This window comes from Bradyrhizobium embrapense, assembly GCF_001189235.2.
Classification (GTDB): Bacteria; Pseudomonadota; Alphaproteobacteria; order Rhizobiales; family Xanthobacteraceae; genus Bradyrhizobium; species Bradyrhizobium embrapense.
This window is the reverse complement of record NZ_LFIP02000011.1, coordinates 1-55,773: the sequence shown is the minus strand read 5'-3', so window position 1 is coordinate 55,773 and position 55,773 is coordinate 1. Positions and strand designations below refer to the sequence as shown.

54 protein-coding genes, 1 tRNA gene and 1 pseudogene are annotated in these 55,773 nt (G+C 65.1%); 30 read left to right on the top strand and 26 right to left on the bottom strand.

Going from position 1 to position 55,773, the window contains the following annotated elements:
• The first annotated feature begins 5 nt into the window (after positions 1-5).
• Together AKN83_RS32855 and AKN83_RS32850 are read left to right on the top strand one after the other, a co-directional pair.
• A complete protein-coding gene (locus AKN83_RS32855) occupies positions 6-1,586 on the top strand; it encodes an alkaline phosphatase D family protein (RefSeq protein WP_050401612.1) in 1,581 nt (526 codons plus the stop codon).
• 164 nt (positions 1,587-1,750) lie between these two features.
• Positions 1,751-2,569: an aldo/keto reductase gene (locus AKN83_RS32850; protein ID WP_050401473.1), complete on the top strand. Its 819-nt coding sequence runs from the start codon at positions 1,751-1,753 to the stop codon at positions 2,567-2,569.
• 92 nt (positions 2,570-2,661) lie between these two features.
• Here the strand turns inward: AKN83_RS32850 and AKN83_RS32845 are convergent, their stop codons facing one another.
• A complete protein-coding gene (locus tag AKN83_RS32845) occupies positions 2,662-2,877 on the bottom strand; it encodes a hypothetical protein (protein WP_063695640.1) in 216 nt (71 codons plus the stop codon).
• A 228-nt stretch (positions 2,878-3,105) separates the two neighbouring features.
• Between AKN83_RS32845 and AKN83_RS32840 the strand changes: the two genes are divergently transcribed.
• Genes AKN83_RS32840 through hpaD form a run of 3 tightly spaced genes read left to right on the top strand, consistent with a single transcriptional unit; the run spans position 3,106 to position 5,627 of the window.
• A complete protein-coding gene (locus tag AKN83_RS32840; protein WP_050401471.1) occupies positions 3,106-4,386 on the top strand; it encodes an amidohydrolase family protein in 1,281 nt (426 codons plus the stop codon).
• Positions 4,387-4,749, top strand: a complete 363-nt coding sequence (locus AKN83_RS32835; protein WP_244522184.1) for a helix-turn-helix domain-containing protein — start codon at positions 4,387-4,389, stop codon at positions 4,747-4,749.
• Between the two features lie 23 nt (positions 4,750-4,772).
• Entirely contained in the window at positions 4,773-5,627 is an 855-nt protein-coding gene (hpaD, locus tag AKN83_RS32830; protein WP_050401611.1) for a 3,4-dihydroxyphenylacetate 2,3-dioxygenase, read from the top strand.
• A gap of 111 nt (positions 5,628-5,738) precedes the next feature.
• Here the strand turns inward: hpaD and AKN83_RS32825 are convergent, their stop codons facing one another.
• Positions 5,739-6,977 (bottom strand): aminotransferase-like domain-containing protein, encoded by a 1,239-nt coding sequence (locus AKN83_RS32825; RefSeq protein ID WP_050401470.1) that lies wholly within the window; start codon positions 6,975-6,977, stop codon positions 5,739-5,741.
• 61 nt (positions 6,978-7,038) lie between these two features.
• A complete protein-coding gene (locus tag AKN83_RS32820; RefSeq protein ID WP_430641591.1) occupies positions 7,039-7,581 on the bottom strand; it encodes a DUF3124 domain-containing protein in 543 nt (180 codons plus the stop codon).
• Positions 7,582-7,640: 59 nt separating this feature from the next.
• On the opposite strand from AKN83_RS32820, the gene AKN83_RS32815 reads away from it, so the two are divergent.
• From AKN83_RS32815 to AKN83_RS32800, 4 genes are all read left to right on the top strand, one after another.
• The gene (locus AKN83_RS32815; RefSeq protein ID WP_050402377.1) at positions 7,641-9,374 is read left to right on the top strand and encodes a cation:proton antiporter; all 1,734 of its coding nucleotides are present in this window, start codon (positions 7,641-7,643) and stop codon (positions 9,372-9,374) included.
• Between the two features lie 121 nt (positions 9,375-9,495).
• On the top strand, positions 9,496-10,572 hold the full coding sequence (ribB, locus tag AKN83_RS32810) for a 3,4-dihydroxy-2-butanone-4-phosphate synthase (RefSeq protein WP_050402376.1): 1,077 nt from the start codon (positions 9,496-9,498) through the stop codon (positions 10,570-10,572).
• 190 nt (positions 10,573-10,762) lie between these two features.
• Positions 10,763-11,977: an acyl-CoA dehydrogenase gene (locus AKN83_RS32805; RefSeq protein WP_050402375.1), complete on the top strand. Its 1,215-nt coding sequence runs from the start codon at positions 10,763-10,765 to the stop codon at positions 11,975-11,977.
• A gap of 131 nt (positions 11,978-12,108) precedes the next feature.
• Positions 12,109-13,026: an MBL fold metallo-hydrolase gene (locus AKN83_RS32800; RefSeq protein WP_050402388.1), complete on the top strand. Its 918-nt coding sequence runs from the start codon at positions 12,109-12,111 to the stop codon at positions 13,024-13,026.
• Between the two features lie 113 nt (positions 13,027-13,139).
• Here the strand turns inward: AKN83_RS32800 and AKN83_RS32795 are convergent, their stop codons facing one another.
• The gene (locus tag AKN83_RS32795) at positions 13,140-13,997 is read right to left on the bottom strand and encodes a DUF1499 domain-containing protein (protein ID WP_050402374.1); all 858 of its coding nucleotides are present in this window, start codon (positions 13,995-13,997) and stop codon (positions 13,140-13,142) included.
• 310 nt (positions 13,998-14,307) lie between these two features.
• On the bottom strand, positions 14,308-15,936 hold the full coding sequence (locus AKN83_RS32790) for a fatty-acid--CoA ligase (protein WP_050402373.1): 1,629 nt from the start codon (positions 15,934-15,936) through the stop codon (positions 14,308-14,310).
• 76 nt (positions 15,937-16,012) lie between these two features.
• Between AKN83_RS32790 and AKN83_RS32785 the strand changes: the two genes are divergently transcribed.
• Positions 16,013-17,203, top strand: a complete 1,191-nt coding sequence (locus AKN83_RS32785) for an extensin family protein (RefSeq protein WP_050402372.1) — start codon at positions 16,013-16,015, stop codon at positions 17,201-17,203.
• A gap of 23 nt (positions 17,204-17,226) precedes the next feature.
• Here AKN83_RS32785 and AKN83_RS32780 read toward each other — a convergent pair whose 3' ends face one another.
• Positions 17,227-17,904 (bottom strand): L,D-transpeptidase, encoded by a 678-nt coding sequence (locus AKN83_RS32780; protein ID WP_050402387.1) that lies wholly within the window; start codon positions 17,902-17,904, stop codon positions 17,227-17,229.
• A 362-nt stretch (positions 17,905-18,266) separates the two neighbouring features.
• On the opposite strand from AKN83_RS32780, the gene AKN83_RS32775 reads away from it, so the two are divergent.
• Together AKN83_RS32775 and AKN83_RS32770 are read left to right on the top strand one after the other, a co-directional pair.
• The gene (locus tag AKN83_RS32775; RefSeq protein WP_050402371.1) at positions 18,267-19,244 is read left to right on the top strand and encodes a magnesium transporter CorA family protein; all 978 of its coding nucleotides are present in this window, start codon (positions 18,267-18,269) and stop codon (positions 19,242-19,244) included.
• Positions 19,245-19,373: 129 nt separating this feature from the next.
• Complete coding sequence (locus AKN83_RS32770) at positions 19,374-19,595, top strand: hypothetical protein (RefSeq protein ID WP_050402370.1); 222 nt, start codon at positions 19,374-19,376, stop codon at positions 19,593-19,595.
• A 137-nt stretch (positions 19,596-19,732) separates the two neighbouring features.
• On the opposite strand, the gene AKN83_RS32765 is transcribed toward AKN83_RS32770, so the two are convergent.
• A complete protein-coding gene (locus tag AKN83_RS32765; protein ID WP_050402369.1) occupies positions 19,733-20,485 on the bottom strand; it encodes an SDR family NAD(P)-dependent oxidoreductase in 753 nt (250 codons plus the stop codon).
• 147 nt (positions 20,486-20,632) lie between these two features.
• On the bottom strand, positions 20,633-21,274 hold the full coding sequence (gene pdxH / locus AKN83_RS32760) for a pyridoxamine 5'-phosphate oxidase (RefSeq protein WP_063695639.1): 642 nt from the start codon (positions 21,272-21,274) through the stop codon (positions 20,633-20,635).
• 108 nt (positions 21,275-21,382) lie between these two features.
• Here pdxH and AKN83_RS32755 point away from each other — a divergent pair, with 108 nt between their 5' ends.
• Complete coding sequence (locus AKN83_RS32755) at positions 21,383-21,790, top strand: RT0821/Lpp0805 family surface protein (RefSeq protein ID WP_050402386.1); 408 nt, start codon at positions 21,383-21,385, stop codon at positions 21,788-21,790.
• A gap of 212 nt (positions 21,791-22,002) precedes the next feature.
• A complete protein-coding gene (locus AKN83_RS32750) occupies positions 22,003-22,962 on the top strand; it encodes a DnaJ C-terminal domain-containing protein (RefSeq protein WP_050402368.1) in 960 nt (319 codons plus the stop codon).
• Between the two features lie 389 nt (positions 22,963-23,351).
• On the opposite strand, the gene AKN83_RS32745 is transcribed toward AKN83_RS32750, so the two are convergent.
• Both AKN83_RS32745 and AKN83_RS32740 read right to left on the bottom strand, forming a co-directional pair.
• Positions 23,352-24,116 (bottom strand): anti-sigma factor family protein, encoded by a 765-nt coding sequence (locus AKN83_RS32745; RefSeq protein WP_050402367.1) that lies wholly within the window; start codon positions 24,114-24,116, stop codon positions 23,352-23,354.
• 67 nt (positions 24,117-24,183) lie between these two features.
• Positions 24,184-24,672, bottom strand: coding sequence for a sigma-70 family RNA polymerase sigma factor (locus tag AKN83_RS32740; protein ID WP_050402366.1), 489 nt, complete (start codon positions 24,670-24,672; stop codon positions 24,184-24,186).
• Positions 24,673-24,846: 174 nt separating this feature from the next.
• On the opposite strand from AKN83_RS32740, the gene AKN83_RS32735 reads away from it, so the two are divergent.
• The 5 genes and pseudogenes from AKN83_RS32735 (at position 24,847) to AKN83_RS41480 (ending at position 28,752) form a co-directional block, all read left to right on the top strand.
• Positions 24,847-25,446: a histidine phosphatase family protein gene (locus tag AKN83_RS32735; RefSeq protein WP_063695638.1), complete on the top strand. Its 600-nt coding sequence runs from the start codon at positions 24,847-24,849 to the stop codon at positions 25,444-25,446.
• Positions 25,447-25,521: 75 nt separating this feature from the next.
• Positions 25,522-26,610, top strand: coding sequence for a chorismate synthase (gene aroC / locus AKN83_RS32730; protein ID WP_050402365.1), 1,089 nt, complete (start codon positions 25,522-25,524; stop codon positions 26,608-26,610).
• Positions 26,611-26,660: 50 nt separating this feature from the next.
• On the top strand, positions 26,661-27,854 hold the full coding sequence (locus tag AKN83_RS32725; RefSeq protein ID WP_050402364.1) for an adenylate/guanylate cyclase domain-containing protein: 1,194 nt from the start codon (positions 26,661-26,663) through the stop codon (positions 27,852-27,854).
• Between the two features lie 12 nt (positions 27,855-27,866).
• Positions 27,867-28,232 (top strand): annotated as a pseudogene (locus tag AKN83_RS41485) (EamA family transporter); the annotation flags it as partial.
• Between the two features lie 133 nt (positions 28,233-28,365).
• Positions 28,366-28,752, top strand: a complete 387-nt coding sequence (locus tag AKN83_RS41480; protein ID WP_244522196.1) for an EamA family transporter — start codon at positions 28,366-28,368, stop codon at positions 28,750-28,752.
• Between the two features lie 6 nt (positions 28,753-28,758).
• Here the strand turns inward: AKN83_RS41480 and clpS are convergent, their stop codons facing one another.
• Entirely contained in the window at positions 28,759-29,064 is a 306-nt protein-coding gene (clpS, locus tag AKN83_RS32715; protein ID WP_050402363.1) for an ATP-dependent Clp protease adapter ClpS, read from the bottom strand.
• Between the two features lie 258 nt (positions 29,065-29,322).
• Here clpS and AKN83_RS32710 point away from each other — a divergent pair, with 258 nt between their 5' ends.
• Positions 29,323-30,171: a DUF1194 domain-containing protein gene (locus tag AKN83_RS32710; protein ID WP_050402362.1), complete on the top strand. Its 849-nt coding sequence runs from the start codon at positions 29,323-29,325 to the stop codon at positions 30,169-30,171.
• A gap of 96 nt (positions 30,172-30,267) precedes the next feature.
• Here AKN83_RS32710 and AKN83_RS32705 read toward each other — a convergent pair whose 3' ends face one another.
• The 9 genes from AKN83_RS32705 to AKN83_RS32665 all read right to left on the bottom strand — a co-directional run bounded on the left by AKN83_RS32705 (position 30,268) and on the right by AKN83_RS32665 (position 40,247).
• Complete coding sequence (locus tag AKN83_RS32705; protein ID WP_050402361.1) at positions 30,268-31,092, bottom strand: nucleotidyltransferase domain-containing protein; 825 nt, start codon at positions 31,090-31,092, stop codon at positions 30,268-30,270.
• A gap of 53 nt (positions 31,093-31,145) precedes the next feature.
• Entirely contained in the window at positions 31,146-32,387 is a 1,242-nt protein-coding gene (locus AKN83_RS32700; protein WP_050402385.1) for a class I SAM-dependent RNA methyltransferase, read from the bottom strand.
• Positions 32,380-33,153, bottom strand: coding sequence for a TlyA family RNA methyltransferase (locus AKN83_RS32695; RefSeq protein ID WP_050402360.1), 774 nt, complete (start codon positions 33,151-33,153; stop codon positions 32,380-32,382). Before AKN83_RS32695 ends, AKN83_RS32700 begins: the two co-directional genes overlap by 8 nt.
• Complete coding sequence (locus AKN83_RS32690; protein ID WP_050402359.1) at positions 33,150-33,713, bottom strand: nucleoside 2-deoxyribosyltransferase; 564 nt, start codon at positions 33,711-33,713, stop codon at positions 33,150-33,152. Before AKN83_RS32690 ends, AKN83_RS32695 begins: the two co-directional genes overlap by 4 nt.
• Positions 33,714-33,749: 36 nt before the next feature.
• Positions 33,750-35,678 carry a 1-deoxy-D-xylulose-5-phosphate synthase gene (gene dxs / locus AKN83_RS32685; protein ID WP_050402358.1) on the bottom strand — a complete coding sequence of 643 codons (1,929 nt, stop codon included), beginning with the start codon at positions 35,676-35,678 and terminating at the stop codon, positions 33,750-33,752.
• Positions 35,679-36,220: 542 nt separating this feature from the next.
• Positions 36,221-36,472 (bottom strand): exodeoxyribonuclease VII small subunit, encoded by a 252-nt coding sequence (locus AKN83_RS32680; RefSeq protein WP_050402357.1) that lies wholly within the window; start codon positions 36,470-36,472, stop codon positions 36,221-36,223.
• Between the two features lie 125 nt (positions 36,473-36,597).
• A complete protein-coding gene (locus tag AKN83_RS32675) occupies positions 36,598-37,524 on the bottom strand; it encodes a histone deacetylase family protein (RefSeq protein ID WP_050402356.1) in 927 nt (308 codons plus the stop codon).
• A 214-nt stretch (positions 37,525-37,738) separates the two neighbouring features.
• Positions 37,739-39,409 carry a bifunctional metallophosphatase/5'-nucleotidase gene (locus AKN83_RS32670; RefSeq protein WP_050402384.1) on the bottom strand — a complete coding sequence of 557 codons (1,671 nt, stop codon included), beginning with the start codon at positions 39,407-39,409 and terminating at the stop codon, positions 37,739-37,741.
• Positions 39,410-39,485: 76 nt separating this feature from the next.
• Positions 39,486-40,247, bottom strand: coding sequence for an enoyl-CoA hydratase-related protein (locus AKN83_RS32665; protein WP_050402383.1), 762 nt, complete (start codon positions 40,245-40,247; stop codon positions 39,486-39,488).
• Positions 40,248-40,649: 402 nt separating this feature from the next.
• On the opposite strand from AKN83_RS32665, the gene paoA reads away from it, so the two are divergent.
• The 3 genes from paoA to paoC are packed head-to-tail and all read left to right on the top strand — an operon-like array spanning position 40,650 to position 44,461.
• Entirely contained in the window at positions 40,650-41,291 is a 642-nt protein-coding gene (gene paoA / locus AKN83_RS32660; protein WP_050402355.1) for an aldehyde dehydrogenase iron-sulfur subunit PaoA, read from the top strand.
• Positions 41,288-42,238: an FAD binding domain-containing protein gene (locus AKN83_RS32655; RefSeq protein WP_050402354.1), complete on the top strand. Its 951-nt coding sequence runs from the start codon at positions 41,288-41,290 to the stop codon at positions 42,236-42,238. The genes paoA and AKN83_RS32655 overlap by 4 nt, the downstream gene beginning before the upstream one ends.
• A 15-nt stretch (positions 42,239-42,253) precedes the next feature.
• The gene (gene paoC / locus AKN83_RS32650) at positions 42,254-44,461 is read left to right on the top strand and encodes an aldehyde oxidoreductase molybdenum-binding subunit PaoC (protein WP_050402353.1); all 2,208 of its coding nucleotides are present in this window, start codon (positions 42,254-42,256) and stop codon (positions 44,459-44,461) included.
• A gap of 196 nt (positions 44,462-44,657) precedes the next feature.
• On the opposite strand, the gene AKN83_RS32645 is transcribed toward paoC, so the two are convergent.
• From AKN83_RS32645 to AKN83_RS32635, 3 genes are all read right to left on the bottom strand, one after another.
• Positions 44,658-45,386, bottom strand: coding sequence for an alpha/beta fold hydrolase (locus tag AKN83_RS32645; RefSeq protein ID WP_050402352.1), 729 nt, complete (start codon positions 45,384-45,386; stop codon positions 44,658-44,660).
• Positions 45,387-45,533: 147 nt separating this feature from the next.
• A complete protein-coding gene (locus AKN83_RS32640) occupies positions 45,534-46,097 on the bottom strand; it encodes a DinB family protein (RefSeq protein ID WP_050402351.1) in 564 nt (187 codons plus the stop codon).
• 8 nt (positions 46,098-46,105) lie between these two features.
• The gene (locus AKN83_RS32635) at positions 46,106-47,008 is read right to left on the bottom strand and encodes a LysR substrate-binding domain-containing protein (protein ID WP_050402350.1); all 903 of its coding nucleotides are present in this window, start codon (positions 47,006-47,008) and stop codon (positions 46,106-46,108) included.
• A gap of 184 nt (positions 47,009-47,192) precedes the next feature.
• On the opposite strand from AKN83_RS32635, the gene AKN83_RS32630 reads away from it, so the two are divergent.
• On the top strand, positions 47,193-47,867 hold the full coding sequence (locus tag AKN83_RS32630) for a hypothetical protein (RefSeq protein WP_206600823.1): 675 nt from the start codon (positions 47,193-47,195) through the stop codon (positions 47,865-47,867).
• Between the two features lie 443 nt (positions 47,868-48,310).
• Positions 48,311-49,003 (top strand): VOC family protein, encoded by a 693-nt coding sequence (locus tag AKN83_RS32620; RefSeq protein ID WP_050402349.1) that lies wholly within the window; start codon positions 48,311-48,313, stop codon positions 49,001-49,003.
• Positions 49,004-49,089: 86 nt separating this feature from the next.
• Here AKN83_RS32620 and AKN83_RS32615 read toward each other — a convergent pair whose 3' ends face one another.
• Positions 49,090-50,868, bottom strand: a complete 1,779-nt coding sequence (locus tag AKN83_RS32615; protein ID WP_050402348.1) for an acyl-CoA dehydrogenase family protein — start codon at positions 50,866-50,868, stop codon at positions 49,090-49,092.
• Positions 50,869-51,089: 221 nt separating this feature from the next.
• On the opposite strand from AKN83_RS32615, the gene AKN83_RS32610 reads away from it, so the two are divergent.
• A tRNA-Gln gene (locus AKN83_RS32610) sits at positions 51,090-51,164 on the top strand.
• A gap of 445 nt (positions 51,165-51,609) precedes the next feature.
• Here AKN83_RS32610 and AKN83_RS32605 read toward each other — a convergent pair.
• Both AKN83_RS32605 and AKN83_RS40120 read right to left on the bottom strand, forming a co-directional pair.
• Positions 51,610-51,855, bottom strand: a complete 246-nt coding sequence (locus tag AKN83_RS32605) for a hypothetical protein (protein WP_157113674.1) — start codon at positions 51,853-51,855, stop codon at positions 51,610-51,612.
• Positions 51,856-51,891: 36 nt separating this feature from the next.
• Complete coding sequence (locus AKN83_RS40120) at positions 51,892-52,041, bottom strand: hypothetical protein (RefSeq protein WP_157113673.1); 150 nt, start codon at positions 52,039-52,041, stop codon at positions 51,892-51,894.
• Positions 52,042-52,344: 303 nt separating this feature from the next.
• Between AKN83_RS40120 and AKN83_RS32600 the strand changes: the two genes are divergently transcribed.
• The 4 genes from AKN83_RS32600 to AKN83_RS32585 form a co-directional block, all read left to right on the top strand.
• Positions 52,345-53,031 (top strand): TonB C-terminal domain-containing protein, encoded by a 687-nt coding sequence (locus AKN83_RS32600; RefSeq protein WP_050402346.1) that lies wholly within the window; start codon positions 52,345-52,347, stop codon positions 53,029-53,031.
• The gene (locus tag AKN83_RS32595) at positions 53,028-53,570 is read left to right on the top strand and encodes an RNA polymerase sigma factor (RefSeq protein ID WP_050402345.1); all 543 of its coding nucleotides are present in this window, start codon (positions 53,028-53,030) and stop codon (positions 53,568-53,570) included. Before AKN83_RS32600 ends, AKN83_RS32595 begins: the two co-directional genes overlap by 4 nt.
• A gap of 62 nt (positions 53,571-53,632) precedes the next feature.
• Positions 53,633-54,613, top strand: coding sequence for a FecR family protein (locus AKN83_RS32590; protein ID WP_050402344.1), 981 nt, complete (start codon positions 53,633-53,635; stop codon positions 54,611-54,613).
• Positions 54,614-54,809: 196 nt separating this feature from the next.
• Positions 54,810-55,773: filamentous hemagglutinin N-terminal domain-containing protein (locus tag AKN83_RS32585; RefSeq protein ID WP_157113672.1), on the top strand; the 964-nt coding region annotated here is incomplete at its 3' end.

Sequence of the window (55,773 nt, the reverse complement as noted above, 5' to 3'; positions counted from 1 at the left end):
ATTCGATGCCGACAGCGATCTCCGCGAAGGGGCGAGGCCTCACAAGGCGTCAGCTTCTGGTGCGCTCGGCGTCGACGGCCGCGCTGGCAGGACTGGGCGCGCTGGCAAGGCCCTATTTGAGCCGCGCCGCGGACCGGCCCGCGATCGCGGGCATCCAGTCCGGCGACGTTGCCAGCGATTCCGCCGTCATCTGGGCCCGGGCCGATCGCGCCGCGCGGATGCAGATCGAATGCGCAGCGGTCGAGAGCTTTGCTACTATCCTGCGCAGCGTGACCGCCGACGCGCTGGCCGAGCGCGACTTCACCGCAAAGCTGCTGCTCGACGACCTGCCGCCGGGCCAGGACCTGTTCTATCGCGTCCGCTTCGAGGATCGCGACGGCATCGCCGGCAAAAGCCGGGTCGGGCATTTCCGCACCGCGCCGGCCGACCGCCGCTCGGTCTCGTTCGTCTGGTCGGGCGACGTGGTGGGGCAGGGCTGGGGCATCGACCCCGCGCGCGGCGGCCTGCGCAGCTACCGCACCATGCTGAACGAGCGCCCCGATTTCTTCATCCATTCCGGCGATCACGTCTATGCGGATTGCACGGTGCCGGCGGAACAGGCGCTGCCGAACGGCGAGGTCTGGCGCAACATCGTCACGGAGGAGAAATCCGTCGTCGCGCACAGCCTCAAAGAGTTTCGCGGCAACTACAAATACAACTGGCTCGACGAGAATTTCCGCGCCTTCCACGCCGAGGTCCCGATGTTCGCGCAGTGGGACGATCACGAGGTGGCCGACGACTGGTCGCCGATCGGCACTGCTGACGCGACCGGCTATGATACGGACGGCACCTCGCGCCTGGTGGCGCGGGCGCGCCGTGCCTTCCATGAATTCATGCCGATGCGGTTGATGCCGGAGCGCGACGGCCGGGTCTATCGCAAGATCGCCTACGGGCCGCTGCTCGACATCTTCCTCATCGATATGCGCTCGTACCGCGATTCCAGCTGGAACAAGCAGGGCAATCCCGACCAGGCGTTCATCCTCGGTGAGAGCCAGCTTGCCTGGCTGAAGCGGGAGCTGGTGGCCTCGGATGCTGTCTGGAAGGTGATCGCCGCCGATCTGCCGATCGGCCTCGTCAGCCTCGATGCGGTCGCGCTCGGCGACGGGCCGCCCGAGCGGCGCGAGCACGAGATCGCCGACCTGCTGTGCTTCATGAAGCGCGCCGGCGTCCGCAACACGGTGTGGCTCACGGCGGATATGCACTACACCGCGGCGCATCATTATGATCCGAACCGCGCCGTGTTCCAGGAGTTCGAGCCGTTCTGGGAATTCGTCACCGGCCCGCTGCACGCCGGCACCTGGTCGCCGGGCGAGCTGGACAATACCTTTGGCCCGAAGGCGATGTACCAGAAGGGCTGCACGGCCGAGCAGGGCGACAATCTCGCGCCGTGCTTCGGCCTGCAATTCTTTGGCCGCGTCGATATCGACGGCAGGACCGGCGTGATGAAAGTGACGCTGAAAGACGTCGACAACCATGATCTCTGGTCGGTCGACATCGAGCCGCGGCCGGATGCGCGGCCCGGCCAGATCATGGCGGAACATATTTAGGCTCGCATAGGCCGTCGCGACATCTTGATTGCGGGCGCCTTGCGCAACGTGGCGGTTTGCGGGCAGACTGTGCGCCGGCAGTTCTGCCAATTTCATTCCTTACAGACCATTTGCTGGCGTGACGTCGTCGATGACATCGGCGTCCCACGCGTCAGGAGCTATCCATGGACAATCTGCAGACACAGGGCATCAGCCTGCCGCAGCTCGGGCTCGGCACCTTCCGCATGCAGGGCGATGCCTGCCGCGCGGCGGTCGAGAGCGCGCTCGGGCTCGGTTATCGGCATATCGACACCGCCGAGATGTACGGCAATGAGGAGGCGATCGGGGCCGCTATCGCGGACGCCAAGATCGCGCGCAAGGACCTGCATGTGACCACCAAGGTCTGGCACGAGAACCTCGCTCCGGATGCGATCCGGAAAGCGTTCGACGCGAGCCTGAACAAGCTGCGGCTCGATCACGTCGACCTCTATCTGGTGCACTGGCCGTCGCGGAACATGAAGTTGCCGGCCGTGTTCGAGACGCTGATGAAGCTGAAGGAGGAAGGCCGTACCCGCGCGATCGGTGTCGCCAATTTTACTACCGCGCTGCTCAAGACCGTGGTCGAGGACATCAAGGCGCCGATCGCCTGTAACCAGATCGAATACCACGCGATGCTGGACCAGACGGCGGTGCGGAAATATCTCGCGGCAAAATCGATCCCGCTGGTGGCCTATTGCCCGCTGGCGCAGGGCCGTTTCGCGACCGACGAGACGCTGGCGAAAATCGGCAGCAAGCATAATGCAACGGCAGCGCAGGTGGCGCTGAAATGGCTGCTCGACCAGGACGGCGTTGCGGCGATTCCGAAAGCCTCGCGCGCCGAGAGCCAAAAGGCCAATCTCGATGCGCTCAAGGTCAGGCTGGACGATGACGACCGCACGGCGATCGCCGCACTGCGCAAGGACATGCGCTGCGTCAATCCGGGCTTTGCTCCGGCGTGGGACTAAATCCCGGGAGCACCTGATCAGGACGAAGAACGAGAAAATGGCTCCGCGAGGAGCCATTTTCCGTTGTGTCGGTCTTTCGTGTCTGCCGACGGTTAATAACGATCGCGCCTGATGACCACTGCGCGGTCATGGTCGTGATGCCAGCCGCGATGCCAGCCATGGTCATGGCGCATCTCGGCGCGCGCGCCCCAGCCATGGTCCCAGTGGTGATGGCCGCGCTTGATCACGACGGTCTCGGCGCTCGCGATCGATGGAACGGCTATCGCAAGCGCACCAATCGCCGCAACAACAAAACCAATCTTTTTCATTTCATCCTCCTCAAATGATGCGAGGAGAAAACCGTGCAGATATCGGAACGTTCCTCAGGAACCGGTGGAGTTTTCTGAACGCTTGTTCAGCAACTGCCGCAGCGCAACGCACGAGTGCGTTCGCTGGGCGACTGAGCAATGAGCGTTATCGCCTCTTTCGGCGGCCTTGCTTAACCACTGCGTCCGACGCATCATCGCGCCACAAAAATCAATGTTCGGGGGGACGTTGTGAGCAAATTTTCACGCCGGGATTTTTTGAAGGGTACGGGATCGGCCGCTGCTGCCGCCATCGCGGGGCCGGCCGCTGCGGCGATGGGACCGGACGACAAGTTCGACCTCGTAATCAGGAACGGCGACGTGATCGATCCCAGCCAGTCGCTGCGCGGCAGGCGCGACATCGGCATTCGCTGGGGCCTGATCGAAGCGATCGAGGACGAGATCCCGGCCGCGCGCGCCGTCAAGACCATCGACGCGTCGGGCAAGCTCGTGATGCCGGGCCTCGTCGATCTGCACTGCCACGTCTACCCGTACGGCTCGGCGATCGGGATTCCCGCCGACGAGCTGGTGCAATTCCAGGGCACCACGACCGTCGTCTCGGCCGGCGATGCCGGCGTCAACAATCTCGCGGCGCTGCGGCGCTTCATCGTGGCGCAGTCGCGGACGCGGATCTACGCCTTCCTCCATATCGCCAATAACGGCCTGTCGGCCTTCCCGGTGGCCGAGCTCTACAACATTGACAACGCCCAGGTCGAAGCCTGCGCCATGGCGCTGGCTGAAAACCCTGACTTCCTGATCGGGGTCAAGGTGCGGATGTCGGAGAACGTCATCTTCAAGCACGGCATCGAGCCGCTGAAGCGTGGCATCCAGGCCTGCGAGATGTGCGGCTGGCCGGCTCGGATGATGGTGCATATCGGCGGCGTCGAGACCAGGGAGTTGATGTCCGGCATCCTCGATCTGCTGCGGCCGGGCGATATCCTCACCCACGCCTATTCCGGCGCGCCGAACATGTCTGGTGCCTTCACCAACATCGTGCAGGACGGCAAGCTGCTGCCGGCGGCGCTCGCGGCCAAGCAGCGCGGCGTGCTGTTCGATGTCGGCCACGGCGGCGGCAGCTTCGATTTCACGGTGGCCGAGATCGCGATCCCTGCCGGCTGCACCCCCGACACGATCTCCTCCGACATCCACGTCTTCTCCGGCAACTCGCCCGGCATCCCGTTCCTGCCGAACGTGATGAGCAAGTTCCTGGCGATGGGCTCCTCGCTGGATCAGGTGGTGGCGATGGCGACCTCGGTGCCGGCGCGGATCATCAACCGCACCCCGAAAATCGGCACCTTGCAGCGCGGCGCGCCCGGCGATGTCGCGATCATGGACCTGATCGAAGGACCGGTCACCTTCGTCGACACCCGCAACAACAAGCGCGACGGCAATCTGCTGCTGAAGCCGGTGCAGACCGTGGTCAACGGCGTGCCGTTCGGCCGGCCCTATCAGGCGCCGTTTTCGGTACGATAAGTGGCAGGCCCCGCCGGTTTCCTGTCATTGATCCGCGTCAAGGACAGGAAATCCCGCTCGTCGATGATGAGCAATCAAAAGGGGCATGTCGTGACCGGAAATAGTTCCTCCATAGACCGATCGGCACGTTCGTCCGGGCCTGGCGTTGAGTCGTTTTCCGAAAGCGATTTCCTGCGGCAACTGGGCGAGGCCATGCGCGGGGCGCGGGCGAATATCGGCATGACGCGTCGCGAACTGGCCCGCCGATCCGGCGTGTCGCAGCGCTACATTGCTCTCATAGAGGCAGGCAAAGGCAACGTCTCGATCGTGCTGCTGCTGCGCATTCTGAATGCGTTCCGCAGCGACGCCCCCAAGGCGGCCTGACAAGCAAGGGGATGATCACGTCGATGGGTGAACTCGTTCTCGCTGCCAAGGTCAGCCACGTACCATCCCTGATGCTGTCGGAACGTTCGGATCACCCGCTGCATGACGCGAGGGCCGGCGCGGTCGCGGCATTGCACGAACTCGGCCGCCGCGCCAGGGACCGCGATGTATCCACCTTCGTGGTGTTCGATACCCATTGGCTGTCCAATTTCGGCTACCACGTCAACGCCAATGCCCGGCATCGCGGCTCGTTCACGAGCCACGAGGCGCCGCAGATGATCAAGGACCTGCGCTACGACTGGCCGGGGAATACTGCGCTTGGAGAGGCGATTGCACGCGAAGCGGCGGGCGATGGGCTCAATGTGATGGCGCACCGGGTCGAAAGCCTCGGTCTTGAATACGGCACCATCGTCCCGATGCACTACCTGAACCAGGATGGCCGGGCCAAGGTCGTCTCCGTCGCATCGCCGCTGTTCACGTCGATCGAGGAGAGCAGGCTGCTCGGCGAAGCGACCCGCCGTGCGGTTGCGCTGTCCGGCGAGCGGGTCGCGCTGCTCGCCAGCGGATCGCTGTCGCATCGGCTGTTGCCGAACAAGCAGCTCGGGCCCGAAGCCTGGACGTCAATCGCCAGCGAATTCAACCGGCAGGTCGATTTGCGCGTTCTCGAGCTGTGGCAGCAGCGCCGTTACCGGGAGTTCCTCGACATGCTTCCGGATTACGCCACAAGGTGCAACGGCGAGGGCGGAATGGCCGATACCATCATGCTGTTTGCCGCGCTGGGCTGGTACGATTTCCGCGGCGCCGCCGAGCAACTCTGCGACTACTTCCCGTCGAGCGGCAGCGGACAGGTGCATGTGGAGTTTCACCTGGCCGCGTGAGGCGGCGAATGTGGCCTGCTAAAGCGCGATGAGATCTGGTTGCATCGTCATCGGGCTTTTTGCTTTGGCATGATCTTCGGAAAACCGCTTCGCACTTTTTCGGAGCATGCTCTAGCCGCGCTTCTCCACATTGCTGCTGCGTGCGGGCACGCCGAACTCCTTGCGGCACACCTCGGCCAGCACGGCGACGCCCTCCCGGATCTGCTCGTGCGAGGGGCTGGCGAAGCAGAGGCGGAGCCGGCTGGTGGAATGCGCCTTGCTGGTCGACCATTCCGGTCCCGGATTGATCGAGACGCCGGCGGCAAGTGCCGCCTGATAGAGCTTCATGGTGTCGACATTGTCGGGCAGCTTGACCCAGAGGAAGATGCCGCCCTTCGGGGCCTCGAATTCGGCCGACGTGCCGAACTGCTCGTTCAGCGCCTCCATCAGCGTGTCGAGCTTGGCGCGCAGTCCGCGCGTCAGTTTGGGCACATGGGTCGCGAAATGCGGCGTGCAATATTCCGACAGCACCATCTGCTCCAGCGCGCCGGAGCCGGCATCGGTCTTCATCGGCAGCATCCGCGACATGATCTCCCAGGGCGCGACGATGAAGCCGACCCGCAGCGCCGGCGCGATCGACTTCGAGAACGAGCCGATATGGATCACGCCGCCATGCTTGCTCATGGCATAGATCGCGGGCGGCCGCTCACCGTTCCAGATCAGATCGGCATAGCAATCGTCCTCGAAGATCGGGACGCCGTATTCCTTGGACAACTTCAGCATCTCGGCGCGGCGGCTCTCGGGGAGGATCGAGCCGGTCGGGTTCTGCACCGTCGGGATGGTGTAGATGTATTTCGGCGTGATACCGCGCCGCCTGTGGTCGGCGAGCGCTGCTGCCAGCGCATCGATCCGGATGCCATCGCCGTCGAGAGGGATGCCGACCGCATTGACGCCGAGCCGGGTCAGCCGGTTCAGCGAGCCCTGGTAGGTCTCCTGCTCGATCAGCACGGTGTCGCCCTTGGCGAGCAGCGTCTGATTGACCAGGTCGAGCGCCTGCAGCGAGCCGGAGACGATCATGATCTCCTCCGGCGTGCAGGCGATGCCGGCATCGCGCTTCAGCTTCTCGGTGAGGAACTGGCGGAGCGGCAGATAGCCCTGCGGCCCGTGCGCGAGGTTATAGGTCGCCAGATTCCTGCCCTCGCGCTTCAGCACGGCATTGACCGCTTCCAGCAACCCGTCGACCGGGACCTGATCGGGGTCGTTGTTGCCGCCGACGAAGGAGTATTTGGCAAGCCCGGTCCATCGCGCAGCCGGCGCAGGCAGGCCGGCCGGAAGCAGCGGTGCAAAGTCGAACTGGGCTGAGGTGGACATGGACGTTTCGCTCCGTGTTGTTGTCGTTGAGAAGGTCCGCGGGAAGCGGCCTCCTGTGAAGTCAGTTCTTGCCGGTCAGCCTGATCGGCCGACCCTGGCTGATGAAGGCGTAGTGCCCGGCGCCGACGCTGCCGACCATCAATGCCTCGACCGCCGGTTCCGCGATCTCGCCGGCGGCCGCCCAATCCACCACGAAATTCGCGCCGGTGCCGCCGCGGGTATCTGACGTGGCGATCGCGACCTCGATGGTCGCAAACGGTTTTAGCGCGACCGGCGATTTGAGGTAGCTCTCCACCATCCTGCCTGCCGTGTCGAAATAGGCAATCCGCTTCAGCACCAGCGGCTTCGTCTCGGAGGCGTTGTGCACGCTGAGCGTCGCCGAGAAATCGGCCCTGAGCTTGCCCTGGCTCATCGACACGCTGGAATACACCGGCACGTAGAATGCACCGGATGCGGTGAGGCCTTCCGACGGCACCGCGGTCAGCGAGTTCGCGAAATTTTGTTCAATACTTGCCGAGGATTGTGCTAGCGCCTCCGTCATGCGCACGGTGAGCAGGCAGAGCAGAACTGCCAGAAAAATGCCGCCTGCGCGGATGTGACACATTGCTCGGTTGATCCTCACGCCCGGCCCTCTAGGTTGCGGCAACAGGAAGTCTTGGACGCATGCATGAACTGATTCCCGATATCACGCTCTGTATCCTGTTTGCCTGGGGGATTGGGCTATTGGCCCATTTCTCCCGGCAACCGCTGATACTGGCCTACCTTATCGCCGGCTTTTTCATTGGTCCATTCGGCATGGGCTGGGTCAAGTCCCAGGAATCGATCAGCGTCATCTCCGAGCTCGGCTTGATCTTCATGCTGTTCATGATCGGGCTGGAAATCGACCTCAAGAAGATCATCCGTGCCGGCAAGGTGATCCTGTTCGCCGGCGCCGGCGAACTGATCGGCGGCTGCCTGATCGGCGCGGCGTTCTTTGCCGGGATCGGGCTTGCGATCGGCGGCGGCAAGTTCGATGCGGTCTATCTCTGCGTCGCCTGCGCGCTGTCCTCGACCGTCATCATCGTCAAGGTGCTCTACGAGAAGCGCGAGCTGGATACGCTGCCGGGCCGCATCACGCTCGGCGTGCTGGTGCTGCAGGACATCTTTGCGATCCTGTTCCTGGCGGTGCAGCCGAGCCTCGACAATCTGCAAATCAGCGTCGTGCTGCTGTCGATCGCCCGCGTTGCGGTGCTGGTCGCAACGGCGCTGGTGCTCAGCCGCTACGTGCTGCCGCGGCTGTTCCACCAGATCGCGCGCCGGCCCGAGCTCGTGCTGCTCGGTGCGCTCGCCTGGTGCTTCCTGATCGGCGAGATCGCCGAGCGGCTGCATCTGTCGCGCGAGATGGGCTCGCTGGTCGCCGGCGTCTCGATCTCGACCTTTCCCTACGCGCTCGACGTCACCGCCAAGGTCACGACGCTGCGGGATTTCTTCATCACGCTGTTCTTCGTCGCGCTCGGCATGACGATCCCGATCCCGGGCTTGCAGGTGATCTGGCTCGCGCTTGTGATCGCGGCCTTCACGGTGATGAGCCGCCTGGTCACGACATTCACGCCGCTCTATCTGATGAAGCAGGGGCTGCGCGCCAGCCTGCTGCCGGCGATCAATCTGGCGCAGATCTCCGAGTTCTCGCTGGTGGTGATCCAGACCGGCGTCGCCGCCAACCATATCAGCGCCGAAACCGCGAACGCGGCCTCTTTCGCCTTCGTGGTGCTGGCGGTGCTTTCGACCTTCGCGATGGGCCGCAGCGACCAGATCGTGCGCGGCCTGATCGGCCCGTTGAAGCGGATCGGGCTGCGCGACCTCGACCAGGAGGGTGAAGGCCGCGGCGAGGCCGCCCAGGAGGGCGGGCATGGCGAGATCCGCCGCATCGTCATCCTCGGCTTTTTCCGTGCCGCAAGTGCGTTGATCAGCCAGATCGAGCGGCAGAACCAGTCGCTGCTCGAGCAGATCAGCGTCATCGATTTCAACCCGCTGGTGTTCCGCACGCTGACCGACCGCGGCATGCACGTGATCTATGGCGACATCAGCAATGTCGATACGCTGGTGCATGCCGGCATCGGCAAGGCCGAGATCATCATCCTGAGCGTGCCGGATTTCCTGCTGGTCGGCGCCGACAATGAGAAGCTGGTGCGCCACGTCCGCGCCCTCAATCCGACCGCGAAGGTCGTCGCCACCGCGGACCTCCTGAGCGGCGTCGACGACCTCTATGCGGCCGGCGCCGACTATGTCACGGTGACCCGGCTCAGCGACGCCGGCGAGCTCTATTCGGTGATCGAGGCCGCCGACGCCGGTCTGCTCGACGACAAGCGCGCCGAGCTGGACGCCCGGCTCAGCGACCGGCGCGAGGTGCTGCCGTAGGGGACCCTGCTTGTCACCCGCTGGTATGCCTGCCGGACGCATAGCGGGTTGCATAATGATACTGGCGCTGACATCGGAACCCGGCTAATCCACTGCCTGCATAAAGCGAGATGTCAGGACAATGGCCGATACGATCCAGGAAGTGCTGCAAGCCTTTGCGAAGGGTGAACTCGTCGTCGTCACCGACGATGACGATCGGGAAGGCGAGGGCGATTTGATCGTCGCGGCGTCGTTCTGCACGGCGGAAAAGATGGCCTTCATCATCCGTCACACCTCCGGCATCGTGTGCGCGCCGATCACCACCGAGGACGCCCGCCGGCTGCGGCTCGATCCGATGGTGGCGCACAACGAGTCCAACCACACCACGGCCTTCACCGTCTCGATCGACTACAAGCCCGATGGCGGCACCGGCATCTCGGCCGACGAACGCGCCTCCTGCTGCCGCGCGCTCGCCAATCCCAATGCCGGCGCCAACGATTTCGCGCGGCCCGGCCACATCTTCCCGCTGATCGCGCGCGATGGCGGCGTGTTGCTGCGCTCCGGTCACACCGAAGCGGCGGTCGATCTGTGCCGGCTCTCGGGCCTGCCGCCGGTCGGCGTCATCAGCGAGCTGATGAACGACGATGGAACCGTGATGAAGGGCGAGCAGGTCGCGAAATTCGCCGCTGCCCACAAGCTCAAGCATGTCACGATCGCGGACATGATCGCCTATCGCCAGGCGCGCGAGAAGCTGATCGAGCGGGTCGCGACCTTCACCACCGAAAGCCCGATCGGCCCGCTGCAAGGCTATGCCTATCGCTCGCCGTTCGACGAGATCATGCACGCCGCCTTCGTCTACAACGGCATCGGCGACGGCCGGGACGTGCTGACCCGGCTGCACAAGCCCAATATCGTGACCGACCTCTTCACCGGTCCGGCACGGATGGAAGCCGTGCTGCGGCACTTCAAGGATGCCGGCCGCGGCGTGCTGGTCTATCTGCGCGACGGTGCAGCCGGAGTTCCGGTGCAGCCGGTGAGCGAGCAGAAATCGGCGGAGGCCGATCGCAACAAGCAATGGCGCGAGGTCGGCGTCGGCGCGCAGATCCTGCGCGATCTCGGCATCACCTCGATCCGGCACCTGACCTCGTCGGTGCACGACTACAAGGGTCTGTCCGGTTTCGGCATCGAGATCGTGTCGAACGAGAGGCTGGAGTGCTAGCACCCGTCATTCCCGGGCTCGCGAAGCGAGAACCACAGGGGCGGGATTGCGCCCCGGGGAATCTCGAGATTCCGGGTTCGATGCCATGCATCGCCCCGGAAGGACGGTGAGAGGATCACCAATTGCGCTTCGCAGCATAGCGCTTTAATTTATCCGCCAATTTCCGAGTGACGATGCGAAAGGATGTTTCATGAGCGTGCGCCCCCAGGCCAAGGACAAGCCGGCTGCCGCCAGCTTCCAGTGGGATGATCCGTTCCTGCTCGACGACCAGCTCACCGAAGACGAGCGCCTGATCCGCGACACCGCGCGGGCCTATGCGCAGGACAAGCTGTTGCCGCGGGTCACCAAGGCCTATCTGGAAGAAAAGACCGACCGCGAGATCTTCAACGAGATGGGCGAGCTCGGCCTGATCGGCGTGACGCTGCCCGAGGAATATGGCTGCGCCAATGCGAGCTACGTGGCCTATGGCCTGGTGGCGCGCGAGATCGAGCGCGTCGATAGCGGCTATCGCTCGATGAACTCGGTGCAGTCGTCGCTGGTGATGTATCCGATCTACGCCTATGGCGACGAAAACCAGCGCAAGAAATATCTCCCGAAGCTTGCGACCGGGGAATGGGTCGGCTGCTTCGGCCTGACCGAGCCGGACGCCGGTTCCGATCCCGGCGGCATGAAGACCCGCGCCGAGAAGGTCGCCGACGGCTACAAGCTGAACGGCGCCAAGATGTGGATTTCGAATGCGCCGATCGCCGACGTGTTCGTGGTGTGGGCCAAGTCGGCCGCCCATGACAACCAGATCCGCGGCTTCATCCTCGAGAAGGGCATGAAGGGCCTGTCGGCGCCGAAGGTCGGCGGCAAGCTCAGCTTGCGCGCCTCGATCACCGGCGAGATCGTGCTCGACAACGTGGTGGTGCCGGAAAGCGCCCTGCTGCCCAACGTCTCCGGCCTCAAGGGTCCGTTCGGCTGCCTCAACCGCGCCCGCTACGGCATCTCCTGGGGTGCGCTCGGCGCCGCCGAGGACTGCATGCACCGCGCGCGGCAATACACGCTCGACCGCAAGCAGTTCAACCGGCCGCTCGCCGCGACCCAGCTGGTGCAGAAGAAGCTCGCCGACATGGAGACCGAGATCGCGCTCGGCCTGCAGGCCTCGTTGCGCGTCGGCCGCCTGATGGACGAGGGCAAGATGGCGCCCGAGATGATCTCGATCGTCAAGCGCAACAATTGCGGCAAGTCGCTCGACATCGCCCGCATGGCTCGCGACATGCACGGCGGCAACGGCATCCAGATCGAGTATCACGTGATGCGCCACGCCGCGAATCTCGAGACGGTCAACACCTATGAGGGCACGCACGACGTCCACGCGCTGATCCTCGGCCGCGCCATCACCGGCATCCAGGCGTTCTCGTAAGGGACGCCATCCCCGACAGCGTAGGATGGGTAGAGCGAAGCGAAACCCATCTTACTGCCCACCATGCGGCTGGCATGATGGGTTTCGCTGCGCTCTACCCATCCTGCAAGATCGCATTCGGGGCACCTCCCATGGCCGACAACGACGACGTCCCGTTCAACCGCGAATTTCCGCTGCAGCCCGGTGTGGTCGAACAGGTCCGCCCCGGCGTGCGCCGCGTGCTCTGCAACAATCCAAGCCCGTTCACCTTTACCGGCACGGTCAGCTACATCGTCGGTGAGGGCAAGGTCGCGATCATCGATCCCGGTCCCGACGATGCGGCGCATGCCAAGGCGCTGCTCGATGCGGTCAGGGGCGAGACCGTGACCCACATCCTGGTCACACATACCCATCGCGACCACTCGCCGAACACGCCGCGGATCAAGGCCGCGACTGGTGCGCCCGTCTATGCCGAGGGGCCGCACCGCGCCTCGCGCCCGCGCTTCGAGAGCGAGAAGCACAATCCGGAATCCGGCGCCGACCGCGATTTCCGGCCCGACATCGAGGTCAAGCACGGCGACGTCATCGAGGGTGCGGGCTTCGCGCTGGAGGCGGTGGCAACCCCCGGCCACACCGCCAATCACCTGGCGTTCGCCTGGGCCGAGCGCAGCATCAATTTCGTCGGCGACCATGTGATGGGCTGGTCGACCTCGATCGTGGCGCCGCCCGACGGCTCGATGATCGATTACATGGCCTCGCTGGAGCGGCTGGAGCAGCGTCCCGAGCAGCTCTATCTCTCCGGCCATGGTCCGGAGATTCCGGAAGGCACGCGCTTTGTCCGCTTCCTGGCGCGGCATCGCCGCGCGCGCGAGGCGTCGATCCTGCATCGCCTGGCCAAGGGCGAGGCCGACATCCCGACCATGGTGCGAGCGATTTATATCGGGCTCGATCCGCGCCTCGCCAATGCCGCCGGCTATTCGGTGCTGGCGCATCTGGAGGACTTGGTCGCGCGCGGTGTCGTGGCGACGGATGGCGATCCCGTAATCGGCGGCACGTACCGGATGGCCTGACTCGTCATTCCGGGGCGTACGAAGCACGAGCCCGGAATCCATCAGACCGCAGGCTGTGTCGTGAAATGGATTCCGGGTTCATCGCTGCGCGATGTCCTGGAATGACGGGTGAATTATTTCTTCACCGACTTCGCCGGCGGCGCCTTGGGCGCGACCGGGGCTGCCTTCTTGGCGGGCTTCGAATTGTCGTTCTCGGCGGCGGCGTTGAGGTCCTCGATCAGCTTTTTGACCCGCGCGGCGTTGCTGCCGAGATCGGTGTCGAAATAGCGCGAGGCGGAGCGGATATCGACGCGCGAGTCCTCGTCATCGGGCGTGACCCGGATCGAGACGTCCTCGCGGAAACCCATGATCGGCGTGCGTGCCACCGCCTCGATGCGGCCGATCCGGCGCGGCGGCTGCGGCGCGCGTGCGTCGATGACGAGCCATTTGCGGCGGTTCACCAGCCGCAGGGTCATCTCATAGGCGCGGTCGACCGGGGTTTCCAACTCGACGGTCTCGATATCGGGATAGGCGGCGCGCTGCCGCTCGGCGGAAGCGAGGCCGGCGTAGGCGGCCGGATTGGTGCCTTCCCCGGTGCGCAGCCGCGCCAGCGCCTCGAATTTTGGCGGGTCGATCGGATCGGTGGTGACGTCGTAGAGCCGCGGCAGCTTGCGGTATTGATAGGTCAGGTAGCCCGGATAGGCGAGGATTGCGGCGTCGATCATGAAAGCGAGCAGGATCCGGCCCATGCCGCGGGTGCCGTTCTGCCAGATCGCAGCGAAGGCGGCCAGCCCGAGCAGGATCGACAGGCCGGCGAGGCCCAGCGCGCCGAAGAAGGTCGCCAGCGCCGGTTTGACCTCCAGGAACCCGAAGCGGACGATGATCATCGAGACCACCACCGCGACGACGGAGAAGATGGCGAGATTGCGCGACCAGGTGGCGAGACCGGACACGGGCTCCTGCTGGTAGGGAGCGGAAAACCTGCGCGCCATCGTCGAATAATCTGCCGGTTGAGATTGCCCCCGGCGACCTCAGCCGCCGCCAATGACCCGTGTGAGACCACGGACCTGCGGCGAATTCAAGGGATTTGGGCGTGATGTGGCGGTCGACACCTCCCTTCTCCCCTTGTGGGAGAAGGTGGCCATAGGCGGCCTTTGGCCGCCGTCCTTCGAAATGGAGGCCGATGCCTTGCATCGGCTAAGCGTAGTCCGCGACGGATGAGGGGTCTCTATCCGCGGAGAGAACCCCTCACCCGCCTCGCTTTGCTCGGCACCCTCTCCCACAAGGGGAGAGGGTGAATTCTCATGCCGCGGCGGTCGGGAAAGTGTAGTCCTTGAACTGGTCGCGCAGCGCCGTCTTCAGGATCTTGCCGGTCGCGGTGTGGGGAATGCCGTCGACGAAGGCGACATCGTCGGGCATCCACCACTTGGCGATCTTGCCGTCCATGAACTTCAGGATGTCCTCGCGCGTGGCGCTCTGGCCCTGCTTGAGCTGCACGATCAGCAGCGGCCGCTCATCCCATTTGGGGTGATGGACGCCGATCACGGCGGCTTCCGCCACCGCGGGATGGCCGACCGCGAGGTTTTCCAGATCGATCGAGGAGATCCATTCGCCGCCGGACTTGATCACGTCCTTGGAGCGGTCGGTGATCCGCATGTAGCCGTGCTCGTCCATCGTCGAGACGTCGCCGGTGTCGAAGAAGCCGGCATCGTCGAGGATGTTGGCATCGACGCGGAAATAGGCCTTGGCGATGGCGGGGCCGGAGACCTTGAGACGGCCGAAGGTCTTGCCGTCCCACGGCAGCTCCTTGCCGGCATCGTCGGTGATCTTCATCTCGACGCCGAACGGCGGATAGCCCTGGGTCTGCAGGATGTCGAGCCGCTCCTCGCCGGTGCGTTCGGTGAACGGCGGCTTCAGCGTCGCCAGCGTGCCGAGCGGGCTCATCTCGGTCATGCCCCAAGCGTGCCGCACCTGGCTGCCCATGTCGAGGAACGCCTTGATCATCGAGCGCGGCATCGCCGAGCCGCCGCAGATCACCATTTGCAGATCCGGCAGCTTGAGATTGTTGGCGGCCATGTATTGCAGCAGCATCAGCCACACCGTCGGGACGCCCGCGGTATGGGTGACCTTCTCGGTCGACAGCAATTCGTACACCGAGGCGCCGTCGAGCTTTGGGCCCGGCATCACGAGCTTGGTGCCCATCGACGGTGCGGAGAAGGCGATGCCCCAGCTGTTGGCATGGAACAAGGGCACCACCGGAAGCATTGTGTCCGAGGCGGAGGTGCCGAGCGCGTCCTTCGAGTTGGCCATCAGCGCGTGCAACACGTTGGACCGGTGCGAATACAGGACACCCTTGGGATCGCCCGTCGTGCCGGAGGTGTAGCACATCGCCGCGGCGGTGTTCTCGTCGAAGGTCTTCCACTTGAACTTGCCGTCGGATGCCGCGATCCAGTCCTCATAGGCGACCGCGTTCTTCAGCGAGGTCTGCGGCATGTGCGCCTTGTCGGTCAGCACCACGTAGCGCTCGACGCTCGGCAGCTGGCTGGCGATCTTCTCCAGCACCGGAACGAAGGTGAGGTCGGTGATGACGATGCGGTCCTGGGCGTGGTTGACGATCCAGGCGATCTGTTCCGGAAACAGTCGTGGATTGACCGTATGGCAGATCGCGCCGATCCCCATGATGCCGTACCACACCTCGAGGTGGCGCCAAGTGTTCCAGGCGATGGTGGCGACGCGGTCGCCGAGGTTGATGCCGTCGCGCTCCAGGCTCTGCGAGACCTTCAGCGCGCGGGCGTGAATTTGGGCATAGTTGGTGCGATGAATGGGACCTTCGACCGACCGGGTCACGACTTCCTGCGTGCCGTGATATTTGGCGGCGTGCTCAATAATCTTGTGACACAGCAAGGGCCAATCTTGCATCAAGCCAAGCATACGCAAATCCCTCCTCGATCCTCACGCATGATCTGCCGGCATCTTGGACGGCCGGCAGTAAAATCATGGAACTGACATGAACTGTAGCGCGGAGAAAGCAAGCCGAAAATGGCCTGATGGCGCGTTTCGTCGCGGGCGCGCGGCAATGGTTACCGCTGCCGCCGCGCTGCTGTGCCTTGGCATGCAAGCGGGGCCCGCCGGGGCCGCCCGCGGCGCGCCGAGCTTTCCATGGGACGATCTGCTTGGCATCCGGCCGCACCGGGCACACAAGGCGGTCCGCCGCTCGGCGGTGCCACTGCCAAAGCCGCGTCCGGCAGAGGCGCCGGCGGCAGCGGAAGGGCCGCCAGCAGACCAGGCGCCGCCTGCGGCCGGGCCCGCGCCGCCCGCGGCCGAGACGCAGCCTCCGGCGGTTGCTACACCCGGCGAAACGGCCAAGCCGGCCGAAGTTGCAAAACCGGTCGAGCCGCCCAGGCCGCAGCTATCGGCCTGCCGGCAGGCCCTCACCGAGGAGATCGCGATCGCACCGAGCATTCCGGATATCCATGGCGCCGGCGGCTGCGGCGGCGAGGATCTGGTGCGGCTCGAGGCCATCGCGCTGCCCGACAAGCGCAAGGTCGCAGTCAAGCCCGCGGCGATCCTCCGCTGCAAGATGGCAAGTGCGGTCGCCGACTGGGTCCGTACCGATATCGCGCCGCTGGCGCAGAGCCTCGGGGGCGGGATCAGCAACCTCGACAATTTCGACTCGTTCGAGTGCCGCGGCCGCAATCGCGTCGCTGGCGCGCAGCTCTCCGAACATGGCCGCGCCAATGCGCTCGACGTCCGCGCCCTCGGTCTTGCCAACGGCAAATCGATCTCGCTGACCGACCGCAGCGTGCCGCGCGATCTGCGCGAGACCGTGCTGCATTCGGTCTGCGCCCGCTTCTCCACCGTGCTCGGCCCGGGCTCGGACTGGTACCACGAGGACCACATCCATCTCGACCTGACGGAGCGTCGCAACAATTACCGGATCTGCCAGTGGAATGTTTACGATCCGCTGCCGCGTGTCGCGCCGCTGTTGCCGGCCGGGCGCCCCGAAGCGGCGCCGCCGCGCGAGGTCGCGGCTAAATCAGACGGGTCCAAGCCGGACTCATCCAAGCCGGACGAAGCCGACCGTGGCAAGGCCGATGAGTCGGATGCGGCGAAATCAGCTGATGCGGCGGCGCCTGAAGGCGCTGCCGAGACCAAGCCGCGGCCAACAAAAAAGCGCCGGCAAAGCCGGCGCCTTTGATCGCGATTGCGACGTGACTGGGATCAGTAGGGAACGTTGCCGCCGCCCTGCAGCGCCATCTGCGGCTTGTAGGGCGAGTCGCCGTGCTTCGGCTCCAGCACCACGACGATGGTGCCGAGCTTGACGCGGTTGTAGAGGTCGATGACGTCCTCGTTGGTCATGCGGATGCAGCCCGAGGAGATCGACGAACCGATGTATTCCGGCTGGTTGGTGCCGTGGATGCGGAACAGCGTGTCCTTGCCGCCCGAGTAGAGATACATCGCGCGCGAGCCCATCGGATTGTCCGGGCCGGGTGCCACGAAGGTCGGAACGCCGAGGCGCGAGATTTCACCTGGGGTGGGATGCCAGGCCGGCCATTCGGTCATGCTGCCGACCTTTGCAATGCCGGACCAGGCCATGGCTTCCTCGCCGACGGTGATGCCGTAGCGGATCGCCTTGCCGTCGTTCAGCACGTAGTAGAGGTAATGATTGTCGGAATCGACCACGATCGAGCCGGGGGCTTCCTTACGGTGATACTCGACGATGGCGCGGCGGAACGGCTCGGCTACCGGCGTCTTGACGTAGGTGGTCTTGGCCAGCAGTTCCTTGTCACGCGGCTTGAAGGCTGCAGTGTTGGTTGCCTCATAGGTCGTGGCCTGCATGCAGCCTGACAACATCAGGCCTGCGGCCAGTATCCCAAAGGTAACTTTGAACGACGACATGATTACGTTCCAATCGAAAATCCGCGTCTCCAAGCGCCACGATTGCGCCCCAAACGCCACGATTCCATGAACCGCATTATTGCCCGAAACGTGCCATTATTCCCAGAGTTTAGATGCCTTTGCCGCATCGCGGGACCTCGCCTGTGGCTTTTTTGCCGCAAGTCTTCTGGTGTGGGGCCAGTTTTTGTGCAAACAGGCAACGGTCGCTCAATCGAAGCCGCTTCAACGTCACGCTCACCGCCGCCCGGCCGCCACAAGGTGGATGTCCGGTTAATCGCCCGGTCATGAAGCGCCAGCCAGAATCGCGCTAGATCGACGGGTCTTGCCAACCCTTTTTCCAATCCTGTGTCTCGGAGCTCGTGATGCTGTCGGTGTTCGTTCCCTCCGATTTCTCCCTCAAGAAGGCCGCTGCGACCGACCTCGGCGCGCTGCCGGAGGGGGCGGTCTGGGTCGATCTGGTGAACCCGACCGTCGAGGAGGACCGGGCCGTCGAGAAGCTCGCCGGGATCGCGGTTCCGACCCGGGAAGACATGCAGGAGATCGAGATCTCCAGCCGGCTCTATATCGAGAACAGCGCGCGCTACATGACCGCGACGCTGATGTGCCAATCCGACACCGACATGCCGCGGACCACGGCGGTCACCTTCATCCTGACCAGCCATCGCCTGGTCACGGTGCGCTACGACCTGCCGAAACCATTCGCGCTGGTCGAGAACAAATTGGCCCGGGCCTGTGCCCCCGGCATCACCGGCGAGCAGGTGCTGATGGAACTGCTGGATGCGGTGATCGACCGCTGCGCGGACCTGCTGGAGCGCTGCGGCGCCGACATCGACCAGGTCTCCCACGACATCTTCGAGCCGGAGAGCGAACGCCACGGCCACGCCAAGCAATATTCGCAGATCCTGATCGCGATCGGCCGCAAGGGCGACCTGACCTCGAAGGTCCGCGAAAGCCTGGTCTCGATCGGCCGCCTCGTCACGTTCCTTTCGGCTGTCGTGGAGGGCGTGAAATGGTCCAAGGACATGCGCGAGCAGCTCAAGACCATGCAGCGTGACGTCGCCTCACTGACCGACCACGCGTCCTATCTCTCCAACAAGATCACCTTCGTGCTCGACGCCATGCTCGGCGTGGTCAATCTGGAACAGAACAACATCATCAAGCTGTTCTCTGTGATGGCGGTGGTGCTTATGCCGCCGACGCTGATCGCCTCGATCTACGGCATGAATTTCAAGATCATGCCGGAACTCGAATGGACACACGGCTATCCAATCGCGCTGGTGATGATGCTGTTCGCTGCGATCGTGCCGTACTGGATATTCAGGTGGAAGAAGTGGCTGTAACCGGTTCCATACGTCGCGTTTTGGGACGCGTTTTCTGCCTTATTTCCTCTGCTAAAATTTGAGCGTTGCGCTGAACGTTTGGGCGAAACTTGTCTGCGATAACGCCCGCCTCGAAGCCGGAGGACAGCAATGGTTGAGAAGATCATAACGCCACGGCGTAACGTCATCGACTTTGCGCGCTATCAACAGGACCGCGCAGCAGGCAAGGTGCAGGCGATTTCGCCGAGACTTTGCCGTTACTGTGGCGCTGCGATGTTGGATGGCGAGGACGAAGACGACTGCTCCAGCGCGTTGAACGACATCGCGCTGCAACCGTTTGAGAAGAAGTCTCGCCGGTTCTACGCCGACTAGAGGCTGAGGCCTATCGGAGGCAGAAGCCTCGTCTGCGTCGTTACGCCTGCAATCGAAGCAATCCTTGGAGTACGGCCGCGGCGGCGGCCGGGATCGCCTCGAACCTCTCTCCCCCCGAATTTACATCCAGGCCAAGCTCAGACGTGCTGACCACCGTTAATGTGGATTTCCGCACCGTTCACATAAGAGCTGGTCTCCGTACAGAGAACGTAAATGATCTTGGCGACCTCGTCCGGGGTGCCGAGCCGGTGCATCGGGATCTGCTGATCGACGATCTTCTCGGTGCCCGGCGACAGGATCGAGGTATCGATCTCACCTGGCGCGATCGCGTTGACGCGAACGCCGACGCGGCCGAAGTCCGAGGCCATCTCGCGCGTCAATGCCGCAAGCGCCGCCTTCGACGTCGCGTAGGCCGCGCCGGCAAACGGATGGACGCGCGAGCCGGCGATCGAGGTGACGTTCACCACCGCGCCCTTGGCGTGCTTCAATTCCTCGATCAGCCCGCGCGCGATCATGATCGGCGCGAAGAAGTTGACGTGGAAGACGTGGGTCCAGGTCTCGATGTCGGTGTCCATGGTGCCGAGCCGGCCGCCGCCCGCAGCTTTCGGCGAGATCGCAGCATTGTTGACCAGCGCGTGCAGCTCGTCGTTGTCCAGCCGCTGCCGAATTTCCGAGATCGCGCGCACGGTGTCGTCATGGCTGCCGAGGTCGACCTCGATGTGATCCTCCGGCCCGGCGCCCCAGGGGCAAACCTCCGGGAACGCATGCCGCGACAGCGTGATGACGCGCCAGCCGGCGGATGAAAACCGGATCGCGGTGGCATGGCCGATGCCGCGGCTCGCGCCGGTCAGGAGCAGCGTGCGCCGCGGTGCATTGGAGGGGCGGGTCATCGACAGTTTCTTTCGTTTTCGCCGCGCGCGGCGCCGTGCCTGATATCGACATCTTCGAACGATTGGGGATCGGGACGTCGATGGCCGGGGTCATCTTACACGAAGACCCGCTTCGTGCTTTCGCCCTTCCATGACGGTCGCGGTTTTTCAGGGATAGAGCCGCACCTTCGACCACGCGCTGCCGGCGCCGTCGCGGCGGAATTCGATGCGGTCGTGCAGGCGGTACGGGCGGTCGTGCCAGAACTCGAAGCGCTGCGGCGTGATCCGCCAGCCGCTCCAGCCCGGCGGACGCGGCACCTCGCCGATGACGTATTTCGCGCCGGCCTTGGCGATCGCCTGCTCGAAGGCGAAGCGGCTCTCCAGCGGCTGCGATTGCTTGCTGGCCCAGGCGCCGATCTGCGCCTGCTTCGGCCGGGTGGCGAAATAGGCGTCGGCCTCGGCATCGGTCACCGGCGTCACCAGCCCGCGGATGCGCACCTGGCGGCGCAGCGATTTCCAGTGAAACAGTAAAGCGGCCTTAGGGTTTGCGGCCAATTCGCGGCCCTTCGCGCTGGCAATATGGCTGTAGAACACGAAGCCGTCCGCATCGAAGCCCTTCATCAGCACCATCCGCACGTCGGGCAGCCCGTCGGCATCGACGGTGGCGAGCGCCATCGCGTTCGGATCGTTCGGCTCGGACTTGGCCGCTTCCGCAAACCATTCGCCGAACAGGGCGAACGGCTCCTCCGCCGCGGTGAAATCACCCGATGTTAACGGTGTCGGGTGTTTGATGGAGGTCGTGTCGGTCATGTCAGGAGTCCCGATTTGCATTCGCCCGCGTCCGAGAGCGCGTTTCTAGCCCTATATAGGGCATGGGGGCGCGTTGGCCTATCGGCGATCCATCCCGCGGGCGCGGTGGTGACCTTGATCCTGATCGGCGTCGGCGCCAGCGGCTGCAGCCTGTCGCGCACCGATGCCTTCGCCAAACTGGACGACACGGATGTGACGGGCTCGATCAGCCTGACCCGGGTCAACACGGCGATGCCGACCGACAGCGATCTTGCCTTCGCCCGCAACGCCGCCTCCGACGTGCTCACCAAGGGCGACAAGGATTCCAGCCAGCCCTGGGAAAATCCCCAGACCGGCGCGCGCGGCTCGGTGACGCCGTTGGCCCAGGCCTATGCGGGCGAGGATGGCAAGACGTGCCGGGATTTCCTTGCCAGCTATGTTAATGGAGCCACCGAGACTTGGCTGCAGGGCGCTGCCTGCAAGGCCGGACAGGGGCGCTGGCAGATCCAGAGCATGAAGCCCTGGAGCAAGTCCTGAAAGTTCCGGCCGATGCCGCCGGTCGCGTTTTCGAGCGAAGGCGCGGCTGGGGTGAAGAAAACGCGTCAGAACGATAATCTCAGCCCCATTCTGATCGATCGGAGCGGAAAGGCGCTAGTTGCAAAAATGCCACTGAGTCCCCACATGAAGACAAAGCGGGCCCGGATGGGTTCCCGGCCAGAACTGATTTTCCCGTGAAGGAGACGTGACGGATGCGTGACCCCTATGAGGTCCTGGGGGTGCAGCGGAGCGCCAGCGCTGCGACGATCAAGAGCGCCTATCGCAAGCTCGCCAAGAAGCATCACCCTGATAACAACAAGAACGATCCGAAGGCGGCTGCCCGCTTTGCCGAGATCAACGCGGCCAACGAGATCGTTGGCGACGAGGACAAGCGCAAGCAGTTCGACCGCGGCGAGATCGATGCCGAAGGCAAGCCGCGCTTCCAGGGCTTCCCTGGCGGCGGCGCCGGCGGCCGTGCCGGTCCCGGCGGCTTCGAGTACAGTTTCCGCGGCGGCCCCGGCGGTGGCATGGGTGGCGGCAGCTTCGAGGACATCCTCAACAGCATGTTCGGCAACGCTGCGCGTGGCGGTGGCGGTGCGCGCGGCGGACGGGCCAGCCCGTTTGAATTCGATGGCGGCGGGGTCGGCGTCGACCTCGACCTTTCGGTAGCGATGACGGTATCGCTGGAGGAATCGGTGAGGGGCGGCGGCAAGCGCGTCCGCCTGCCGACCGGCCGCGAGCTCAACGTCAAGATTCCGCCCGGCGTAACCGCGGGCCAGCAGATCCGGCTGAAGGGGCAGGGCGACACCGCGCCAGGCCATCCGCCCGGCGACCTCCTGATCACGATCTCGATCGCGCCGCATCCGTTCTTCAAGGTCGACGGCAACGATCTCCGGATCGATCTGCCTGTGACCCTCTACGAGGCGGTGCTGGGCGGCAAGGTCCGGGTGCCGACGCTCGGCAGCGCGGTCGAACTGTCGATCCCGAAGAACACCTCGAGCGGCCGTACCTTCCGCCTCAAGGGCAAGGGGCTGGCGAAGGCGGGGACCGTCGGCGACCTCTACGTCACGACCCGCATCATCCTTCCCGACGGGAACGATGCCGAGCTTGAGGCATTGATGCAGACGTGGCGGGAGCGAAATTCCTACAATCCGCGCAGCGATCTCGGCTGACCGCCGGGAGCGCGCCCCAAAAGACGCTATAGACGCGAAACAGCACTACCCCGGACTCTATCGGGGTAGACGCGGCCATTGCGAGAGCGTCAAAGGATGACCGGCCGTCCGACGTCCAAATCTGCGGCGTGCAGATCGGACTGCGGAAAAAGAGTGCGGCCTCGAGAGGGGGACCAGCGCGGTACACAAAACCCCAATCGAGGCCGCGTGCGCCGATCGGCGGATCGGGCGCGGATCATCTTCGCGTGAGCATCCGGTACGACAATGAGACGCGTCCATGACGCGAATCGAAATTTTCAATGTCGGAATTGGGACGCCGAGTGAGGCTGGATTCACTTACTCGAAACGGCACAATGCTCGCGGCTGATCTCCCGTAAATCTACGGGAGATCAGCCGCCGTTCTTCTCCATCTGGTCGTAGACGGCCCGCGCGACCTGGGTCAGGCGCGTGCGGTCGGTGCCGCCGCTGACGACATAGGCAACGCCACGATCGGCCCAGAACAGCGCGCCGTCGTTGCCCTGCACGGCATAGCGCATCTGGGTCGCCTCGGTTCTCGCCTTCGCGGTGTAGACCGTGAAGCGCTCGCCGGACGTGCTCTCATACATCAGGAACGAAGCCGGCCCACTCGGCCCCGGCAGCAGGCGGCCGCCGACCAGCTTCAGCCCGGTGAGGTCGGGCGCCCGGACGTCCCAGCCGCAGCGCTTGGTCAGCCATTGCTGCAGATGATCGCGCTCGCTGCCGGGCACCTCGACCGGATGACGGACCTCGACCACGTAGAGCCGGTGCGCATCCAGCGCATCGAGCGTGAAGCTCTGGAAGGTCGACGGCGCAGCGGTCGCGCCGCGCGCGATCCAGCCGACGCCGCCGCCGGCGATGAAGGCCATCAGCGTCGCCGCCACCGCGCCATAGACCCAGCGACGCGGCTGGCGCACCAGCCGCTCGAGTTCGAGCCGCTTCGGCACCGCCTCGTCCAGCACGGTGTCGTAGCGCGCATGCAGCATCTCGGCCATCGTGCGCCATGACTGCACCCGTGCCGCGTCGTCGGGATGCGTGGCGAGCCACACCTCGACATCGCCGCGGCGTTCGGCCGGCAGTTCGTTGTCGACGTAAGCGTGCAGCTCGTCTTCGGTGACGGGGATGTTCGGATCGGTCATATCAGTCGTCTCTGCCAAATCTCGTTCGAAAATCGCTCATGCGTAATGCCTGTCATCGCGCACAGTATCATTTCACCCGCCTCAGCGCCGGGCGCTGGCCCTCGATCGAGGCCCGCACATGGGCGCGCGCGCGGGCGAGGCGGGACATCACCGTGCCGATCGGCACGCCCTGAATATCGGCGACCTCCCGGTAGCTCATGCCCTCCAGCATCACGAGCAGCAGCACCGAACGTTGCTCCTCGACCAGCGTCGACAGCGCGCGCTCGATGTCGCGTCCCTCGGCCTCGGTGCCGCTGGCGTCGGCATTGTTGTCGAGCAGCGGCATCAGGGGCGGCCGCCGCGCCAGCGAGCGCCGCCGGTTCTTGTTCAAATTGGTCAGGATCGTGTAGAGCCAGCTCCTGACGTCGCCGCCGAGAAACAGCCGCTCCGAGCGCAGCGCGCGCACCAGCGTGTCCTGCACCAAATCGTCGGCGATATCCGTGTCACGCACCAGCGCGCGCGCATAGCGGCGGAGCGCCGGAATCATTGCTTCGACACTTTGACGAAACGCGGTCATGCATCCCAGTCTTCGATGGTCTCGGCGATAGCCGCCTTATCAAACATAACACCCTGACGGCGTGGCTATTCCGGTTGCGCCGACCTGTGCGCATGGCGCCTCCGCTGCGGCCGATTAGGGCTTGTCGCCAGCCGAAGTGCTGGTGTACCTCCGGGCCGGAAAAATGCGAAGCGAATGCCGGTGCCAACGATCTACTACATCCGTCACGGCGAGACCTCATGGAACGCCGAAGCCCGGCTTCAGGGCGTGCAGGATATTGCTCTCAACGAGCGCGGCCGCGTCCAGGCGGCACATGCCGGCCGCATCCTCGCCGATCTCCTGGTGCGCGACGGCCGTGACAAGACGACGCTGCCGTTCGTCGCGAGCCCGCTGATCCGGGCGCGCGCGACCATGGAGCTGGTGCGCAGCGAGCTTGGCCTGCCGGCGGGCGACTACACCCTCGACGCGCGGCTGCGCGAGATCGCCTACGGAACGTGGGAAGGCTCGACGCTGGCGCAGGCGCAGGCTGCCGACCCCGTCGTCTATGCCCGCCGCCTCGCCGAGAAGTGGCAGGTCGCGCCGGAGGGCGGCGAGAGCTATGTCGACGTGCAGGCGCGGATGACCGAATGGTACGGCTCGGTGACCTCGGACACAGTCGCCGTCGCCCATGGCGGCACCGCGCGGGCGCTGATGGTGGCGCTCGGCTTCGAGACCCCGGCCTCGGCCGCCGACCTTACGATCGAGCAGGGCGCGGTCTACGTGTTCGGCGCGGCGGGCCTGCGGAAACATAGTTAAGGGCACCGGGTCAGCCGCGTCCTGGGGGTCATGAAACCCGTTTGACGCTGCCGACCCTGCGCGTTACGACACGCCATGTCCTTCAATACTTTCGGCCATATGTTCCGAGTCACGACCTTCGGCGAAAGCCATGGGGTCGCGATCGGCTGCGTGGTGGATGGCTGTCCGCCGATGATCCCGCTGACGGCGGAGGAGATCCAGCACGATCTCGACCGCCGCCGGCCCGGCCAGTCGCGCTTCACCACCCAGCGCCAGGAGCCGGATGCGGTGAAGATCCTGTCCGGCGTGATGGCGCATCCGGAAAGCGGCGTGCAGGTGACGACCGGAACGCCGATCGCGCTCCTGATCGAGAACACCGACCAGCGCTCGAAGGATTATTCCGAGATCAAGGACAAATTCCGCCCCGGCCATGCCGACTTCACCTATGAGGCGAAATACGGCCTGCGCGACTATCGCGGCGGCGGGCGCTCGTCCGCGCGCGAGACCGCGACCCGCGTCGCAGCCGGTGCGATCGCGCGCAAGGTCCTGCCCGAGGTGAAGGTGCGCGGCGCGCTGGTGCAGATGGGGCCGCACAAGATCGACCGCGAGAAGTGGGACTGGGACGAGATCGCCAACAACCCGTTCTTCTGTCCCGACAAGGACAAGGCGGCGTTCTTCGAAAGCTATCTCGACGGCATCAGGAAGAGCGGCTCCTCGATCGGCGCCGTCATCGAGGTCGTCGCCGAGGGCGTGCCGGCCGGGCTCGGCGCGCCGATCTACGCAAAACTCGATAGCGATCTGGCTGCGGCGATGATGAGCATCAACGCCGTCAAGGGCGTCGAGATCGGCGCCGGCTTCGGCGCGGCCGAACTATCCGGCGAGGAGAACGCCGACGAGATGCGGACCGGCAACAATGGGACGCGTTTCCTGTCCAACCATGCCGGCGGTGTGCTCGGCGGCATCTCGACCGGCCAGCCGGTGGTGGTCCGCTTCGCCGTCAAGCCGACGTCCTCGATCCTGACCACGCGCCGGACCGTGGACCGCAAGGGCGCCGATACCGACGTCCTGACCAAGGGCCGCCACGACCCCTGCGTCGGCATCCGCGCGGTGCCGGTGGGCGAGGCCATGATGGCCTGCGTGCTGGCGGATCATTTTCTGCGCGACCGCGGGCAGACCGGGCGCTGAACCCCTGTATAATGGCAAGTGCCGGTTCGCCTGCTCGCCTGGGGAATGCCATGAACGCGTCGGAGCTTCGGGACATCATCGCGTGGATGATCGGCGGCGCGCGATCGGCGCCGACCCCGGCGCAGATGATGGCCGAATGCTGCGAACGCCTGGTGCGGGCCGGGCTGCCGTTGTGGCGGATCGGCGTCTTCGTGCGCACGCTACATCCCGAGATCTACGGCCGCCATTTCATCTGGAAGCCGGGCGCCGAGGTCGACACCGGCAGCGTTGATCACAACATCGAGGACACCCCGGAATTTGCCGTCAGCCCGCTGGCGATCGTTCTCAAGCAGGGCGTCGAGGTGCGCGCGCGACTCGACGACCCCGCCAGCAGACGCTTTCCCATTATCGTCGACCTGCAGGCGGAGGGCGTCACCGACTACATCGGCTTGCCGCTGATCAACACCGCCGGTCCCCCGAACGCCTCGAGCTGGACCACCAAGCAGCCGGGCGGCTTCACCGACGAGCAGCTCGATGCGATTCGCTCGATCACCGTCCCGCTGTCGCGCTATATCGAGATCGTCACGTTGCGCCGAACCGCCTCGCTGCTGCTCGACACATACGTCGGCAACCGGGCCGGCGAGCGCATCATGGGCGGTCAGATCCGACGCGGCCATGCCGACACGATGGATGCCGCGATCTGGCTGTCCGACCTGCGCGGCTTCACCGCGCTGTCCGACCGCTTGCCGTCCGAGACCGTCGTGGAGATACTCAACCTCTATTTCGATTGCCAGGTCACCGCGATCCGCGACCATGGCGGCGAGGTGCTCAAGTTCATGGGTGACGGACTGCTCGCGGTGTTCCCGGTCGACGAATATCTCGGCGACGAGGTGCAGGTGTGCTCGCGGGTGCTGGAGGCGGCGCGCGCATCCCGCGCCGGGGTCGAGGCGCTGCAATTCCCCAATGGCGACGCCGTCGAGCGCTTCCGCTTCGGCGTCGCGCTGCATCTCGGGCGCGTGCTCTATGGCAATATCGGCGGCGGCAACCGACTCGACTTCACCTGCATCGGTCCGGCGGTCAATCTCGCCGCGCGGCTCGAGAAGATCGCCGGCCGTCTCGGCCGCACCGTCGTGGCCTCCGAGCGCTTCGCCGGCATTCACGACGGCGGCTGGAGCGATCTCGGCGAGTTTCCGATCGCGGGATTTGCCAAGGCCGAACGGGTCTACGGCCTGTTCGACGAGGCGCCGGTTGCCGCTGCGAGCTAGCGACAGTGCCACGTGACTGACGCAGCCGCGCAGCATCGCACCGGGATCGCGCTGGTCGTGGCGGCAGCGGCTGCCTGGAGCACCGCGCCGTTCTTCACCCGGCTGCTGCACTTCGATTCCTGGACCATCCTGTTCTGGCGCGGTCTGTTCGGGGGCGGCGCGATCGCGCTGTTCCTGGTCGCGACGCAAGGCCGCCGTGGCGTGCGCGATCTCGTCGCGATGCCCGCGAGCGGATGGCTCGTGGCCGGCCTCTCGACCTTCGGCATGGTGACGTTCATTCCGGCGCTGCAACTGACCAGCGTCGCCAATGTCGCCATTCTCATCGCGATGCAGCCATTTGCAGCGGCTGCGATCGCCTGGCTTTGGCTCGGCGAGCGGGCGCGGCCCGGCACATTGCTGGCGAGCCTCGTCGCGCTCGCGGGGGTGGCCATCACCGTCAGCGGCGCCGGCGGCATCACGGATTACAGGGGTATCGGCCTTGCCTGCGTCATGGTGCTGGCGATCATCCCTGATGACGGTGGTGATCCGGCGGCACAAGGGTACGCCGATGATTGCCGCGGCGGCGCTCTCGAACTTTCTCGGCAGCGCCGTCAGCTTGCCGTTGGGGCTCGGCATCGGCGCGGTCAGCAGCGCCGATCTCGGCGTGCTTGCGATGTTCGGCGCATGCCAGGTCGGTCTCGGCCTCACCCTGTTCACGGTCGGCTCGAGGTTGCTGCCGTCAGCGCAGGCTTCGCTGATCGCAACGCTCGAGACGCCGCTGATGCCGTTCTGGGTGTGGCTGGCGTTCGCCGAGGTGCCGTCGCTCCGTGCCGTGATCGGCGGCGCGCTGGTGATGGGGGCGGTCGTCGCCGACATTGTGCTCGGCCAGCGGGCGCAGCCCGCGCCAGCGGAGCGATGAGGGCCGCTACTCCTCGGGCTCGGTGGTGAACAGCAGCGGATAGCCCTTGGCGCGGCCGGCATCGGTGGCGCGGGTCGCCTTGGTCTCCGCGACATCCCTGGTGAACACCGCAACCACGCAGACGCCGCGCTGGTGCGCGGTCAGCATCACTTTGTAGGCCTGATCGTCGGTCATGCGGAATTCGCCCTTCAGCACGGTGACGACGAATTCGCGCGGCGTGTAGTCGTCGTTGACCAGGATCACCTTGTGCAGGCGTGGCCGCTCGACCTTGGTCTTGGTCCTGGTTTTCGGCTTGGCGACGGTATCGGGCATCGCACTCCCTCGCGATTGCTCCCTAAGAATACCGTCTTCCCGCGCGTGTTGGAACCGTTCGATTTGCACGGCGTCATTGCGGCAACGGCACGGCGCGCGTTGCCTCATGCATGGCAAGTGTTGACTGGTCTGCAAGCGACTAGCCTGCAGGCGTCCAACTTGCAGGCCCCTAACTTGAATGTGAAGGACAGATGATATCTGCGCTTTTCGGCGCCTGATTTGCGTGTCACCATGACAGGACACGACGGGAGGGCCGCAATGCGCTGGTATGTCTCGATCGGAGCGGTGCTTGTCGCGGGCATGTTGGCCAGCGGCGATGTGGCCGGTGTTGCCGCGCCCGGCCCGGGAACACAGACAGGCCGGCTGGCCGAAAAGGAATCCACGCCGAGCGTCGACATCGAGTTGATCATCGCGGTCGACGTCTCCTATTCGATGGACATGGACGAGCTCGCGATCCAGCGCGAGGGCTATGCGCAAGCGATCGTTTCCAAGGAATTCCTGCAGGCGCTGAAGGCCGGCCCGAACGGCAAGATATCGATCACCTATTTCGAGTGGGCCGCCTCCAACGACCAGAAGGTCATCATTCCCTGGCGGGTGATCGACGGCCCCGAATCCGCCGATGCGGTCTCCGCCGAGATCATGAAGACGCCGGTGCGCCGCGCCTCGCGCACCTCGATCTCGGGCGCGATCTATTTCGCGATCCCGATGTTCGACGAGAATCCGCATCGCGGCCTGCGTCGTGTGATCGACATTTCCGGCGACGGCCCCAACAACAACGGCACGCCGATCACGCCGGCGCGCGATGCGGCGCTCGACAAGGGCATCGTCATCAACGGCCTGCCGATCATGGTGAAGGAGCCGTCCTACTCGACGATGGATATCGAAAATCTCGACTGGTACTACGAGGACTGCGTGATCGGCGGGCCGGGCTCCTTCGTGGTGTCGATCAAGGATCGCGAGAAGTTCAAGGAGGCGATCCGCACCAAACTGCTGCTCGAAGTTGCCGGCCGTACCCCCGAGCGATCGATCGTGCGGACCGCAGAGAACGAGCCGCGAGTCAGTTGCACGATCGGCGAGAAGATCTGGCAGGATCGCTGGGGACGGTAGCGCTCGCGCAGGCTTGGTAGAGCGAAGGGAAGCCCATCATTTCTCAACGCGGTGACAGCTTGATGGGTTTCGCTGCGCTCTACCCACCCTGCGGGACTACAATATCTTCCGAACGTCATTCTCGAGCTCGCGCAAGGTCTGCAACGCGGCTGCATGCTGCCCGGCTCCGATCTGCCGCCAGACCTCGGCGACGCGCCTGGCGAGGTCGCGAACCGTCACCGGAAAATTCGCCGCCTCTGCCAGCGCGCCCTTCTCGTTGATCAGATACTGCCCGTTCAGGGCAAACAGCACCTGCGCGATACACGCCAGCGCGCGATAGGCGCAGCCGGCGGTCTGCGTGCCGTCGCCGCGCGGCACGGCGAGCTCGGCATTCTCGATTGCGAACAAGATTTCCCATTGAAAGCGCCGGATCAGCGCCTCGCGCAGCGCGGGCGGGTAGGGCACAGTCTTGGCTTTCATCGCCGCGACGCGTCCATCGGGATCATGCAGGGCGCGGCACAGCGCGACCTCGCCCATCCAGATCGCCGTACAGAAGCCGTGCGGATGGCCCGGCTGGTAGTGCATGCTGATCTCGCCGTTTCGGCAAGCATCGATCACCGCCGAGACCTCATCGATGCTGCGGTAGAGCAGGTCGACCTTTTGGCCGCCGATCCTGAGCCAGGCGCCGCCGACGATCCACGGACCCCAATCGCCGACCGGCGTCACATGGGCGGTCGTGGGATCGTCGACGAGGGCCGTCACCGCTGCGCGCAGCCGGTCGATATCCAGCGCGGTGCTGTTCCGATAGTAGAGGCCGAGATCGGTGTCGGAGGCGTGGCGCGCCGTGCCGCGCGCCCGCGAGCCGCCGAGCACGATGGCGGCGACGCCCGGCACGTCGGCCAGCACGGGAATGATGCGTGCGAGCAGCGAATCGTGGGACATGAGATGCGGATTATATCGAGACCGCCGCCTGCTGCGATAGTCGCCGCAATGCCTCAGCGCGCGAAGCGCGCCACCAGTTCGACATGTGGGGTGTGGCGGAACTGATCGACCGGAGTGACGGCTGATATCTTGTAGCCGCCATCGATCAGGATTTTTGCGTCGCGCGCAAACGTCGCGACGTTGCAGGACACCGCGACGATCACCGGCACCTTGCTCGCCGCAAGCTGGGTGACCTGGGCCTGCGCGCCCTGTCGCGGCGGATCGAACACGACGGCGTCATAGTCGCGCAATTCCTGCGGCATCAGCGGGCGGCGGAACAGGTCGCGCGCCTCGGCCTTGAGCGGCTTCAGCCCCAACGTCGATTGCGCGGCCTTCTGTAGCGCCGCGATCGCGCCGGCGTCGTTGTCGAAGGCCGCGATCCGCACCTTCTCGGCGAGGCGGAGCGCAAACGGACCGACGCCGCAAAACAGATCGGCGACGTGCTTGGCGCGTCCGCAGCGCTCGCGAACCAGCGCCGCCAGCGTCTCCTCGCCTTTGACGGTTGCCTGCAGGAACGAGCCCGGCGGCAGCACGACCTTGGCCTTGCCGATGGCAACCTCGGGCGAACCACGCTGCAGCACCAGCTCGCCATGCCGGGTCAGCCGCGCCAGCCGGTGTTTCTCGGCGACCCGCGACAGCGTGGTGATCAGGCTGGTCGGCAGCGCGCCGGAGCCGCGCACGTCGATGTCGAGCCCGTTGAGGGTCGCGGTCACCTGGATATCGAGCGGCCTGCCGATCGCGATCAGCGGCTCGGCTGTGGCCCAGGCGGCCTCGAGCGCGCCATCGAGCGCCGGATCGAGGATCGGACAGCGGTCGACCGGGATGATGTCATGCGAACCGGCCGCAGCGAAGCCGACCTTGAGCACCTCGTGGGTCCCCATGCGTCCGTGCAGCGTGATGCGACGGCGGCCCGCGCCATGGGCGTCGAGCAGCGGCGCGACGTCGGTCGCGACCTTTGCCTGCGCCAGCGTCTCGACCACGATGTTGCGCTTCCAGGCGTGGTAGGGCGCGTCATTCCAGTGCTGGATCGCGCAGCCGCCGCAGACGCCGAAATGCGGGCAGAACGGCGCGATCCGCTCGGGGCTTTGCTGCGTCACCCGGATCAGCCGCCGCCGGTCGGGATGATTGCCCGGGACGTCTTCGACCTCGACGGTCTCGCCGGCCAGCGTATAGGGCACGAAGATCGACTGCGCGGCGTTGATCGCGACGCCGTCGCCGCGATGGCCGACATGGTCGATGGTGAGTAGCTCAGCCACGGCGCGCGCCAAGGAAGAACTCGATATTGCCGTCGCCGCCCGTGATCGACGACGGGAACACCTGGATGTCGGTGCAGCCGAGCGAGCCGGCAAAGGCGGCGATGTCGTCGCAGATCTCCTGGTGCACCATCGCGTTGCGGATGACGCCGCGCTTGGCGTGTTTGCGCGCCGCTTCGAATTGCGGCTTGATCAGCGCGAGCAGATGCATCGGGGCTGCTGCCAGCGACAGCGCCACCGGCAGCACCAGCTTCAGCGAGATGAAGCTGACATCGATCACGACGACGTCGGGCCGCGCCGGCAGCCGCTTGCCCTCGAAATTCCTGATGTCGGTCTCCTCCATGGAGATGATCTTCGGATGCCCCTGCAGCGAGGGATGCAGCTGGCCGTGGCCGACATCGATGGCGAAGACGAGGCTCGCGCCGTTGGCGAGCAGCACTTCGGTGAACCCGCCTGTCGAAGCGCCGACATCGAGGCAGACATGGCCCTCGACGTCGATCGGATAGTGCTCGAGCGCGCCGGCGAGCTTGACGCCGCCACGCGAGACATAGGGATGCGCCGGCTCGGCCGTGAGTTCGGCGCCGGGCGCGACGAGCTCGGATGCCTTCGCAATCTGCTTGCCGTCGGCGGTGACGAGGCCGGCGTCGATCGCGGCACGCGCCCGCGCCCGGCTCTCGAACAGGCCGCGCTCGACCAGCAGCACGTCGATGCGCTTGCCGGCGGATGCGTCGTTGTCGTTGTCGCCCGCCTTGGTCACTTGCTTGGTCATTTGGCGCCCTGCCGGCGCTGTGCGGCGGCGAGCCGCACGCAGGCCTCGAAGGAGGTGAGGTCGTGCCAGAGGTCGGCCGCAGGCTCCCGCGGGGTCACCAGCGGGCTGCCGTGCAGATCGAGCGCGTGCATCATCATCAGATTGTCGGGCAAGCCAAACTCTTCCACCGTCAGCCCCTCCGCGTCGATCAGGCGTCCGTCGGATGCCGGAACGACCTGCTGCAGCCGCGCCACGCGATTGGCGTAGGACGTGGGATCGTTCGAATAGGCGAGGCACAGCTTGCCGCGTCCCGCCATGTAGCCGAGTTCGTAGACGGTGCCTGCGTCGGCACTGGGGCCGCGAAACGGCGTCAAATTGGCGATGACGGCGTCGGCAGACTCCATCATCGCCTCGTTGCTTTTGAAGATGGTGAGCGAGGCGCCCACGGCCGTGGGATTGATGCTGTTGTCGAGCGGATACAGCCCTGTCAGCCCGTGATAGGCGCAAACCTCCGCCTTGCGGCGGCCGATCTCCACGGCGTCCGGCAGGAACACGTCAGGACCTGCCAGATAGATCTTCATGAACTTGCCGGCACCCGCAGGTGCCGCCCGAAGCGATTATGCGAGCTTGACGGTCTCGGTCTTGTAGTCCTTGCCGAGGGTCTCGAACACCTTGGCAACGATGCTCTTGGCGTCGAGACCCGCACGGGCATACATCGCCGCCGGTGTGTCGTGGTCGAGGAACACGTCGGGCAAGATCATCGAGCGGAACTTGAGCATGCCGCTGTCGAGCATCGCGTTGTCGGACAGGAACTGCATGACATGCGAGCCGAAGCCGCCGATCGAGCCTTCCTCGATCGTGATCAGGATCTCGTGGTCGCGGGCGAGCTTCATGATCATTTCCTCGTCGAGCGGCTTCATGAAGCGCGCGTCGGCGATCGTGGCGGAGAGGCCGTGGGCAGCAAGCTCGTCGGCCGCCTTCTCGCACTCGGCGAGGCGGGTGCCGAACGACAGCAGCGCGACCTGCTTGCCCTCGCGAATGATGCGGCCCTTGCCGATCGGCAGCGGAACGCCGACTTCCGGCATCTCGACGCCGCGGCCTTCGCCGCGCGGATAGCGCAGCGCGCTCGGACGATCATTGATCGCAACCTGGGTCGCCACCATGTGGACCATTTCCGCCTCGTCGGAGGCGGCCATGATCACCATGTTCGGCAGACAGCCGAGATAGGCGTTGTCGAACGAGCCGGCATGGGTCGCGCCGTCGGCACCGACCAGGCCGGCGCGGTCGATCGCGAAGCGGACCGGAAGGCTCTGGATCGCGACGTCATGGACCACCTGGTCATAGCCGCGCTGCAGGAAGGTCGAGTAGATCGCGCAGAACGGCTTGTAACCTTCGGTGGCGAGGCCGGCGGCGAAGGTCACCGCGTGCTGTTCGGCAATGCCGACGTCGAAGGTGCGCTCCGGGAAGGCTTTGTTGAAGATGTCGACGCCGGTGCCCGACGGCATCGCCGCGGTGATGGCGACAATCTTGTCGTCCTTCTGGGCTTCCTTGACGAGGCTCTGGCCGAACACGTTCTGGTAGGCCGGCGCGTTCGGCTTGGCCTTGGCCTGGGTGCCGGTCGCGACGTCGAACTTGACGACGGCATGGTACTTGTCGGCGGAAGCCTCGGCCGGGCCGTAGCCCTTGCCCTTCTGGGTCACGACGTGAACCAGGATCGGCCCGGTCTCCATGTCGCGGACGTTTTTCAGCACCGGCAGCAGATGGTCGAGGTTATGACCGTCGATCGGGCCGACATAATAGAAGCCGAGCTCCTCGAACAGCGTGCCGCCGTCCATCATGAAGCCGCGGGAATATTCCTCGACGCGGTTGGCGCGGTTGGCGAGGATCTTCGGCAGGCGCTTGTTGATCTGCTTGGCGGCCTCGCGCAGCGAGCGGTAGGTCTTGCCGGAGTAGAGGCGCGACAGATAGGCGCTCATCGCGCCGACCGGCGGCGCGATCGACATGTCGTTGTCGTTGAGGATCACGATCAGGCGCGAGTTCATTGCGCCGGCGTTGTTCATCGCCTCATAGGCCATGCCCGCCGACATCGCGCCGTCACCGATCACGGCGATGACGTTGTTCTTGCCGCCGGAGAGATCGCGCGCCACGGCCATGCCGAGGCCGGCCGAGATCGAGGTCGAGGAGTGCGCGGCGCCGAACGGATCGTAGTCGCTCTCGGTGCGCTTGGTGAACCCGGAGAGGCCGCCGCCGGTGCGCAGGGTGCGGATGCGGTCGCGACGACCGGTCAGGATCTTGTGCGGATAGGCCTGGTGGCCGACGTCCCAGATCAGGCGGTCGCGCGGGGTGTCGAAGATGTAGTGGATGGCGGTGGTCAGCTCGACCACGCCGAGGCCGGCGCCGAAATGGCCGCCGGTCACCGACACCGCGTCGATGGTTTCCTGGCGGAGCTCGTCGGCAACCTGCCGCACCTGCTCGACCTTCAGCTTGCGCAGGTCATCCGGCGTGTGAATAGTGTCAAGAAGCGGCGTTTTACTAAATGTGGTCACAGCGAATTTCCAATTTTTGCCTGTCGGAACGAACGGCCCGACGCGAGATGGGTTGGCGCGCTCACCGCGCAGCGAATGCCAGACACTGGGTGCCGTCCCGGCAGGCCCTGCCTGGTTGTAAGCCTAGATTCACTCCGGATTGGACCACGTGATATGCATCACCTTGGTCGCTCTTCACCCGTCCCGGTTCAGTTTTGTCGAACCATTTGAGGTGCATGCCGCCCGAAAATCCGGGCCGCCCGCCACCCTCAAATGCCCATAGAACTGGAAGCATTACACCAAAGCCGCAGCCAAAGCCAACCCGATAGGCGGTGCAGGGTTCCTATGCGTTGTCCTGAAAAGCCTAGGCTTTTCAATGCTTGGGCTGGGACCGGGTTCCATTTTGGCTATTTTAGCGGCCGCCGGGAGGGTCCGGATCGGCCTGATTCGCAGTCACACCCGGTCGCCGCGGTCGCGGCGCGGCGTGGTGAATCGATGGAAATGCGCAGCAACAATCGCCCGCCGAGGCGGACATCATGTCGCATGATCGCGGCGTATCGGCGCTACTGCACGTCGAGCGGCTCGGTGCCGTTCGGTTGGCCCGAGGCGTCGGTGGTGATCTTGTCGACGCGGGCTTCGGCCTGGCGCAGCAATTCCTCGCAGCGCCGCTTCAGCGCCTCGCCGCGCTCATAGATCGCGACCGATTCCTCAAGCGGGACCTTGCCGTCCTCAAGCCGCTTGACGATCGATTCGAGTTCCTCGATCGCGCGTTCAAAGGAGAGCTTCTTGACGTCGGCTTGAGTATTTTCGGCCATTATATGTTCCCAGTGCGCCGATCGGACCGTGATCGGATCTCGTCGTCCAAACATGACCCGTCGCAGGCCATGCTCGCCCCGGCGCAGAATCAATCGAATTTTTGCGGGCGTATTGTGGCGGGGTTTTACGCGCCCATCAATGCGGTGACGTGAGATGCCACCGACTCTTTCAGGCCCTCGAGGTCGTAGCCGCCCTCCAGCACGGAGACGACGCGGCCGCCGGCGCTCTTGTCGGCGAGGTCCATCAGCTTGCGCGTGACCCAGCCGAAATCCTCGCCGGTCAGGTTGATCGAGGCCAAGGGATCGCGGTGATGCGCATCGAAGCCCGCCGAGATGACGACGAGCTCTGGGGAAAACTTCTCGAGCTGCGGCAGGATCAGGTTCTCGAAGGCGGCGCGGAATTTGGCGCCGCCATCGCCGGGCGCCAGCGGCGCGTTGACGACGGTGTCGTGCTCACCGCGCTCGCCTGCAGCTCCGGTGCCGGGGAACAGCGGCATCTGATGCGTCGAGCAGTACATCACGGTCGGATCGGCCCAGAAGATATCCTGCGTGCCGTTGCCGTGATGGACGTCGAAATCGATGATCGCAGCGCGCTTGATGCCGTATTTGCGCTGCGCGTGGCGCGCGGCGATCGCGACGTTGTCGAAGAAGCAGAAGCCCATCGGCGTCGATTTCTCGGCGTGATGCCCGGGCGGGCGCACCGCGACGAAGGCGTTCTGATGCTTGCCCGCCATGACCGCATCGGTCGCCGCCACCGCGCCGCCGACGCCGCGCATCACGGCTTCCCAGGTGCCCGGCGACATCGAGGTGTCGCCGTCGATATAGATCATGCCGGAGGTCGGCGCGATGTGGCGCAGCTCGCCGACATAGTGCTCGCCGTGACAGAGCAGAACGGTGTCGAGGTCACCTTCCGGCGCGAGGTCGCGCACCAGCGCCTCGAAGCGATCCTCGCCGAGCACCTCGGCAACCGCGCGCAGCCGGTCGGGGCGTTCGGGATGTCCGGGTGGGGTCAGGTGATCGAGGCAGGCGGGGTGCGTCAGAAGCAGTGTCATGCAAATTCCCGGCGCAATGGGGGCGCGTGCGAGGAGTACCCGTAATCTAGGCCGTTAGCGGCCGTCCGGAAAGGCCTAGATTAAGGCAAGCTCATTCCTCGTCATTGCGAGCGAAGCGAAGCAATCGATTGCCCGCGCACGGAAGCATGGATTGCTTCGTCACTGCGCTCTTCGCAACGACGGGCAACAGGGTGTTCCGTATGCGAAGCCTTACTCAGTTGATCCGCTCGATCCGCTTGCCGGCTGCCGGTCCGACCGGGCTGTTGGCCTTGAAGTAGGCATAGAGCGCATCGACGTCGTAGATGCCGAACTGTTGCGCTGTTCCTTCCTTGAACACCGTGAAGCCGTCGCCGCCTTCGGCGAGATAATTGTTCACAGTGACGCGATAGCTCGCGGCCGGGTCGATCGGCTTGCCGTCGAGCGACATCCGCGCGGCGATGATGCGCGCACCATCGCCCTTGCTCGCATCCCATGCATAGGCAAAGCCCTTCGAGACCTGCAGGGGGCGCGGCCGTTTCGGGTCGGCCCATTGCTGCTCCAGCACGTCCTTGAGCTGCTTGCCGGTCAGCGTCATCGTCACCAACTGGTTGCGGAACGGCTGGCTGGCGAAGATGTCGGCATAGGTGATGGCGCCGTCCTCGCGCTTGACGATGTCGGTGCGTACGCCGCCGGGATTGGTGAAGGCGATCACCGCGTTGCCGTTCGGCTCGGAGCTCGTGGCGCGCAGCTGCGCGTCGGCGACGATATCGCCGAGCACGCTTTCGCCGGTCTCGGCGGGCGTACGCGACAGTGTTTCGGTGACCGAGCCGGCCGCGCGGTTGGCGATCGGCGCGGCCAGCCGGTCATAGGATTCCAGGAGCGCGCTCTGCTCCGGGTCCTTGGCGGTGGTTGAAATCTTCACGATGGTGTTGTCGGCCTTGGCGCTGGTCACGTCATGGCTGTTCGGATCGAGCTGAAGGTCGATCGCGGTGACCAGCGTGCCGTATTTGTCGCCCGATGTGACCAGCCGCCCGTCGATCTCGCAGACATAGGCCTGGTGGGTATGGCCGGAGATCACGACGTCGACCGCGCGATCGAATTTCTTGACGATGTCGACGATCGGCCCGGAGATGCCGGGGCATTCATTGTAGTCGCCGGTCGGAAAGCCGCCTTCGTGGATCAGCACCACGATCGCCTCGACGCCTTTCGCCTTCAGCTCGGGGATCAGCGCGTTAACGGTGTCGGCCTCGTCGCGGAATTCGAGGCTGGCGACGCCGGCCGGCGACACCAGGTTCGGCGTGTTCTTTAGCGTCAGCCCGATGAATGCCACCGAAATGCCGTCGAACTCCTTGATCTCGTAGGGCGGAAACACCGGCTTGCCGGAGGCCTTGTCGATCGTGGAGGCGGCCAGATAACGGAATTTGGCCCCCAGGAAGGGGTGCGGCCCCTGGCATCTGTCGACCGGGTGGCAGCCGCCATTCTGCATCCGCAAGAGCTCGTCCTTGCCTTCGTCGAACTCGTGATTTCCGACCGACGAGATCGCAAGCCCCATCATGGAGAGCGACTCGATGGTCGGCTCGTCGTGGAACATGGCCGACAAAAACGGGCTCGCGCCGATCAGGTCGCCGGCCGCGACGAAGACGTTGTTCTTGTGGCCTTCACGCAGCTGCTTGACGACGGTTGCCAATCGCTCGGCGCCGCCGGCGGGCACCATGATCTTTTTGGTCGCATCAGCCGGATCGGTGATGCGGATGCCGCCCGGCGGCGGCCGCAGATAGCCGTGGAAATCGTTGATCGCGAGGATGCGCAGGTTCACCGGAGCTGCGGTCTGCGCCTGGCAGGGACTTGCCGCGGCAAGGCCAAGTGCGCAGAGCGCGGCGAGGGGCGTAAGGCGGTGCTGTCTCATGACCTGTCCATGGCGTGCACGATCATGGAACACACGATCATGGCGCGACGCCACTACAATTTTGCGACGCTTCGTTTCAAGCCTTCGTGCGCGCCATGAAGGCCTTGAAGGCGCCGATCGCTTCCGTGGAGCGCATCCGCTCGCTGAACAAATGGTTCTCCTGCTCGATGCGGCGGGTGACGTCCTCCGGCGGCAGCCGGATCAGGCGGCGCGAGATCGCCACCGCCTCGGCCGGCAGTGCACAGATTTCGCGCGCCACCTTGTGCGCCTCGACCTCGGCATGCCCCGGCGCCACCACGGTGTTGACGAAACCAGCGACGCGGGCGTCGTCGGCCGACATGGTGCGGCCCATCACCAGCATCGCAAAGGCGCGCTGGTGGCCCATCGTCCGCGGCATCAGCAGGCTGGAGGCGCCTTCCGGCACCAGACCGAAATTGGAGAACGGCGTCGAGAACAGCGCAGTCTTGCTCGCCAGCACATAGTCGCAGTGAAACAGCATCGTGGTGCCGATGCCCATCGCGACGCCGTCGACGGCGGCGATGATCGGCTTCACATTGTGGGCCAGTGAATACAGGAGCTTGACCAGGTCGGACGCGGGTGGCGTCTCGCCGGTCGAGGTGCCCTGCGCGAGCAGGTCCTCGATGTCGTTGCCCGCGGTGAACACGCCGGAGCCGCCGGTGATGATCAGGCAGCGGATCTTCGGATTGTTCTGCGCCTTGTCGATGGCGTCGCTGATCGCGCGAAACATCTCCTGGGTGATCGCGTTTTTCTTCTCGGGCCTGCGCAGCCGGACTACGCGTGTGGCGGCTTCGTCGGTGACTATGACATGCGCGGTCATCAGGCAGTCCCGGAGTGAGCGGTTCGAGTGTCGGCCGGCAGCGTCGCCGTCGGAGGTCGCGATCGCCATCCTACATGATCCCGTGCAGGTCCCAAGTGTTCTGGATCGCTTTTCCCCCTGGGCGAGCATGAGGCCGGCGCAATGCAGTTAACCGGAATGTCGTGATTTCGGGGCGAGGGACGTTGGTCGTAGGCTGGATGGTGCACGACGATGCTACCGGTGGCGGCGGTCGCGCCATCTTGGCGCACATGGCCCGCCCGCAGCCGCCGTGGCGCTCCCGAGCAGTTTAGCCTTCCGCGAGAAACATTCCGCTCGCCGCGGCATTTCCCCTCAACTGACAGACCGAGCCGACCCGTCGTTGTCGTGGTTCCGCGTTCGGCTGACCATGAGGATCGTGGCAGCATGCAGATATCCGGACGTTTGGAACTATCCCGGCGCCATATGTTGATCGTTGGCGCCGCCTCGCTTGCGGCGTCGTCGATCGCAACACCGCAGCCTGCTGCCGCCCAATCCGTACCGACCGGAGAGCCCGTGATGACGCGAGTATTCTTTGACGTGAACGGCGAAACACATCAGCTCGAGCTCGATACCAGGACCACGCTGCTCGATGCCCTGCGCGAGCACCTGCATCTGACCGGCACCAAGAAGGGTTGCGACCACGGCCAATGCGGTGCGTGCACGGTGATCGTGGATGGGCGGCGGATCAATTCGTGCCTGACGCTTGCCGTGATGCACCAGGGCGACGAGATCACGACAATCGAGGGCCTCGGCACACCGGACGGTCTGCACCCGCTGCAGGCGGCGTTCGTCGAGCACGACGGCTATCAATGCGGCTACTGCACGCCGGGCCAGATCTGCTCGGCGGTCGCTGTTCTCGCCGAGGTCAAGGCCGGCATCCCGAGCCATGTCACGGCAGATTTGAATGCGCCAGTGCGGTTGACCAATGCCGAACTCCGCGAGCGCATGAGCGGTAACATCTGCCGCTGCGGCGCCTATTCCAACATCGCCGAGGCGATCAGCGAGGTCGCCGGGAGGAGTGCATGAGAGCATTCAGCTACGAGCGTGCCACTTCGCCGGGCGCGGCGGCCACGGCCGCTGCCAGCACCGCGAACGCCAAATTCATCGCCGGCGGCACCAATCTGCTCGACCTGATGAAACTCGAGATCGAGACGCCGGCGCATCTGATCGACGTCAACGACCTTGCGCTCGACCGGATCGAGCAAACCGCGGACGGCGGTTTGCGGATCGGCGCCCTGGTGCGCAACACCGATCTGGCGGCGGATGCCCGCGTGCGGCGAGACTATGGCGTGCTGTCGCGTGCGCTGCTTGCCGGCGCCTCTGGCCAGCTGCGCAACAAGGCGACGACCGCCGGCAATCTGCTGCAGCGGACGCGCTGTCCCTATTTCTACGACACCGATCTGCCTTGCAACAAGCGCAAGCCCGGCAGCGGCTGCGCGGCGATCGGCGGCTTCAGCCGCCAGCTTGCCGTGGTCGGTGCGAGCGAGGCCTGCATCGCGACCCATCCGAGCGACATGGCGGTGGCGATGCGCGCGCTCGACGCCGTGGTCGAGACCGTGCGGCCCGATGGCGCTACGCGCAGCATCCCGATCGCGGACCTGCATCGGCTACCCGGCGATAGCCCTGAGATCGAAACCGTCCTGCAGCCCGGTGAGCTGATCACCGCGGTGGCGCTGCCAAAGCCGGTCGGCGGCAAGCAGGCCTATCGCAAGGTGCGCGACCGCGCCTCCTATGCATTCGCGCTGGTCTCGGTCGCCGCGATCGTGCAGCCGGACGGCACTGGCCGCGTCGCGCTCGGCGGTGTCGCCCACAAACCGTGGCGGCTCGAGGCGGCGGAAGCAAAATTGCCCGATGGCGCCAAGGCCGTCACCGCGCGACTATTTGCCGATGCAAAGCCGACCAAGGACAATGCGTACAAGCTGCAACTCGCCGAGCGAACCCTGGCGGCGGTGTTGCGCGAGGCCAGAGCTTAAGAAGGGCTTGAGATCATGCGATTTGAACATCCCGCGACCTTCAATCCAATCGACCAGCTCAAGGTGATCGGCCATCCGACCAGCCGGATCGAAGGACCGCTGAAGACCACCGGCACCGCGCCTTACGCTTATGAGCGCCACGACGTCGTGACCAACCAAGCCTATGGCTATGTTGTCGGATCGGCCATCGGCAAAGGTCGGATCGCAACGATCAATCTTGAGGCCGCAAACGCGGCGCCCGGTGTGCTCGCCATCGTCACCGCCGAGAACGCAGGCAAGCTCGGCAAAGGCGAGCGCAACGCGGCGCCGCTGCTCGGCGGCCCCGAGATCGCGCATTACCATCAGGCCGTCGCCGTCGTCGTCGCCGGGACTTTCGAACAAGCCCGCGCCGCGGCGCAACTGGTCCGGATCGATTACGTCAAGGGCGATGGCAAATTCGATCTTGCCGCGGCCATCGACGCCGCCGGTACGCCGACGCCGTCATTCGGCGGTCCGGCCGATACCGCGGTCGGCGATTTCGCCGTCTCCTTCGCCGCGGCGCCCGTGCAGCTCGACGCCACCTACACCACACCGGATCAGGGCCACGCGATGATGGAGCCGCATGCATCGATCGCGGCCTGGGACGACGGCAAACTCACGGTCTGGACCTCCAACCAGATGATTGCCTGGGGCGCGGAGGACATGGCCAAGACGCTTGGCATTCCGAAGGAGAATGTCCGCCTGGTGTCGCCCTATATCGGCGGCGGCTTCGGCGGAAAGCTGTTCCTGCGCGCCGACGTATTGCTCGCCGCGCTCGGCGCCCGCGCAGCAGGCCGTCCAGTCAAGGTCACGCTGCAACGTCCGCTGATGTTCAACAACACCACGCATCGTCCGGCGACGATCCAGCGCATCCGCATCGGTGCCGAGCGCGATGGCAGGATCACCGCGATCGGGCACGAAAGCTGGTCCGGCAACGTCAAGGACGGCGAGCCCGAGATGGCGGTCAGTCAGACGCGGCTGCTCTATGCCGGCGCCAACCGGATGACGGCGACGCGGCTCGCGGCGCTCGATCTGCCCGAGGGCAACGCGATGCGCGCGCCCGGCGAGGCCTCCGGCATGATGGCACTCGAGATCGCGATCGACGAACTCGCCGACAAGCTCGGCATCGATCCGGTCGTGCTGCGCATCAGCAACGATACCCAGGTCGACCCCGAGCATCCAGAGCGGCACTTCTCGCAGCGGCAACTAGTGCAATGCTTGAGCGATGGTGCGGCGCGGTTCGGCTGGGACAAGCGCGACCCGAAGCCCGGCCAAATCCGCGACGGGCGCTGGCTGGTCGGCATGGGCGTTGCCGCAGCGTTCCGCAACAATCTCGTCACCAAATCGGCCGCGCGCGTTCGTCTCGACCAGCAGGGCACCGTGACGGTCGAGACCGACATGACCGACATCGGCACCGGCTCCTACACCATCATCGCGCAGACCGCGGCCGAGATGATGGGCGTGCCGCTGGAGAGGGTCGTGGTGCGGCTTGGCGATTCCGACTTTCCGGTGTCCTGTGGCTCCGGTGGGCAATGGGGCGGCAACAACTCCACCGCTGGCGTTTATGCCGCCTGCGTCAAGTTGCGCGAGAGCATTGCGCAGAAGCTCGGCTTCAACTCGGAAGAGGCGGAATTCGCCGATGGCGTGGTCCGATCGGGTAATCGCAGCGCGCCGCTGGCGCAGGCAGCCGGCCAAGGCGATCTCGTGGCCGAGGACGCCATCGAGTACGGCGACCTCGCCAAGACCTATCAGCAATCGACCTTCGGGGCGCATTTCGTCGAGGTCGGCGTCGATGCCGACACCGCGGAAATCCGGGTGCGGCGAATGCTTGCGGTCTGCGCGGCGGGCCGCATCCTCAATCCGAAGGCGGCGCGCAGTCAGGTGATCGGCGCGATGACGATGGGTGTCGGCGCCGCGCTAATGGAGTATCTGGTGGTCGACAAGCGTCATGGCCTGTTCATCACGCACGACCTCGCCGCCTATGAGGTGCCGGTGCATGCCGACATCCCGCATCAGGACGTGATCTTCCTCGACGAGACCGATCCGATGTCATCGCCAATGAAGGCCAAGGGCGTCGCCGAGCTCGGCATTTGTGGCGTCGCCGCCGCGGTCGCCAACGCGGTCCATAACGCCACCGGCGTGCGGGTGCGCGACTACCCGATCACGCTCGACAAGCTGCTTGCGGGGATGCCGGAGCCGGTCTAGCGCGGGGGACGCTTCACCTCGCCCCGCGTGCGGGGAGAGGTCGGAACGCATTGCTGGATGCGTTCCGGGTGAGGGGGAGCCTCCGCACACAGCTATCAACGTTTATATGGAGAAAGTCCCTCAGCACACCGTCTCCCCGTGAAGGACGGGGAGAGGGAGCACAGCAGAGTCGGGGGCGCTGTTCGACCTAAACGCTCTAGCCGCGCCCGACGAACGAGCCGATGCCGCGGCCGATTGCGTCGCCGTGCTGAAGCAGCGCGCCGAGATGGTCGCCGGGGACCGACATCGTATACAGGCCATTCTCGGCGGCAAAACGCTGCATTGGCGCGTGCGGTCCGTCGTCCTGCCCGTTCCAGAGCAGCACCGGTACCCGCGAGGACAGCACGGCGTCCTTGGCGCCGTCGACCTGGCCGAGCGCATTGAAGCAGGCGCGCACGCCGTCCTCGAGATCGGGCGTCACCCATTCGGCGAGCTCCGGTACGGTGCGGCGGGCAAAGGTGATGAAGGCGCTGTAGGTCAGCGGGCCGGCATTGCCGCGCGGCAGCCCGGTGAGAAAATCCCAGCCGCCGATCGAAAGCGACGCCAGCCGCGTTGGGAAGAACCGGGCGACGCCGACCGCGACCCAGCCGCCCATCGAATGTCCCACCACATGCGCCCGTTCATCGCCGAGATCGTCGATCACGGCGACGACATCGCCGGCGCGCTGTGCCTGATTATAGAAGGCCGGATCGGTAGGCTTGTCGCTCAGGCCATGTCCAAGCGAATCGACACAGGCGACACGGAAGCGATCGGCAAGCGCGTCGACCACGCCACACTGCTTCCAGCTTGCGGCGTCGAGCAACAGGCCGTGCTGCAGCACGATCAACGGCCCGGATCCCTCGACGGTGTAATGGATGCGCTGGCCCCGATGATTGGCGAAAGGCATTGACAGAGTTCCCCACGTTTCACCACAGGTGAGCGCGGAGACGTCGGTATTCAAGGCCTGGTTCCGGATCGGGAACCATTCCACGGTAACCGGCGGGACCTGTCATTTGAAGGCGTTTCGAGCGAGGTGGATACCCGGAACGGTGCACTAGCCGCCCCAGACGGTGGCCTCGCTCCAGCCGAGATCCTTGAACTCGGCGGCCCGGAGCGGCGCCTCGCCGGCGGCGAAGAATTCGTCGAGCTGCGGCGGTTTGACTGTGGTCTCGGACAACATCGCGTGGGCCTGGCCGCGGTGATGGATCTGGTGCTGAAACAGATGCATCAGCAGGCGGTCGCGCCGCTCGGTCTGCACGGAAGTGTCGCGATTGACCTTCACCACATCATCGAGCCGTTCGGGCGTCAGCGCATCGCAGTGAGCGATCAGGCGCCGGTCGATCGCGCCTTGCGCAGCCTGCAGCGCCGCGACCGCCGGGTAGGGCACCTCGTTCGCCCACGCCTGCGGCCCGAGCCAGCCGCCTTCCAGCGCGTCGACGTAGAAGAGATCGATGACGTAGATGTGGTTCAGCGTCGCCTGCAGGCTCGGGAAGAACCCGGTCCGCGCAGCGGCGAACTCCGCCTGGCCGAGGCCGGCGCATGCCGTGAGCAGGCGATGATTGGCCCAGGCGTTGTTGTAGGCAAAGGCGCGAAAGGTCTGAACGAGGCCCGCTTGCATATCGGTCCTCACTGATTGTTTCCGGCCGGCGCCGTGGCCAGCCGGCCGACCCGCGACAGCAACAGCTTCAGGATCGGGGATTTGTTGGCCTTGTGATAGGCGATCACGAGATCCAGCGTCGGTGCTTCGCCCTGCACCGGCCGGGTGGTGATGCTGTCGGGCAGATAGCGCGCGGTGTAGGCCGGCAGCAGCATCACGCCATGCGTCGAGGTGATCATCGATATTGCGTGCACAACATTATGCACCTCGTGCTCCGGCCTCGGATCGATGCCGGCGCGGTTGAAATAGTCCAGCACGGCGCGGCGCACCGCCGGCGCGGATTTGGACGGCAGATAGAAGGTCTCGTCCGTGACGTGTTCCGGCGCGACGGCTGACTGCGCCGCCAGCCGATGGTTGCTCGGAAGTACGAACACTAGCGGATCGGTGCGCACGCGCTTGTACGCCAGGTCCTCCATGCTCTCGTCGGCCCGCATGAAGGCCGCATCGAGCTTGCGTCGCATCAGGGCCTTGGCGAGCAGGGGCGAGTAATCGCTCGACAGGCGGATGTCGATGCCGGGAAATCCCTCGCGCAACACGCGGGTCACCTCGGGCAGCAGATCGATTTCGGCGCCCGACAGGAAGCCGAGCGAGAAGACGGGCTTTGGCGGCTGGGCTGCGCGCAGCGCCGCTTCCTTGGCGGCCTCGGCCTGCAACAGCGCCATGCGGGCATGGTCGAGAAACGCCTTGCCTGCGGCGGTCAGCTCGATGCCCTGAGCGCCGCGATTCAAGAGTTGCACACCGACCTCTTGCTCGAGATCGCGAATCTGCCGACTGAGGGAAGGCTGCGAGGTGTGGAGTTTCTGTTCGGCGGCGACCGTCAGGCTGCCGGCATCGGCCACGGCAACGAAGTAGCGCAGATGCCGGAGCTCCATCGCAGTCTCCCAATCACGGCCTTTCCAATCGCTATCATCTCTTGTGGGCATATCTCGCAGGCATGGGGCCAGCTTACAAAATCTTTTTCAAGCCGGCCAGTGCCCACTATAGCGACGCATATTCCCAGCGCGGGCTCTGCCTCGCGGGCAGAGGAGCGTCGCGAGGTCAGCCTCGAGCTTGTGCATGCGGATCAACCTCGGAGCATTGCTGTTGTCGCTGCTGGTGCTGACGGGGCTCGGCCGTGCCGCCGCGCAATCTCCCGGCGTTCAAACGAGGGCAAGCGCCATGGATACGGACGTCGCGACGATCAAGCAGACACTTGCCGGAAACTGGGAGAGCATCGCGCCCGAGATCCGGCCGAGCAAGAATCCGGACGGCTCGATCAAGCCGTTCTATCTCAAACGCGCCTTCACCTATCAGTCCTCCGACCGGTTCGAGCTCGTGGTCGTCAACTCGGCCGATCCGTACGGCAAGGTGCCGCTGGCGCGGATCAGGATCGTCGGGCACCTGCAGTGGCAGGGCGCACACCCGATCGCACCGGGTGCGAAGAAGGTCGATTTCGTTGCCGACGAGGCTTACGAGGTCACGCCGCTGGCGCAGGGCTTTGTCGACGTGCTCAACAAGGTCGCGGTCGCCGGCTACGCGCCGTGGGCGGTCGATGTGCCGCAGAGCATCTTCGGCAAGTCGTTCCTCCCCTTCGGCCTCAAGGAAGGGACCAACTTCATGGAATACGACCTGGTCTATCTCAGGGGCGACCTGCTGTTCTGGGGCGCTCGCAATGTCGACGGCCGCGGATTCGACACCGAGCAGAATCGTCCGACCAATCTGCAGATCCCGCTGGTCCGCAAGCAGCCCTGATATTCTCAAGGGAGCGAAGCCAACCAGGATCGCCGCGTCCAGTTCGTGCTCGCCGCGTTCGATATCCTGTTCAACAAGCGCGATTATGCCGCCGAGCGGCTCCGGTCGCCGCGCTACATCCAGCACAGCGCGCATTGCGCCCGGCCGGGACGGGCTGTTCGGTCTCGTCAAGGGCTTGCCCGCGACGCTGCGCTATGAGAACCATGTCGACGCGGCGAGCGGCGCTTCCGTCATTCTGCACGGTTCAGCGGTCATGGTCTGCCGGCGGCATCAGTCGTCGCCGACATCGTGCGCATCGAGGGTGGCGTGCTCGCCGAGCACTGGGACGTCATCCAGGACGAGGCGACGCGCGAACAGTCGCGCAGCGGCTTGCCGATGTTTGGTGATCGCTTTCCCGGTTGAGCCGGTCCGGCGAGCGCGCACGGCGGCTGGGGAGACCGGGCATGCAACTCGCGAAGAACGTGATCGACGTCGGCCTTTCCACCAACAATCTGGAGCCGATGCTGCGGTTCTGGCAGCAGGACGCCGGCGTTCGCTTCGACCACGTGTTGCCGATCCGGCGCGGGCAGAAGCAATACCGGCATGACGTGCAAGGCTCGGTCATCAAGCTCAACCATCATGTCGAGCCGCTGGGCGATGCAGCGCCGAGCGGCTATCGCGAACTGATCATTGCGCGCGACGGCGTTGGAGCGCCGCAGCGCATGGCCGATCCCGACGGCAACAGCGTTTGCCTGGTGGCGCCCGGACACGACGGCATCACCCAGATTGCGGTTTCCATGGCGGTGCGCGACCTCGCCGCGCATCGCAGGTTCTACGGCGACATTCTCGGCTTCGCCGAGCAATCCTGGTCTGACGGTCCGGCGTTCCGCCTCGGCGACAGCCTGATCCTGCTCAGCGAAGATCGTGGCGCAACCGCCGATCCGGTTCGCGGCGCGCGGGGCTGGCGCTACATCACGCTGCAGGTTGCCGATATCGACGCCGTGCATGGCGAACTGCGCGCCAAGGGCGTGCGCGAGGGCCTCGCGCCGGTGACGCTTGGCGAGGTCGCGCGGATCTCCATGATCCTCGATCCCGACGGCAACTGGATCGAACTGTCGCGCCGTGCATCGATCGTCGGCAGCTTGTCCGATCACTAGGCGGACGTGTGCATCAAACGAACGGACACCGCCTGCGGCGCGTACAACGCTCTGCGCCTTCTCTCGCAATCACAGCGGAAAGGGTCCTAGCCCGCCAGCACTGCGTCCGCGCCGGTCACCGCCTCGGCGCTCTCCGTCACCGTCTTTTCCAGCGACGGCGCCTGCACCGAGACGTTCTCGGCGAAGAAGCGCGCCAGTGCGACGTAGCGCTGCGGTTCGGCTTCGCCGTTTGCTTTCGCAGCCAGCGCCTCGCCGGCAAGCATGCAGCCGCCGAGCGTGGCGCCGAACAGCCGCAGATAGGGCGTCGCGCCGGCCAGCGCCTCGTTCGGCGCGGAGGCCAGCCGCTCGAGCAGCCATTTGCTGGTGCGCTCGAGCGCGGCGTGGGCGTCGCGGAGCTTCGCGCCGGTGGTGCCGAACGCCGGATCGTTGGAGGTCTCGACCTGCTTGATGGTGGCGGCGAGCTCGTCGAGCAGCGCCCACACCGAAGCGCCGCCATTGGCGCCGAGCTTGCGGGTGACGAGGTCGATCGACTGGATGCCGTTGGTGCCCTCATAGATCGAGGTGATGCGGGCATCGCGGTAATGCTGCGCGGCGCCGGTCTCCTCGATGAAGCCCATGCCGCCATGGACCTGCACGCCGAGATAGGCGACCTCGTTGCCGATGTCGGTGGAGAATGCCTTGGCGATCGGGGTCAGCAATGCGCCGCGCGCCGCGGCATCCGCGCGGACCTTGGCGTCCTTGGCGCGTACCGAGACGTCGAGCGCGACCGCGGTGGCGTAGCAGATCGTGCGCGCCGCCGCCGTCATGCTGCGCATCTGCATCAGCATGCGCTTGACGTCGGGATGCGCGATGATCGGATCCATCCCGTCGCCCTTGTGGCCGATCGCTTTTCCCTGCCGGCGCTCCTGCGCATAGGCCAGCGCCTGCTGATAGGCGCGGTCGGCGATGCCGACGCCTTCGAGGCCGACGCCGAGCCGGGCCTGGTTCATCATCGTGAACATGCAGCGCATGCCGGCGTTTTCCTCGCCGATCAGAAAGCCGATCGCGCCGCCCTTGTCGCCCATGGTCATGGTGCAGGTCGGCGAGGCGTGCATGCCGAGCTTGTGCTCGACGCCGGAGGCATGGATGTCGTTGCGTTCGCCGAGCGAGCCGTCGGCATTGACCAAGAATTTCGGAACCAGGAACAGCGAGATTCCCTTGGTGCCGGCGGGCGCGTCGGGCAATCGTGCCAGCACGAAATGCACGATGTTGTCGGTCATGTCGTGCTCGCCATAGGTGATGAAGATCTTGGTGCCCTTGAGGCGGTAGGTGCCGTCGCTTGCCCGTTCGGCGCGGGTGCGCAGCGCGCCGACGTCGGAGCCGGCGTTGGGCTCGGTGAGCTGCATGGTGCCTGTCCATTCGCCGGTGACGAGCTTCTCGAGATAGACCTTCTTCAACTCGGCGCTGCCATGGGCATCGAGCGCCTCGATCGCGGACAGCGTCAGCAAGGGGCAGAGGCCGAAGGCGACGTTCGATGCGCTCCAGATCTCGGTGCAGGCAGCGTTGATCGCGAGCGGAAGGCCTTGGCCGCCGAACGCTTCCGGTCCCGACACCGCGTTCCATCCCGCAGCGGTCCAGCGCTGATAGGCGTCGGGCCAGCCCGGCGCGGTGGTCACCTTGCCGTTGTCGAGCTTGATGCCGTGTTCGTCGCCGACCGTGTTCAGCGGCGCCAGCACGTCGGAGGCGAACTTGCCGGCTTCCTCCAGCACCGCGGCGGTGATGTCGCCGTCGAAATCGCCGTAGTGGCCGGCCGCCAGGGCGGCTGCGAGCCCCGCACCATGGTTGAGGGACAGCAGGATATCGTTGATCGGCGCACGGTAGGTCATGGCGTTACTCCCGACGAGGCGTTTGGAAATTGTCTTCCCATGAAACAAGCGGGCTCTCAACTGTCCGAGCGGACATCGCGCGGTCTGTTTCGGCCATCGCAGCCTCGCCCTATGATAAAGGCGGCCGGCATCAACCCGCGGCTTTCGTGCCTTTTCGCGCGTCAACCTGTTGAAAAGGCCGGACTCACCCTATAGACCGGCGTGGCCTTCGATCGGCGCGTTGGGGCGTAGCCAAGCGGTAAGGCAGCGGATTTTGATTCCGCCATTCGGAGGTTCGATCCCTCCCGCCCCAGCCATATATAAGCATCTGAATTAATTATGTAAATTAGATTTGCTGCGTCGGAGATTTTTAGGCGTTTGAAAATTCGATTCACCCCGCATTTGAAAATTCTGTGCCGGGTTTGTCTTCCGATGAATCGACCGCGGAAAATCACGCCAGAATTGAGCGCCGCTCAATCGGCCGCCGATTGGATGTCAGAATTCGGTTGGGGAATTCGAGCTTTCGACAAGTCCGATTGCGACCTGGCGCGGTGCCGGCAGCTAAAATGCCACCTGCGATTTGCCGCGCTGAGCGAAGGTTGAAGTCTATCTCTGCGAGCCCGTTCCGGTCTTGGTCGCTGGAGACAGTTGGCGCGTCTCATCTTGAGCCGAGGCCGCTTCGTCAACAACCTGATCGAGCTCCTTTTGCGCTAGGAGATGCGCGTGGCGTTTCCGGGTCGCAGCTAACGCTCGTGCCATCGTCTACTTAGCGTAGCCGCGATAGGCCTGTGCGGTCTTGTGCCCAGAGAGTGCGCGTCCCTGACCGTCTGTCAGCTCGGCTTCCTCGAGCTCTGTCATGCCGCCGTGTCGACAGGCGTCAAGCGTGAACAGCTTCGATACGCCATCGATCTTCTTGCGCATCTGCTGCACGACCTTCTCCATGCCGGGATAGGACCATACTTTGGCGTCGCCCTTGCGCTCACCCCGTTCGATCCGGCGCATGATCATCGGAACGCCAAGCTTCGGCAGATGGCCCAAAACCTCCTACAGTTCGGCATAAAGCTTCACGATCTCTCCTTCGAGGATCTCTTCGAGCGGGTGCCAGACCAGCGCCTTGTTTTTGTGGTGCTCGATACGCACCGCATGAGGCCAGTCCTTGCTACGGTAGTCAGGCCAAGTGAAAAACCCAGCCACCACGTTCTCAGGCCGCTGCAGCCATTCAAAAACAGATCACCGCCACGGCCGCGGGCTCAGGCCGGCCTTCCTTGATGCAGCCCCATGCGAACTCATTCTCGCGGCATTGTAGGGCGCGCAGCGGCTGCCGCCGTCGTTAGCAGATTGTCATATTCTATTCTTATATTGCGGGTGCCCTGGGTTCCGACGAACACTGCATCGATCATCGGTACGTCAAACTTATCCTGCCGGGGCGGGTCAAATGCGGTGTCTTCAAGCTCCTCTTTGTGTCGATAGATTGCGCTGCGCACGAGTCATTATCCGATGTGGCAGCGTTTTCTTGCGCTGATCATAGGCACTGTCGTTGCCGGGAATATCCAAACGGCGACGATGGCCGAGAGTCTTGAATCAAGTCGGGCATCGGCGCCTGTCGACTTTGATATCGGCGCCCAACCTCTGGCCGCCGCGCTGGACGCCTACAGTGCTGCTTCGGGACTTCAGGTCGTCTACGATGCCACCCTGGCCGCGGGCCGCCGCGGGCAAGCCGTCAGGGGATCGGTCAAGCCTGATATGGCGCTCCAGCTTCTGCTCGAGGGAACCGGTCTGGTCGCGATCTATGTCGGGACCAATGCCTTCACGATCGCTCCGATGGTGGCGGAGCGACAAACGACACCAATACACCTCTTCAAGCCATATCTTGCGAGCGTCCAGAGCCGTGTTGAGGAAGTATTCTGTCGCTCTGCGCTGACCGCACCGGGCAGCTATCGGATCAAGTTCAGGTTCTGGATCGGCCCTGCCGGAGAAGTCTTGCAGCCCCAATTGCTTGGTTCAACAGATGACGACGCGCGTGACCAGGCTATTGCTGCAATGTTGCGCGCTGTTGTGATTGGCCGGCCGCCACCGCCGGACATGCCGCAGCCCGTTACAATGGCGGTATCGGCTCGCCCACCTTCCGAGACCGGAGACTGCGTTGCCTCGGACCCGAGACGCCGGGGATTGGTTGCACGATGACCGAAACGACCTGGACGACGCTCCGGCAATTGCTGGTGGAGCGTTACGATGAGCTTCGCCGGCACCTCGCGCGGCGTCTCGGAGATGAGAAGGCGCGTGAGACACTTCACGAGACGTGGCTGCATTTGCGCGACAAGAGCGGCCCGGGTGTGATCGATCGCCCGATCGGCTATCTGCTGCGCAGCGCGGTCAATCTTGCGATCAGCCGGGAGCGCCAGGAGACGCGCCGCATCAAGCGGTTCGAGGTGCAGCCGATGCTCGAGATCGCCGACGCGGCGCCCGGGCCGGAGCGCGAGGTCGAATCGCGGCAGCAGATTGCGCACCTGGAGCAGGTGCTCGAGGAACTCACGCCGCGCCGCCGGACGATCCTGCTCGCATCCCGCCTGGAAGGCGCGCCGCTCCGGGAAATCGCCGAGCGTCTTGGGGTTTCGCAGCGCTTGGTGGAGCTTGAGCTGAAAGCCGCGCTCGAGCATTGCGCCAGGCGGTTTAATAAAAAGGTCACAAGGCGTTTCGGTCCGGCACCGCGGGAAACGTCCTGATAGGAGAGGGTCCGAGTGTCGCGTATTTGGATGGAAGTGCTGTCGAGGGAAACGCCCGACCGATGACACGTAACGACGAACCGTCGGAGGAGCTGACCGCGATCGAGAGCGAGGCGCTTGCACGCGTCCAGCGGCTTGGATCGGGTCAAGCCACCTGGCGGGACATTGAGGAAACCAGGCACTGGGGAGGCCAAAGCACCGCTCATTCGGAGGCACTCGCACAGGCCAGCCTGCTGTGGGATCAGCTCGGCCCGGCCGGCGCCAACCTGTTGAAGCGGCGTGGCGATTCCATGCTGGGGGATATCCGGCGGCAGCCGCGAATGACGCGGCGGGCGGTACTCGGCGGGGCGCTGGCGACATCGGCCGCCGCGTATCTCGTGGTGTCGCCGCCGCTGCAGCTGTGGCCGTCGCTGCAGGACGTGATGGCGGATTATCGCACCGCTGCTGGCGAGCAGCGCAAGCTCGCGATCGATGGCGGTGTCAAGGTGACGATGAACACCGGAACCAGCGTCAATGTTCAGTCGGACGAAGCCAGCTTCGATCGCATCGAGATCCTGACCGGGGAAGCCGTAATCGCGACAGCTTCGGTGAGCCGCGAGCTGCGCGTGGTTGCCGGTGACGGCGAGATGAGTGCGCGGCAGGCGCAGTTCAACGTCCGTCATGAGCAGCGCAACACCTGCGTGACATGTCTCGAAGGTGAGGTCCAGGTCACCCGTCACGGCGCCGTCGCGGCGCTGCGCGCGGGGCAACAGGTGAGCTATGCAGCGCTTGGTCTCGCGGCGCCAATGTCGGTCGATCCCGCCGAGGTGACAGCCTGGCGCGACGGAATGCTGATCTTTCATGACGCCCCGCTCGGCAACGTCGTGACCGAAATCAACCGTTACCGATCGGGCAAGGTCATGGTGACGAACGCGGAATTGGAACGCCGTCTCGTCAACGGCCGGTTCCGCATCGACAATGTCGATGGCATCCTAGCCATGTTCCAGCAGATCTTTGGCGCGAAGGCGCGGCATCTGCCCGGCGGCATTGTGCTGCTGAGCTGATGTCGAGCGAACCCATGAAAGCGCGGATCGCCTGTGCGCAGGAATTGTGAGCAGGTTGCGATTTTGTCGTTCGGTCCCGCCGATCCAATGGCGTCCTTGGGGACGAGAAGCCTGACATGCGGTGAAGCCGTATGGCGAGCATCTGCGCAGATCGGATCTGTGCATCCCTCCGTCCGCTGTTCCCGGGGAATTTCCCATGCCGTCTCGCCGGAAAGCCATCCGCCGTTCTCGTCTTGACCTGCGTGGGGTCGCGCCGCTTCCTCCGCGGCAGCGGATCGGACTGGTATCCCGTTCCGTGCTGCTCGCCGGAACGAGCACGCTGGCGCTGCTGCTGAGCGGGCTTGAGGACGCTTCCGCGCGGCCGTTCGGCAATTTCGCGACGACGACGTCGGCGCCGGCGATCGCCAGCGACGCGGCAACCGCCGCGGCCCGGCAGGCGACGGAAGTCGCCAGGCAAAGCCAGGGCGCGCTGATGCGGGCGACCCAGGCCATCCAGGCGCTGCAGGCCGCGCAGTCCGCCGCACGCAGCGCCGCCGCGGCCTCGCAGCGATCGGCCACGTTGCCGCAGGTGGCGGTGCCGAACGGCCTCGGGCCGGGCGGGCTTCAGGTGGCGCCGGGCGCTGCGCCCGGCTCGGGCCTCTGGCAAGGCGCCGCGCTGCCGAGCCAGAGCGCCAGCGGCGGCCAGACCACGGTCACCGTCAATCAGACCGCGCCGCAGGCGATCCTCAACTGGCAGAGCTTCAACGTCGGCAGCCAGACCACGCTCAATTTCAACCAGCAGGCCGGCAACTGGACCGCGCTCAATCGCGTCGTCGGCGACATCGGACCGAGCCAGATCCTCGGCCGCATCACCGCGCCCGGCCAGGTGCTGGTGATCAACCAGAACGGCATCATCTTCGGCGGCGCCAGCCAGATCAATGTCGGCTCGCTGATCGCCTCGACCGCCAACATCACCGATGGCCAATTCCTCGCCAATGGGCTCTATTCGATCCAGAGCGGCACGACCTATCTGCCGAGCTTCACCGGCGCCGGCGGCAAGATCGTGGTCGAGAGCGGCGCGCTGATCACCACCAATGCGCCGTCCTCGGTCACGTCAGGCGGCGGCTTCGTGCTCATGATGGGCACCGAGGTCGACAATGCCGGCGCCATCACCACGCCGA

Coding starts and splice junctions, on each gene's coding strand:
- AKN83_RS32615 (WP_050402348.1), bottom strand. CDS start 50,868: ATGACCTACCGTGCGCCGATCAACGATATCCTGCTGTCCCTCAACCAT.
- AKN83_RS32665 (WP_050402383.1), bottom strand. CDS start 40,247: ATGACCGCGCATGTCATAGTCACCGACGAAGCCGCCACACGCGTAGTC.
- AKN83_RS32825 (WP_050401470.1), bottom strand. CDS start 6,977: ATGTCCACCTCAGCCCAGTTCGACTTTGCACCGCTGCTTCCGGCCGGC.
- AKN83_RS32845 (WP_063695640.1), bottom strand. CDS start 2,877: ATGAAAAAGATTGGTTTTGTTGTTGCGGCGATTGGTGCGCTTGCGATA.
- pdxH (WP_063695639.1), bottom strand. CDS start 21,274: ATGACCGACACGACCTCCATCAAACACCCGACACCGTTAACATCGGGT.
- AKN83_RS32750 (WP_050402368.1), top strand. CDS start 22,003: ATGCGTGACCCCTATGAGGTCCTGGGGGTGCAGCGGAGCGCCAGCGCT.
- AKN83_RS32775 (WP_050402371.1), top strand. CDS start 18,267: ATGCTGTCGGTGTTCGTTCCCTCCGATTTCTCCCTCAAGAAGGCCGCT.
- AKN83_RS32630 (WP_206600823.1), top strand. CDS start 47,193: ATGCGGATCAACCTCGGAGCATTGCTGTTGTCGCTGCTGGTGCTGACG.
- AKN83_RS32645 (WP_050402352.1), bottom strand. CDS start 45,386: ATGCCTTTCGCCAATCATCGGGGCCAGCGCATCCATTACACCGTCGAG.
- AKN83_RS32655 (WP_050402354.1), top strand. CDS start 41,288: ATGAGAGCATTCAGCTACGAGCGTGCCACTTCGCCGGGCGCGGCGGCC.
- paoC (WP_050402353.1), top strand. CDS start 42,254: ATGCGATTTGAACATCCCGCGACCTTCAATCCAATCGACCAGCTCAAG.
- AKN83_RS32595 (WP_050402345.1), top strand. CDS start 53,028: ATGACCGAAACGACCTGGACGACGCTCCGGCAATTGCTGGTGGAGCGT.
- AKN83_RS32605 (WP_157113674.1), bottom strand. CDS start 51,855: ATGATCATGCGCCGGATCGAACGGGGTGAGCGCAAGGGCGACGCCAAA.
- AKN83_RS32785 (WP_050402372.1), top strand. CDS start 16,013: ATGAACTGTAGCGCGGAGAAAGCAAGCCGAAAATGGCCTGATGGCGCG.
- AKN83_RS32620 (WP_050402349.1), top strand. CDS start 48,311: ATGCAACTCGCGAAGAACGTGATCGACGTCGGCCTTTCCACCAACAAT.
- AKN83_RS32795 (WP_050402374.1), bottom strand. CDS start 13,997: ATGGCGCGCAGGTTTTCCGCTCCCTACCAGCAGGAGCCCGTGTCCGGT.
- AKN83_RS32635 (WP_050402350.1), bottom strand. CDS start 47,008: ATGGAGCTCCGGCATCTGCGCTACTTCGTTGCCGTGGCCGATGCCGGC.
- AKN83_RS32815 (WP_050402377.1), top strand. CDS start 7,641: ATGCATGAACTGATTCCCGATATCACGCTCTGTATCCTGTTTGCCTGG.
- AKN83_RS32725 (WP_050402364.1), top strand. CDS start 26,661: ATGAACGCGTCGGAGCTTCGGGACATCATCGCGTGGATGATCGGCGGC.
- clpS (WP_050402363.1), bottom strand. CDS start 29,064: ATGCCCGATACCGTCGCCAAGCCGAAAACCAGGACCAAGACCAAGGTC.
- AKN83_RS32695 (WP_050402360.1), bottom strand. CDS start 33,153: ATGACCAAGCAAGTGACCAAGGCGGGCGACAACGACAACGACGCATCC.
- AKN83_RS32740 (WP_050402366.1), bottom strand. CDS start 24,672: ATGACCGCGTTTCGTCAAAGTGTCGAAGCAATGATTCCGGCGCTCCGC.
- hpaD (WP_050401611.1), top strand. CDS start 4,773: ATGGGTGAACTCGTTCTCGCTGCCAAGGTCAGCCACGTACCATCCCTG.
- AKN83_RS32590 (WP_050402344.1), top strand. CDS start 53,633: ATGACACGTAACGACGAACCGTCGGAGGAGCTGACCGCGATCGAGAGC.
- AKN83_RS32690 (WP_050402359.1), bottom strand. CDS start 33,713: ATGAAGATCTATCTGGCAGGTCCTGACGTGTTCCTGCCGGACGCCGTG.
- paoA (WP_050402355.1), top strand. CDS start 40,650: ATGCAGATATCCGGACGTTTGGAACTATCCCGGCGCCATATGTTGATC.
- AKN83_RS32855 (WP_050401612.1), top strand. CDS start 6: ATGCCGACAGCGATCTCCGCGAAGGGGCGAGGCCTCACAAGGCGTCAG.
- AKN83_RS32735 (WP_063695638.1), top strand. CDS start 24,847: ATGCCGGTGCCAACGATCTACTACATCCGTCACGGCGAGACCTCATGG.
- aroC (WP_050402365.1), top strand. CDS start 25,522: ATGTCCTTCAATACTTTCGGCCATATGTTCCGAGTCACGACCTTCGGC.
- AKN83_RS32710 (WP_050402362.1), top strand. CDS start 29,323: ATGCGCTGGTATGTCTCGATCGGAGCGGTGCTTGTCGCGGGCATGTTG.
- AKN83_RS32820 (WP_430641591.1), bottom strand. CDS start 7,581: ATGTGTCACATCCGCGCAGGCGGCATTTTTCTGGCAGTTCTGCTCTGC.
- AKN83_RS32680 (WP_050402357.1), bottom strand. CDS start 36,472: ATGGCCGAAAATACTCAAGCCGACGTCAAGAAGCTCTCCTTTGAACGC.
- AKN83_RS32600 (WP_050402346.1), top strand. CDS start 52,345: ATGTGGCAGCGTTTTCTTGCGCTGATCATAGGCACTGTCGTTGCCGGG.
- AKN83_RS32805 (WP_050402375.1), top strand. CDS start 10,763: ATGAGCGTGCGCCCCCAGGCCAAGGACAAGCCGGCTGCCGCCAGCTTC.
- AKN83_RS32705 (WP_050402361.1), bottom strand. CDS start 31,092: ATGTCCCACGATTCGCTGCTCGCACGCATCATTCCCGTGCTGGCCGAC.
- AKN83_RS32670 (WP_050402384.1), bottom strand. CDS start 39,409: ATGAGACAGCACCGCCTTACGCCCCTCGCCGCGCTCTGCGCACTTGGC.
- AKN83_RS32675 (WP_050402356.1), bottom strand. CDS start 37,524: ATGACACTGCTTCTGACGCACCCCGCCTGCCTCGATCACCTGACCCCA.
- AKN83_RS32780 (WP_050402387.1), bottom strand. CDS start 17,904: ATGTCGTCGTTCAAAGTTACCTTTGGGATACTGGCCGCAGGCCTGATG.
- AKN83_RS32790 (WP_050402373.1), bottom strand. CDS start 15,936: ATGCTTGGCTTGATGCAAGATTGGCCCTTGCTGTGTCACAAGATTATT.
- ribB (WP_050402376.1), top strand. CDS start 9,496: ATGGCCGATACGATCCAGGAAGTGCTGCAAGCCTTTGCGAAGGGTGAA.
- AKN83_RS32800 (WP_050402388.1), top strand. CDS start 12,109: ATGGCCGACAACGACGACGTCCCGTTCAACCGCGAATTTCCGCTGCAG.
- AKN83_RS32765 (WP_050402369.1), bottom strand. CDS start 20,485: ATGACCCGCCCCTCCAATGCACCGCGGCGCACGCTGCTCCTGACCGGC.
- AKN83_RS32770 (WP_050402370.1), top strand. CDS start 19,374: ATGGTTGAGAAGATCATAACGCCACGGCGTAACGTCATCGACTTTGCG.
- AKN83_RS32850 (WP_050401473.1), top strand. CDS start 1,751: ATGGACAATCTGCAGACACAGGGCATCAGCCTGCCGCAGCTCGGGCTC.
- AKN83_RS32640 (WP_050402351.1), bottom strand. CDS start 46,097: ATGCAAGCGGGCCTCGTTCAGACCTTTCGCGCCTTTGCCTACAACAAC.
- AKN83_RS41480 (WP_244522196.1), top strand. CDS start 28,366: ATGACGGTGGTGATCCGGCGGCACAAGGGTACGCCGATGATTGCCGCG.
- AKN83_RS32745 (WP_050402367.1), bottom strand. CDS start 24,116: ATGACCGATCCGAACATCCCCGTCACCGAAGACGAGCTGCACGCTTAC.